Source organism: Sphingobium trunci, assembly GCF_022664535.1.
Lineage (GTDB): Bacteria > Pseudomonadota > Alphaproteobacteria > Sphingomonadales > Sphingomonadaceae > Sphingobium.
Window position 1 is genome coordinate 1 of record NZ_JAKUJY010000024.1, and the last position, 56,002, is coordinate 56,002.

Annotated in this window: 54 protein-coding genes and 1 tRNA gene (1 of these 55 cut by a window edge); 30 read left to right on the plus strand and 25 right to left on the minus strand. The window is 65.5% G+C overall.

The annotated features are described in order from the left end of the window. From MJ601_RS17510 to MJ601_RS17530, 5 genes are all read left to right on the plus strand, one after another. The coding region (locus MJ601_RS17510) for a hypothetical protein (RefSeq protein WP_242128779.1) at positions 1-463 on the plus strand (463 nt) is incomplete at its 5' end. A 185-nt stretch (positions 464-648) separates the two neighbouring features. Next, entirely contained in the window at positions 649-1,893 is a 1,245-nt protein-coding gene (gene coaBC, locus MJ601_RS17515) for a bifunctional phosphopantothenoylcysteine decarboxylase/phosphopantothenate--cysteine ligase CoaBC (RefSeq protein ID WP_242128781.1), read from the plus strand. Next, positions 1,868-2,332, plus strand: coding sequence for a dUTP diphosphatase (dut, locus tag MJ601_RS17520; protein ID WP_242128783.1), 465 nt, complete (start codon positions 1,868-1,870; stop codon positions 2,330-2,332). The genes coaBC and dut overlap by 26 nt, the downstream gene beginning before the upstream one ends. Continuing rightward, positions 2,329-3,090, plus strand: coding sequence for a HesA/MoeB/ThiF family protein (locus MJ601_RS17525; RefSeq protein WP_242128785.1), 762 nt, complete (start codon positions 2,329-2,331; stop codon positions 3,088-3,090). Before dut ends, MJ601_RS17525 begins: the two co-directional genes overlap by 4 nt. Next, positions 3,078-3,443: a DsrE family protein gene (locus tag MJ601_RS17530; RefSeq protein ID WP_242128787.1), complete on the plus strand. Its 366-nt coding sequence runs from the start codon at positions 3,078-3,080 to the stop codon at positions 3,441-3,443. Before MJ601_RS17525 ends, MJ601_RS17530 begins: the two co-directional genes overlap by 13 nt. Here MJ601_RS17530 and MJ601_RS17535 read toward each other — a convergent pair. From MJ601_RS17535 to MJ601_RS17545, 3 genes are all read right to left on the minus strand, one after another. Next, positions 3,440-4,513, minus strand: a complete 1,074-nt coding sequence (locus MJ601_RS17535) for a M48 family metallopeptidase (protein WP_242128789.1) — start codon at positions 4,511-4,513, stop codon at positions 3,440-3,442. The two genes, MJ601_RS17530 and MJ601_RS17535, sit on opposite strands and share 4 nt — an antisense overlap. A 5-nt stretch (positions 4,514-4,518) precedes the next feature. Next, positions 4,519-5,604, minus strand: coding sequence for a YjgN family protein (locus MJ601_RS17540; protein ID WP_242128791.1), 1,086 nt, complete (start codon positions 5,602-5,604; stop codon positions 4,519-4,521). 156 nt (positions 5,605-5,760) lie between these two features. Further along, positions 5,761-6,204 carry an ExbD/TolR family protein gene (locus MJ601_RS17545; protein WP_242128793.1) on the minus strand — a complete coding sequence of 148 codons (444 nt, stop codon included), beginning with the start codon at positions 6,202-6,204 and terminating at the stop codon, positions 5,761-5,763. Positions 6,205-6,438: 234 nt separating this feature from the next. On the opposite strand from MJ601_RS17545, the gene thrS reads away from it, so the two are divergent. The 3 genes from thrS (at position 6,439) to MJ601_RS17560 (ending at position 9,697) form a co-directional block, all read left to right on the plus strand. Beyond that, complete coding sequence (gene thrS, locus MJ601_RS17550; RefSeq protein WP_242128883.1) at positions 6,439-8,436, plus strand: threonine--tRNA ligase; 1,998 nt, start codon at positions 6,439-6,441, stop codon at positions 8,434-8,436. 127 nt (positions 8,437-8,563) lie between these two features. Next, positions 8,564-9,097: a translation initiation factor IF-3 gene (gene infC / locus MJ601_RS17555; RefSeq protein WP_242128796.1), complete on the plus strand. Its 534-nt coding sequence runs from the start codon at positions 8,564-8,566 to the stop codon at positions 9,095-9,097. A gap of 240 nt (positions 9,098-9,337) precedes the next feature. Then, positions 9,338-9,697, plus strand: a complete 360-nt coding sequence (locus tag MJ601_RS17560; RefSeq protein ID WP_242128798.1) for a YciI family protein — start codon at positions 9,338-9,340, stop codon at positions 9,695-9,697. 3 nt (positions 9,698-9,700) lie between these two features. On the opposite strand, the gene MJ601_RS17565 is transcribed toward MJ601_RS17560, so the two are convergent. The 6 genes from MJ601_RS17565 to pabB form a co-directional block, all read right to left on the minus strand. Further along, positions 9,701-10,813: a zinc-binding dehydrogenase gene (locus MJ601_RS17565; protein WP_242128799.1), complete on the minus strand. Its 1,113-nt coding sequence runs from the start codon at positions 10,811-10,813 to the stop codon at positions 9,701-9,703. A 13-nt stretch (positions 10,814-10,826) separates the two neighbouring features. Beyond that, positions 10,827-11,498: a peptide-methionine (S)-S-oxide reductase MsrA gene (gene msrA / locus MJ601_RS17570; RefSeq protein ID WP_242128801.1), complete on the minus strand. Its 672-nt coding sequence runs from the start codon at positions 11,496-11,498 to the stop codon at positions 10,827-10,829. Further along, positions 11,485-11,655: a hypothetical protein gene (locus MJ601_RS17575; protein ID WP_242128803.1), complete on the minus strand. Its 171-nt coding sequence runs from the start codon at positions 11,653-11,655 to the stop codon at positions 11,485-11,487. Before MJ601_RS17575 ends, msrA begins: the two co-directional genes overlap by 14 nt. Before the next feature lie 296 nt (positions 11,656-11,951). Next, the gene (locus MJ601_RS17580; RefSeq protein WP_242128805.1) at positions 11,952-13,154 is read right to left on the minus strand and encodes a pyridoxal phosphate-dependent aminotransferase; all 1,203 of its coding nucleotides are present in this window, start codon (positions 13,152-13,154) and stop codon (positions 11,952-11,954) included. A 124-nt stretch (positions 13,155-13,278) separates the two neighbouring features. Then, positions 13,279-13,902 (minus strand): aminotransferase class IV, encoded by a 624-nt coding sequence (locus tag MJ601_RS17585; protein WP_242128807.1) that lies wholly within the window; start codon positions 13,900-13,902, stop codon positions 13,279-13,281. Between the two features lie 56 nt (positions 13,903-13,958). Continuing rightward, on the minus strand, positions 13,959-15,134 hold the full coding sequence (pabB, locus tag MJ601_RS17590; protein WP_242128809.1) for an aminodeoxychorismate synthase component I: 1,176 nt from the start codon (positions 15,132-15,134) through the stop codon (positions 13,959-13,961). Between the two features lie 93 nt (positions 15,135-15,227). On the opposite strand from pabB, the gene MJ601_RS17595 reads away from it, so the two are divergent. Further along, entirely contained in the window at positions 15,228-15,596 is a 369-nt protein-coding gene (locus MJ601_RS17595) for a DUF983 domain-containing protein (protein WP_242128811.1), read from the plus strand. Between the two features lie 29 nt (positions 15,597-15,625). Here the strand turns inward: MJ601_RS17595 and MJ601_RS17600 are convergent, their stop codons facing one another. Further along, complete coding sequence (locus MJ601_RS17600) at positions 15,626-16,063, minus strand: acyl-CoA thioesterase (RefSeq protein WP_242128812.1); 438 nt, start codon at positions 16,061-16,063, stop codon at positions 15,626-15,628. 236 nt (positions 16,064-16,299) lie between these two features. On the opposite strand from MJ601_RS17600, the gene MJ601_RS17605 reads away from it, so the two are divergent. Both MJ601_RS17605 and MJ601_RS17610 read left to right on the plus strand, forming a co-directional pair. Continuing rightward, positions 16,300-17,562 (plus strand): cytochrome b/b6 domain-containing protein, encoded by a 1,263-nt coding sequence (locus MJ601_RS17605; RefSeq protein WP_242128815.1) that lies wholly within the window; start codon positions 16,300-16,302, stop codon positions 17,560-17,562. Between the two features lie 27 nt (positions 17,563-17,589). Then, the gene (locus MJ601_RS17610) at positions 17,590-18,702 is read left to right on the plus strand and encodes an AI-2E family transporter (RefSeq protein ID WP_242128817.1); all 1,113 of its coding nucleotides are present in this window, start codon (positions 17,590-17,592) and stop codon (positions 18,700-18,702) included. Here the strand turns inward: MJ601_RS17610 and MJ601_RS17615 are convergent. The 3 genes from MJ601_RS17615 to MJ601_RS17625 all read right to left on the minus strand — a co-directional run bounded on the left by MJ601_RS17615 (position 18,697) and on the right by MJ601_RS17625 (position 23,236). Further along, on the minus strand, positions 18,697-20,565 hold the full coding sequence (locus MJ601_RS17615; protein ID WP_242128819.1) for an ABC-F family ATP-binding cassette domain-containing protein: 1,869 nt from the start codon (positions 20,563-20,565) through the stop codon (positions 18,697-18,699). The genes MJ601_RS17610 and MJ601_RS17615 overlap by 6 nt on opposite strands. Positions 20,566-20,712: 147 nt before the next feature. Next, on the minus strand, positions 20,713-23,004 hold the full coding sequence (gene bglX, locus MJ601_RS17620; protein ID WP_242128821.1) for a beta-glucosidase BglX: 2,292 nt from the start codon (positions 23,002-23,004) through the stop codon (positions 20,713-20,715). 145 nt (positions 23,005-23,149) lie between these two features. Next, positions 23,150-23,236, minus strand: a tRNA-Tyr gene (locus MJ601_RS17625). A 102-nt stretch (positions 23,237-23,338) separates the two neighbouring features. On the opposite strand from MJ601_RS17625, the gene MJ601_RS17630 reads away from it, so the two are divergent. Continuing rightward, positions 23,339-24,091, plus strand: a complete 753-nt coding sequence (locus MJ601_RS17630; protein WP_242128823.1) for a TrmH family RNA methyltransferase — start codon at positions 23,339-23,341, stop codon at positions 24,089-24,091. A 35-nt stretch (positions 24,092-24,126) separates the two neighbouring features. Next, positions 24,127-24,894, plus strand: a complete 768-nt coding sequence (locus MJ601_RS17635; protein WP_242128825.1) for a hypothetical protein — start codon at positions 24,127-24,129, stop codon at positions 24,892-24,894. Between the two features lie 21 nt (positions 24,895-24,915). Here MJ601_RS17635 and MJ601_RS17640 read toward each other — a convergent pair whose 3' ends face one another. After that, on the minus strand, positions 24,916-25,233 hold the full coding sequence (locus tag MJ601_RS17640) for a 2Fe-2S iron-sulfur cluster-binding protein (protein WP_242128827.1): 318 nt from the start codon (positions 25,231-25,233) through the stop codon (positions 24,916-24,918). Between the two features lie 75 nt (positions 25,234-25,308). On the opposite strand from MJ601_RS17640, the gene MJ601_RS17645 reads away from it, so the two are divergent. The 3 genes from MJ601_RS17645 to MJ601_RS17655 all read left to right on the plus strand — a co-directional run bounded on the left by MJ601_RS17645 (position 25,309) and on the right by MJ601_RS17655 (position 26,701). Continuing rightward, positions 25,309-25,926, plus strand: coding sequence for a DNA-3-methyladenine glycosylase family protein (locus MJ601_RS17645; protein ID WP_242128829.1), 618 nt, complete (start codon positions 25,309-25,311; stop codon positions 25,924-25,926). Between the two features lie 5 nt (positions 25,927-25,931). Further along, positions 25,932-26,165: a DUF2188 domain-containing protein gene (locus MJ601_RS17650; protein WP_242128831.1), complete on the plus strand. Its 234-nt coding sequence runs from the start codon at positions 25,932-25,934 to the stop codon at positions 26,163-26,165. A 98-nt stretch (positions 26,166-26,263) separates the two neighbouring features. Beyond that, the gene (locus MJ601_RS17655) at positions 26,264-26,701 is read left to right on the plus strand and encodes a response regulator (protein ID WP_242128832.1); all 438 of its coding nucleotides are present in this window, start codon (positions 26,264-26,266) and stop codon (positions 26,699-26,701) included. On the opposite strand, the gene MJ601_RS17660 is transcribed toward MJ601_RS17655, so the two are convergent. Together MJ601_RS17660 and murA are read right to left on the minus strand one after the other, a co-directional pair. Beyond that, positions 26,646-28,169 (minus strand): sensor histidine kinase, encoded by a 1,524-nt coding sequence (locus MJ601_RS17660; RefSeq protein WP_242128834.1) that lies wholly within the window; start codon positions 28,167-28,169, stop codon positions 26,646-26,648. The two genes, MJ601_RS17655 and MJ601_RS17660, sit on opposite strands and share 56 nt — an antisense overlap. Further along, positions 28,162-29,445, minus strand: a complete 1,284-nt coding sequence (gene murA, locus MJ601_RS17665; protein ID WP_242128836.1) for a UDP-N-acetylglucosamine 1-carboxyvinyltransferase — start codon at positions 29,443-29,445, stop codon at positions 28,162-28,164. The genes MJ601_RS17660 and murA overlap by 8 nt, the downstream gene beginning before the upstream one ends. A gap of 206 nt (positions 29,446-29,651) precedes the next feature. On the opposite strand from murA, the gene MJ601_RS17670 reads away from it, so the two are divergent. Then, on the plus strand, positions 29,652-30,389 hold the full coding sequence (locus MJ601_RS17670; protein ID WP_245405844.1) for a Crp/Fnr family transcriptional regulator: 738 nt from the start codon (positions 29,652-29,654) through the stop codon (positions 30,387-30,389). Here the strand turns inward: MJ601_RS17670 and MJ601_RS17675 are convergent, their stop codons facing one another. Then, positions 30,390-30,956 carry an HNH endonuclease gene (locus MJ601_RS17675; RefSeq protein ID WP_242128840.1) on the minus strand — a complete coding sequence of 189 codons (567 nt, stop codon included), beginning with the start codon at positions 30,954-30,956 and terminating at the stop codon, positions 30,390-30,392. 122 nt (positions 30,957-31,078) lie between these two features. Here MJ601_RS17675 and gluQRS point away from each other — a divergent pair, with 122 nt between their 5' ends. The 6 genes from gluQRS (at position 31,079) to egtD (ending at position 36,103) form a co-directional block, all read left to right on the plus strand. After that, positions 31,079-31,957 (plus strand): tRNA glutamyl-Q(34) synthetase GluQRS, encoded by an 879-nt coding sequence (gene gluQRS, locus MJ601_RS17680; RefSeq protein ID WP_242128842.1) that lies wholly within the window; start codon positions 31,079-31,081, stop codon positions 31,955-31,957. 9 nt (positions 31,958-31,966) lie between these two features. Further along, positions 31,967-32,200, plus strand: coding sequence for a twin transmembrane helix small protein (locus tag MJ601_RS17685; RefSeq protein WP_242128844.1), 234 nt, complete (start codon positions 31,967-31,969; stop codon positions 32,198-32,200). Between the two features lie 6 nt (positions 32,201-32,206). Further along, the gene (locus MJ601_RS17690; protein WP_242128846.1) at positions 32,207-32,776 is read left to right on the plus strand and encodes a cob(I)yrinic acid a,c-diamide adenosyltransferase; all 570 of its coding nucleotides are present in this window, start codon (positions 32,207-32,209) and stop codon (positions 32,774-32,776) included. A 141-nt stretch (positions 32,777-32,917) separates the two neighbouring features. Then, positions 32,918-33,793 carry a GGDEF domain-containing protein gene (locus MJ601_RS17695; RefSeq protein WP_242128848.1) on the plus strand — a complete coding sequence of 292 codons (876 nt, stop codon included), beginning with the start codon at positions 32,918-32,920 and terminating at the stop codon, positions 33,791-33,793. Between the two features lie 80 nt (positions 33,794-33,873). Next, positions 33,874-35,142, plus strand: coding sequence for an ergothioneine biosynthesis protein EgtB (gene egtB, locus MJ601_RS17700; RefSeq protein WP_242128851.1), 1,269 nt, complete (start codon positions 33,874-33,876; stop codon positions 35,140-35,142). A 4-nt stretch (positions 35,143-35,146) separates the two neighbouring features. Then, on the plus strand, positions 35,147-36,103 hold the full coding sequence (egtD, locus tag MJ601_RS17705) for an L-histidine N(alpha)-methyltransferase (RefSeq protein WP_242128852.1): 957 nt from the start codon (positions 35,147-35,149) through the stop codon (positions 36,101-36,103). Between the two features lie 16 nt (positions 36,104-36,119). Here the strand turns inward: egtD and MJ601_RS17710 are convergent, their stop codons facing one another. Then, positions 36,120-37,169, minus strand: coding sequence for a DUF1176 domain-containing protein (locus MJ601_RS17710; RefSeq protein ID WP_242128854.1), 1,050 nt, complete (start codon positions 37,167-37,169; stop codon positions 36,120-36,122). Between the two features lie 61 nt (positions 37,170-37,230). Beyond that, entirely contained in the window at positions 37,231-38,565 is a 1,335-nt protein-coding gene (locus MJ601_RS17715; protein ID WP_242128856.1) for a NupC/NupG family nucleoside CNT transporter, read from the minus strand. 164 nt (positions 38,566-38,729) lie between these two features. Between MJ601_RS17715 and MJ601_RS17720 the strand changes: the two genes are divergently transcribed. From MJ601_RS17720 to MJ601_RS17730, 3 genes are read left to right on the plus strand one after another with little or no spacing between them, the layout of a single operon-like run. After that, positions 38,730-39,656, plus strand: coding sequence for a dioxygenase family protein (locus MJ601_RS17720; protein WP_242128858.1), 927 nt, complete (start codon positions 38,730-38,732; stop codon positions 39,654-39,656). Between the two features lie 16 nt (positions 39,657-39,672). Beyond that, positions 39,673-40,440 carry a response regulator gene (locus MJ601_RS17725; protein WP_242128860.1) on the plus strand — a complete coding sequence of 256 codons (768 nt, stop codon included), beginning with the start codon at positions 39,673-39,675 and terminating at the stop codon, positions 40,438-40,440. Beyond that, on the plus strand, positions 40,437-41,744 hold the full coding sequence (locus tag MJ601_RS17730; RefSeq protein WP_242128861.1) for an ATP-binding protein: 1,308 nt from the start codon (positions 40,437-40,439) through the stop codon (positions 41,742-41,744). Before MJ601_RS17725 ends, MJ601_RS17730 begins: the two co-directional genes overlap by 4 nt. A 108-nt stretch (positions 41,745-41,852) precedes the next feature. On the opposite strand, the gene typA is transcribed toward MJ601_RS17730, so the two are convergent. Further along, positions 41,853-43,670: a translational GTPase TypA gene (gene typA, locus MJ601_RS17735; RefSeq protein ID WP_242128864.1), complete on the minus strand. Its 1,818-nt coding sequence runs from the start codon at positions 43,668-43,670 to the stop codon at positions 41,853-41,855. Positions 43,671-43,869: 199 nt separating this feature from the next. Between typA and MJ601_RS17740 the strand changes: the two genes are divergently transcribed. The 3 genes from MJ601_RS17740 to MJ601_RS17750 are packed head-to-tail and all read left to right on the plus strand — an operon-like array spanning position 43,870 to position 45,970. After that, positions 43,870-45,081 (plus strand): toxic anion resistance protein, encoded by a 1,212-nt coding sequence (locus MJ601_RS17740; protein ID WP_242128865.1) that lies wholly within the window; start codon positions 43,870-43,872, stop codon positions 45,079-45,081. A gap of 4 nt (positions 45,082-45,085) precedes the next feature. Next, positions 45,086-45,796, plus strand: a complete 711-nt coding sequence (locus MJ601_RS17745; protein WP_242128868.1) for a hypothetical protein — start codon at positions 45,086-45,088, stop codon at positions 45,794-45,796. An 18-nt stretch (positions 45,797-45,814) separates the two neighbouring features. Further along, positions 45,815-45,970 carry a hypothetical protein gene (locus tag MJ601_RS17750; RefSeq protein WP_242128869.1) on the plus strand — a complete coding sequence of 52 codons (156 nt, stop codon included), beginning with the start codon at positions 45,815-45,817 and terminating at the stop codon, positions 45,968-45,970. A 3-nt stretch (positions 45,971-45,973) separates the two neighbouring features. Here the strand turns inward: MJ601_RS17750 and MJ601_RS17755 are convergent, their stop codons facing one another. From MJ601_RS17755 to MJ601_RS17775, 5 genes are all read right to left on the minus strand, one after another. Next, positions 45,974-46,708 (minus strand): class I SAM-dependent methyltransferase, encoded by a 735-nt coding sequence (locus MJ601_RS17755; RefSeq protein ID WP_242128872.1) that lies wholly within the window; start codon positions 46,706-46,708, stop codon positions 45,974-45,976. Further along, a complete protein-coding gene (gene prfB, locus MJ601_RS17760; protein ID WP_242128874.1) occupies positions 46,708-47,835 on the minus strand; it encodes a peptide chain release factor 2 in 1,128 nt (375 codons plus the stop codon). The genes MJ601_RS17755 and prfB overlap by 1 nt, the downstream gene beginning before the upstream one ends. A 256-nt stretch (positions 47,836-48,091) precedes the next feature. Continuing rightward, positions 48,092-48,901, minus strand: coding sequence for an SDR family NAD(P)-dependent oxidoreductase (locus MJ601_RS17765; RefSeq protein ID WP_242128875.1), 810 nt, complete (start codon positions 48,899-48,901; stop codon positions 48,092-48,094). 75 nt (positions 48,902-48,976) lie between these two features. Further along, a complete protein-coding gene (locus MJ601_RS17770; RefSeq protein WP_242128877.1) occupies positions 48,977-51,526 on the minus strand; it encodes a penicillin-binding protein 1A in 2,550 nt (849 codons plus the stop codon). A gap of 96 nt (positions 51,527-51,622) precedes the next feature. Further along, positions 51,623-52,903: an N-acetylmuramoyl-L-alanine amidase gene (locus MJ601_RS17775; RefSeq protein WP_242128885.1), complete on the minus strand. Its 1,281-nt coding sequence runs from the start codon at positions 52,901-52,903 to the stop codon at positions 51,623-51,625. A gap of 507 nt (positions 52,904-53,410) precedes the next feature. Between MJ601_RS17775 and MJ601_RS17780 the strand changes: the two genes are divergently transcribed. Continuing rightward, positions 53,411-56,002, plus strand: the 5' portion of a protein-coding gene (locus tag MJ601_RS17780) for an Rne/Rng family ribonuclease (protein WP_242128879.1). 66 nt of this gene lie beyond the right edge of the window; only the first 2,592 of its 2,658 coding nucleotides appear in the window; the start codon lies at positions 53,411-53,413; its stop codon lies beyond the right edge, outside the window.

Below are 56,002 nucleotides of genomic sequence, written 5' to 3' on the forward strand. Positions count from 1 at the left end.
AGCATCGTCGTTCCCTGTCTGCAAATCACTGGGTGGTGCCGATCACCCACTGGTCCGGTTCGGGCTCGGGAAGCTACCCAGCGACAGGCGACCAATTGCAGACATTACGGTTTCCATTAGCATCGACCCAAAGCTCATGAATGGGGATCGTATGGAACGACAGAACAGAGACGTAGCGCTACCCGAGCAAATGCAGGGTCGTTGGACAGAGATAGATGATGGGGTCTCCGTACTGGTCGTTACAGGCGGTGAGGTAATCTGCTTTGGTCAGGCAATTGCCTATGATTACAAGCTGGTGGGTGACGATGATGGCGCACTCACAGTCAGCTTAAAAATAGAGGATAAAGCGCGGGAGGATGATTTTCAGCGCTCGAATTTAACAGAATTGGTCATCTCGCCCGAAGGCGAGTTCCATGCCTACAACACACAGTTCGCGATCCAGTTCATCAAAGCGGATCGTTAATGCCACCGTCACCGCCGACAGCTCCGCACCCTTATCGTCATCCCCGCGCAGACGGGATCCATCTCCTGACATCGGGGATATGTGGAAGGTTCGGAAATGGATTCCCGCTTTCGCGGGAATGAATGATGAAGAACAAGGCTCAGGCTGGACAAGCGCGTCCTGCTTGACCAAATGATGCACCTGTCATGACCAAGCGCATCCTTCTCATCATTTCGGGCGGCATCGCTGCCTATAAGTCGCTGGAGCTGGTGCGGCTGCTGCGCAGGCGGGGTCTTGCCGTGCGGGCGGTGCTGACGGAGAGCGCGGCGCAGTTCGTGACGCCGCTGTCGCTGGGCGTGCTGACCGAGGACCATGTCTATGGCGACATGTTCGACCTGAAGGAAGAACGCGAGATCGGGCATATCCAGCTTTCGCGGCAGGCCGATCTGGTGGTGGTGGCGCCCGCGACCGCGAATATGCTGGCCAAGATGGCGGGCGGCATTGCCGATAATCTGGCGACCACCCTGCTGCTGGCGACCGACAAGCCGGTGCTGGCCGTGCCCGCGATGAACGTGCGCATGTGGCATCATGCCGCGACCCAACGCAATATCGCCCGGCTCAAGGCCGATGGCGTGCACATACTGGAGCCGGACAGCGGCGAGATGGCGTGCGGCGAGTTCGGCAAGGGGCGCCTGCCCGAACCGGAGGCGATCGCGGCGGAGGTGGCGCGGTTGCTGGCGCTTCCGCTGGCCGCCGACCCTCTGGCGGGGCAGCCCGATTTCGAGACGGCGGATGCGCCCCTGGCCGGGCGGCATGTGCTTGTGACGGCGGGGCCGACGCACGAGCCGATCGATCCGGTGCGCTATATCGCCAACCGTTCCTCCGGGAAGCAGGGCTTCGCCATTGCGGCGGCGGCGGCGCGGGCGGGCGCGCGGGTGACGTTGGTGGCGGGGCCGGTGCATCTGCCGACGCCCGCGGGCGTGGACCGGGTCGATGTCGAGACCGCGCGGGAGATGCTGGGGGCCGTGGAGGCCGCCCTGCCCGCCGATGCGGCGATCATGGTGGCGGCGGTGGCCGACTGGCGCACTGTGGATGCGGCGGACCAGAAGCTCAAGAAGGACGGGTCGGGCAAGCCAGCACCGCTGGCCCTGGTCGAGAATCCGGACATATTGGCCACGCTGGGGCGGCATGAAAGGCGCCCTGCGCTGCTGGTGGGCTTTGCCGCCGAAACGCAGAAGATCGCCGAACATGGGCAGGCCAAGCTGGCGCGCAAGGGGGCCGACTGGATCGTCGCCAACGATGTGTCCGGGGATGTGATGGGCGGCGACAATAACAGCGTGCACGTCATTTCCAGGGACGGCGTCGAAAGTTGGGAGAATTTGCCCAAGGACGCCGTTGCCACCCGTTTGATAGAAAAGGTCGCCCATGCCCTCTCCTCTGGTTCCGATTGAAATCCGCCTGAAGCGCCTGCCCCATGGCGAGGGGCTGCCGGTGCCCGCCTATGCGACGGCGCATGCGGCCGGGATGGACGTGGTGTCGGCGGAGGACGTGATTCTGGTTCCGGGCGGTCGTCATGCCGTGGCGACGGGGTTCGCGATGGCGATCCCGGAGGGCTATGAGGTGCAGGTGCGGCCGCGTTCGGGCCTCGCGCTCAAGCATGGCATCAGCCTGCCCAATACGCCCGGCACGATCGATGCCGACTATCGGGGCGAATTGAAGGTGATCCTCATCAACCATGGCGCCGAACCCTTTGCGATCGCGCGCGGCGACCGGATCGCGCAACTGGTGGCGGCGCCGGTGCAGATGGCCCGCTTTGCCGAGGTCGAGGAACTGGACGAGACGGTGCGGGGGGCCGGTGGCTTCGGGTCGACGGGAGTGGGTTCCGCGTGACCGACGAACAGCTGGAGCGCTATGCCCGCCATATCGTGCTGAAGGAGATTGGCGGCGCGGGGCAGGCCCGGCTGCTGTCGGCGGACGTCGCTGTGATCGGGGCCGGCGGGATCGGCAGCCCGGCGATCCTCTATCTCGCGGCGGCGGGGGTCGGGACGATCCGGGTGATCGATGACGATGCGGTCGCCCTCTCCAATCTGCAGCGGCAGGTGCTGTTCGGGACCGGCGACATCGGCGCGCCCAAGGCCGAGGGCGCGATGGCGGCGGTGGCGCGGCTCAACCCCGATGTGAAGCTGATCCCGATCAATGCGCGGATCGATGCCGATAACGCCGCGCTGATGCTGCGTGAGGCCGATGTGGTACTGGACGGCTGCGACAGTTTCGCGACGCGGCTGGCGGTGGCGGACTGCGCGTTGAAGCTGCGGATTCCGCTGGTGTCGGCGGCGGTGGGTTCGTTCGAGGGGCAGCTTTCCACCTATCGCGGGTGGGAGGCGGACAAGCCCTGCTATCGCTGCCTGGTCGGATCGCCCGAGGATGCGCCGGAGCGGAACTGTTCCGAGACGGGCGTGATCGGGGCGCTGACCGGGGTGATGGGCAGTCTGGCGGCGCTGGAGGTGATCCGCGCGCTGGTGCCCTTTGGCGAGGATATGGCGGGGCGGCTGCTGCTGGCCGACCTGCTTTCGATGCGGTTCCGCGCGGTGGCGGTGCCCAAGGATCCGGCCTGCCCGGCCTGTGCCGTGCAACTATGCGCGAGCTGAGGATCGTCGTCCTCACGGCGGATGCGGAGCGGCTGCGCGGGGGGCTGGTGATGGCGGCGGCGCAGGCGGCGCTGGGCGGCAAGGCGGCGGTCTTCCTGCAACTGGATGCGGTGGGGCTGTTGCGGGCGCCGATCGGTGCGCCGCGGGACGAGGCGCATGAGGCGGCGGGGCTGCCTTCGCTTGCGGCCTTGATGGAGGAGGCTTTGGGGTTGGGGGTTGTGGTCCTTGCCTGCCAGAGCGGGTTGGCCTTGTGCGGGCTTTCGGCAGAGGATTTGCCGGAAGGCGTGGAGGTTGGCGGCCCGGTCGGCTTTCTTCAGCAGGGCGGCGACGAGGCACGCTTGCTGTTGCTCTAAAATCCCTCTCCCCAGAATTTCGCGGCTTTCGGATCGGCGGCGCAGGAGCCGCGCAGCGCTTGCCATTGGGCCTGGTCGAGCGCGGGGCGATAGGCTGAGCCGGGCTTGACGGCGGCGGCGAAGCGGCGGCGGCGTTCGGCCGAGAGCGGGTGGGAAGAGAGCCAGGTCATGGCCTGCGCTTCCCTTCCTTCCTCCTTGCCGCCGATGCGTTCGAAGAAGGCGGCGGTGGCGGCCGGGGAAATTCTGGCTTCGCGCATCTGGTCGATGGCGACGCCGTCCGCCGCGCTTTCCGCGTCGCGACCATAGCTCATCGCGAGGACGCCGTTCAGATAGGCGCCCGTATTGCCCCCCAGCCCGCCAAGGACGACGCTGAGGCCAAGCTGGCGCACGAGGCCGGTCATCGTGTCGCGGTGGCGGACATGGCCAAGTTCGTGGCCGAGGACGCCAGCGACCTCGTCGGGCGACCTGGCCTGCTGGAGCAGGCCGTCGAACAGGATGATCCGCCCGCCCGGCAGCGTTACCGCATTCACGATAGGGATGTTGGCGAGGGCGACTTGCCGGGCTTCGTGCCGGGGATCGACCTGCGCAACGAGGGCCTGCAACGCTGCGTCGCCCGCGGGGGTGCGGCAGAAGCGGCCGCCGAAATCGCCGACCATCGCGTCGCCCATGCGGTTTTCCCAGCTTCGAGGGATCAACGGCGCGATGACGCCGGGAGCGGCGAGCGCGCCCCACACCACCAGCGCAGCGATGACCGTGAAGACGCCCGCCGCCGGCCAGAAGCCGAAGCGGTCGATCCAGCGGCCATAACGTTCCCCCCTGGGCAGATGCGCGGCGATGCCGTCGGGAGCCTCGCCGGAAAAGCCCATGCGCCAGCCGGGGATGGCGCTGTTGCCATAGACGGAACGGTCCGCTTCAGCACCGATCACGGTGAGGTCGGACCAGCGGGTATGTGCGCCGGTCCAGCCGCTTTCCGGCTCCTCCAGCCAGAAGCCGTCCCCGGCCGGGCGGAGCAGCACGCTTCGCCGGACGGCGGTGACGCCGTCATAATGCCAGAACCGGAAATCCGGCATGGCCGTCAGAAGGCCCCCACGTCGAGCGCGTCGAGCAATCCTTCGCCATGGCGACTGGTCTTCGTCTGCGACTGGGTGAGTTCGTCGGTGTAGATCTCGCCGGTTGCGCCCATATGGGTCACGAAGAATTTCCAGTGGCGATATTGCAGGAAGATCGACCCGATGCCGAGCGTCGCGATCACCAATGCGATGTCGCCCAGGAAGAGCAGGAACCAGTCCCTGGTTCGGGCGTGGAAATGGAAGTTGAGGCCGGTGAGCGACAGGCCGCCCACCGCTTCCCGGAAGAAGCTGGCGTAGAAGGCCAGCGCGATCAGGCCGAGGCCCGCATAGATGCCGACGATGAAAAGCCCTATCACGACAAACATCCCGCCGATCCGGCCCGCATTCCCGCCGGGCTGCATGCCGCCCAGCGGAATGGCCGCAACCGCGACGATCGCGATGCCCACCGCCGCCACGATGGGAAAGAGATAGAAAAGCAGGAAGCGCCTGAAGGTCGGTCCATGATCGCCCGCCGCCTCGAAACCGTGCGGGCCGAAGCTCATCCTGTTCCAGCGCTCGTTCCACAGCGACATCATCGACCAGGGAATCAGCAGGCCCAGCGCGATGCTGCCGACAAAGCTCTTCCACATATAGGAAATGCCGTAGCCGAAGCCCTGGTCGTCGCTGCCGCCGCGGATGCCGTGCCACCAAGTCCGGCTGAGGCGATAGCGCAAGGCGCGGAAACGGGCGAGGCCGACCATGTAGAAGATCGTCACGAAAGCCGCGAGCGTCAATATGCCCGCAAGGCCGGCATGGCCCTGAAGGATGAGGGCCTGCGCCCCGAACTGGAGGAACAGGAGAGGGATGCCGATCAGCACCAGCACCATCAGGAAGCCCAGGAACAGTTCCTTGCCCGTCCCGGTCCATTCCAGCCGGTCGTCGATGAAGCGCGTATTCGCCCAGAGATAGCGCCGGGTCCGGGTGGTCGCCCAGAAACGGTAGATGCCGAGCGTCACGATCGTCAGCAGCAGGTTGGTGAAAGCGATGGGCGCATAGTCGCGCCAGTTTCCTTCAAAGGCGAAGCCGTCGCCGCCAATGCGTTCCTGATCCATAATTCCCCCAGAAGTCCCCAGCCGCAGAAGACTATGCCGTGGGCCTTTGGTCAAGGGGGATCATGCCCGCCCTGGCGGCTATGTTGCTGGAATGGGACGATTACAGGGAATGGAACGGATTGCATCGCGCGGCGGCGTTGCTGGAATTGCGCGTGATCAGAAGCGCGCGTAACGCTCATTGCCGATGAAGCCGAGTTTCCTGACCCCTGCGCGACGGATATCGGCGAGCACTTCGTCCACCGTCACATAGCGGGCGTCCGCGTCGGGCTGGAACTGCAGTTCGGGTTCGACCGGAAGGCGCAAGGACGCCGCGAGATACTGGCGGAGCGTCAGCCGGTCGATCGCCGTGCCGTTCCAGTGGATCACGCCCTGCGCATCGATGCCGACCTTGTTCTTGACGGGGTTCATATCGATGACGGGGTCAGTTCCCTGCGGCAGGTCGACACCGACCTTGTGGGTCTGGATCGGGATGGTGATGATGAACATGATCAGCAGCACCAGCATCACGTCGATCAGCGGCGTGGTGTTCATGTCCGACAGAGGCGCCTCCCCCTCTGCGCCCCCATGCCCATTGATGCGTCTTGCGAAGCTCGAAGCCATTTGCATCCCTCCTGTTGAAATATGATATAACAACACATTCATCATGCCCTGATGGAGAGGCCCTGGCAAGAGGGCTTCAAGATCATGGGTTTACCGCCTTCTGCGGGTTCTCGGCCGCCCCGGCCGAGTTCAGAACGCTTCTATTGACAGGGCGGACGGCCTATTTATGGGGAAGGCGCGGCTTTTTGGGCCGTGCAATCCGCCCTTCTTACAGAAAGACCATCCGTGTCCGCCATGCTCAAGATCACCCTGCCCGATGGTTCCGTGCGTGAAGTCGCGCCCGGCACCAGCCCGGCGGACATTGCGGCGGCGATCGGGCCGGGTCTGGCCAAGGCCGCCATCGCCGCGCGAGTCGATGGCGAGCTGCGCGACATCCTGCGCCCGCTGGAGCAGGATTCGCAGCTGGCATTGGTGACGGCGAAGGATGAGGCCGATGCGCTGGAACTGGCGCGGCATGACTTCGCCCATGTGCTGGCCGAGGCGGTGCAGACGCTGTTTCCCGGCACCCAGATCACCTTCGGCCCGTCGACCGAAGACGGCTTCTATTATGACTTCGCGCCCCCGGTAATCGAAGGAAAGCATCGCCCCTTCACCGAGGAGGATCTGCCAGCGATCGAGGCGAAGATGCGCGAGATCATCGCCGCCGACAAGCCGCTCAGGCGCGAGGTGTGGAAGCGCGAGGATCTGATCGCGCGCTGGAACGCCGAGGGCGAGACGTTCAAGGCCGAATGGGCGGCCGAACTGCCTGAGGGCGAGGAATTGACGGTCTACTGGTCGGGGAGCGACTGGCTCGACATGTGCCGGGGGCCGCATCTGGCCTCGACGGGCAAGCTCGATCCGGCGGCGTTCAAGCTGACCCGCGTGTCGGGCGCCTATTGGCGCGGCGACCAGAAGAATGCGATGCTCTCCCGCATCTACGGCACCGGCTGGCTCAACCGGAAGCAGCTCGATGCGCATCTGACGCGGCTCGAAGAGGCGGCCAAGCGCGACCATCGCAAGCTGGGTGCGGAGATGGACCTGTTCCACCTCCAGCAGGAAGCGCATGGGTCGGTCTTCTGGCACCCCAAGGGCTATGTGATCTGGCGGGCACTGGAGGCCTATATGCGCCGGGCGATCGACGATGCGGGCTATCGCGAGGTCAAGACGCCACAGGTGATGGACGCGCGCCAGTGGGAGCAGTCCGGCCACTGGGGCAAATATCGCGAGAATATGTTCGTCATCCCCGACGAGGTTCCCAACGTCGAGGACGAAGGCCCGCTGGTGTCGGACGATGCCGACTGGATGGCGCTCAAGCCCATGAACTGCCCGGCGCATGTCCTGATCTTCCGCCAGGGGATCAAGAGCTATCGCGACCTGCCGCTGCGTTTCTACGAGAATGGCTGCTGCCACCGCAACGAGCCGCATGGCGCGCTGCACGGGCTGATGCGCGTGCGCCAGTTCACCCAGGACGACGCACATATCTTCTGCCGCGAGGACCAGATCGTCGAGGAAGTCCGCGCCTTCTGCGCGCTGGCGGACCGCATCTACAAGGATTTCGGCTTCACTTACTCGATCAAGCTGGCGCTGCGCCCGGAAAAGCGCTTCGGCACCGAGGAAATGTGGGACAAGGCCGAGGAGGAACTGCGCAACGCCGTCGCGGCGGCAGGGCTGAACACGCCCGAATATGGCTGGGAGGAGCTGCCGGGCGAAGGCGCCTTCTACGCGCCCAAGCTGGAATGGCACCTGACCGACGCGATCGGCCGGACCTGGCAGGTGGGGACGATCCAGTCCGACCGTGTGCTGCCGGAGCGACTCGACGCCTCCTATGTCGGCGAGGATGGCGAGCGGCACCGGCCGGTGATGCTCCATCGCGCGATCTTCGGCTCCTATGAGCGCTTCATCGGCATATTGATCGAACATTATGCGGGCAAATTCCCGCTCTGGCTGGCGCCGGTGCAGGCGGTGGTCGCGACCATCGTGTCCGACGCCGACGGCTATGCGCAGGCCGTCGTGGAGAAGCTGCGGGCGGCCGGAATCCGCGCCGAAACCGACATTCGCAACGAGAAGATCAATTACAAGGTGCGCGAGCACAGCCTTGCGAAAGTGCCGAATCTGCTGGTCGTGGGTCGCCGCGAGGCGGACGAGGGCACGGTGGCGCTGCGCGAACTGGGCAAGGACGGGCAGACCGTCCTTTCGGTCGATGACGTGATCGACCGTCTTGCAAAACAGGCCTTGGCACCCGATATGCGGTGAGGCAGCGATGCCACATGGGGCCGGTAAATCCGCAACTGCGGACTTGCCGCCCCTTTCGGCTTTGCGCTAAAGGGCCGCCAGAGTCGTTGTTACAACTTCCATAGGAGAAGCCACTATACGTCCCCCGATGATGCGCCGTCCCATGGCGCCGCCGCCTAAGTCCGGTCCCCGTTACAATGAATTCATCACCGTGCCCAAGGTGCGCGTGATCGATGACGAAGGCGAAAATCTGGGCGTGATGTATACGCAGGAGGCGATCGAGCGCGCCTACGAGATCGGGCTGGACCTGGTCGAAGTGTCGCCGACTGCCGACCCGCCGGTCTGCAAGTTCCTGGACATCGGCAAGTATAAGTACGAGGCACAGAAAAAGGCGAACCTCGCCCGCAAGACCCAGAGGACGCAGGAGATCAAGGAGATCAAGATGCGTCCGAACATCGACGATCATGACTATGATACGAAGATGAAGAAGGTCCATGACTTTATCGGCGAAGGCGACAAGGTGAAGATCACCCTGCGTTTCCGGGGCCGTGAACTGTCGCACCAGCAGCTTGGCATGCAGCTTTTGCAGCGCGTCGCGGAAAATGTCGGCGAGATCGCGAAGGTCGAAGCCTATCCGCGCATGGAAGGCCGCCAGATGCTGATGGTGCTGGCGCCGAAATAAGGGCGTAGCGGCACTTCTGGTGACGCTTGTCGGGCGGAGTCTGGATGCAGGCTCCGCCCGATGCCTTTTGGGCAATGGCTGGTTATGGACCGGCGGTGAACATGGTCCCCCCTCCCGCCTGCGGGAGGAGAGAAGCAATCTCCTCTACTATGCCAGGCCAAAAAGGATTGGCATGTGGCGGCTGAACCGCGAAGCTTCGTCCGTCGTTCCATAGGGCAAACCCAAGGCAGGAGACAGACGATGCGTGTCATGGTGCTCGTGAAGGCAACGGAAGACAGCGAGAGGGGATTCCAGCCCACCGCCGAGACAATGGCCATGATGGAGGCGATGGGCCGGTTCAACGACGCGTTGCGGGAGGCTGGCATATGGGTGATGGCCGATGGCCTCACCCCCTCATCGCAAGGCAAGCGGGTGGCATTCGACGGTGACGACCGGACGGTTATCGACGGCCCTTTCGCGCCGGCCCGCGAACTGGTCGCCGGCTTCTGGATCTGGGACGTCAAGGATATGGATGAGGCGCTCGCCTGGGTAAAGCGCTGCCCCAACCCCATGTCGGGGCCCAGCGACATCGAAATCCGGCCCTTCCATGAGCTGGAATGACGCTCAGTTGGGCAGGATCAGATATTTCTCCCCGGTGCGGCGGGCGTTGTAGGTGAGGACGGCGTCGCGGCTGAGGACGTCGCGCAGGGAAATGCGCGCCTTGTAGGGGCTGGCGAAGGTGGTGGTGAGGTTGGCGAAGACGCGCTCGCGCATCCGGGCGTTCACCTCCTCGCCCGCGCGCGTCAGGAAGGGAAAGAGCAGCCAGCCGCCGATATTCCAGCTAAAGCCATAGCTGCGCGTCAGGATTGTCGGCGACAGGTCGAGCGCGCCGTAGATATAGGCCTGCTTCAGCTTGTCGGAGCCATAGCGGCTATAGGCCGCATCCTTGGACGCAGCCTGTTCCATGGCGGTCAATATCTGGCTGACCAGCTTGCCGCCGCCAATCGCGTCGAAGGCGATGGTGGCACCGGTCGCCTCGATCGCGGCGGTGAGGTCGGTCGCGAATGTCTCGCTGCTGCTGTCCAGCACATGGACCGCGCCGAGCGATTTGAGGGTCGCGACCTGAGCCTCGCTGCGGACGATATTCACCAGCGGAATATCATCCTCCTGCGCGATCCGGACCAGCATCTGCCCCAGGTTGGAGGCAGCGGCGGTGTGCACGATGGCGCTGTGCCCTTCCCGGCGCATGGTTTCGACGAATCCGAGCGCCGTCAGCGGGTTCACGAAGGCCGCAGCCCCCTGCTCCGCCGTCACGCCCTCGGGCAGCGCCAGGCACTGCCGCGAGTCGACCAGCCGATATTGGGCGAACATGCCGCCAGGCACGCAGGCGACGCGCTTGCCGAGCAGGGCCTGCGCCTCCGGCGCCTCGCCCGCGGCGATGACGGTGCCAGCGCCTTCATTGCCGACCGGCATCGGCCGCCCCACACGGGCAGCCATGGCCCGGCGCGCCGCTTCGGGCATCTGGGCGACGATGCGGCCTCCGCCATATTCGGCATCGGCAAGGTCGGCGGGACCGAAGAGCAGGCCGAGGTCGGAAGGGTTGATCGGCGCCGCTTCCACCTGGACGAGCACCTCATGACCTTGCGGATCGGCGAGGCTTTCCCGCGCCAGTTCGACGGTCAGGCGGCCATCTTCGCCCAAGGTCGAAAGAAGCTTGAGGCCTTCGGTCTGACTCATCATATCGTCCTTTTCAGGCTGAGGGCTTGTCCCGGTACAGCGCCGGGAACATCGTCTTGAGCGCTTCCAGCTTGGGCATGTCCCAGCGCAGAATATAGGGATGGCGCGGATTTTTCGTCAGAAAATTCTGATGGTCGGGCGCCGCATCCTGAAAACCGGTGAAGCGCTCGACGCGGGTGACGACGGGGTCGCGCCACAGGCCCGACCGGTCGAGCTGGACGAGATAGGCCCGGGCAGCCTTGTCCTGCTCCGCATTCAGGGGGAAGAGCGCGCTGCGATATTGGGTGCCGTGATCCGGCCCCTGATAGTCGAGCGTGGTCGGATCGGCGATCACCGAAAAGAAGACGCGCAGCAGCGTGCCATAGCTGATTTGGGCCGGATCATAGGTCACGCGGACGGACTCGGCAAAACCGGTATCGCCTTCGCTGACCTGCTCATAATCGACCTTCCGGTCGCGGGGGCCGCCCGCGAAGCCGGAAACGGCAAGATGGACGCCCTTCAGGTGCGAGAAGACGCCTTCCACGCCCCAATAGCATCCGCCTGCGAAGACGGCGGTTTCGAGCTTGCGTCCGGGCGCGGCGTCGACGGCCGGAACCGGCGCCATGACCGGTCGCTCGGCGTGCAGGGGGGATGCGACGGCAAGCGCCGCGAGAAAGGCCAGGGCGACGCCGTCAGAGCGCCGCATTGTCCGCCGCCGGTGCCACGCTGGCCGATGCGGCCATGGCGGACGAGGTCAGCGCCGGAGGCTCGCTGCCCGGCTGCAGCACGAACATCCCGATCGCACCGATCACGAACCCGCCGAAAAAGCGCAGGAACAGGTCGGATTTCAAGAATGCCACCATGGCGTTCTTCCTTTCGGTCGTTCGGCCCTCGAATAGAGGTCGGCCATTAATATCTCGCGGCTTGCCCCTGCCTGAACGCTGCCGGGAGGACAGCAGGTTTCGACAAACGTCCGGAACGGAGCGATCGGCGGCGGGAGCAAAGCCAGTTTCGGTTCGCAACGGGATATAGACCCCGCCGTTCCATCTGCAAGATGGCGCGCGGGAAAAATTCCGTTTCCAATTTTGCGATGATGGGAGGGGGTGATGCGCGAAATGCAGCCCCTCTCCGCCGACGGGAGAAGGGCTGCAGAGCGTTCTTATTTCAGCGCCGCGCAGGCTTCCTGGATGCGGGTGCAGGCCTTGGCCAGCACGTCTTCCGAGGTCGCATAGCTGATACGGAAGGCGGGCGAGAGGCCGAAGGCGGCGCCATGGACGGCGGCGACCTTCGCTTCGTCGAGGAAATAGCCGATCAGGGCTTCGTCGCTGCTGATCACCTCACCCTTGGGGGTCTTCCTGCCGATCAGGCCGCTGGCGTCGGGATAGACGTAGAAGGCGCCTTCCGGCGTCGGGCAGTCGAGGCCCGGCGCGTCGTTCAGCATGGCGACGACCATGTCGCGGCGCTTTTTGAAAGCGGCGTTGCGCTCTTCCAGGAAATCCTGCGGGCCGGTCAGCGCGGCGGCGGCGGCGGCCTGGCTGATCGAACAGGGGTTGCTGGTGGATTGCGACTGGAGCTTGCCCATCGCCTTGATGATCCATTCGGGCCCGCCCGCGAAACCGATGCGCCAGCCGGTCATGGAGAAGGCCTTGGAGCAGCCGTTCACCGTCAGCGTGCGGTCGTAAAGGTCCGGACAGACCTGCGCGATGGTGGCGAAGGGGGTGGAGGCGTACCAGACATGCTCATACATGTCGTCGGTCATCACCAGCACATGCGGATGGCGCAGCAGCACTTCGCCCAGTTCCTTGAGCTCCGCCGCCGAATAGGCCGCGCCCGACGGGTTCGAGGGCGAGTTCAGCATGACCCACTTGGTGCGCGGCGTGATCGCGGCGTCGAGCTGGGCCGCAGTGATCTTGTAGCCTTGCGACGCGGGGCCTTCGATGAACACCGGCGTACCGCCCGCGAAGTTCACGATGTCGGGATAGCTGACCCAATAGGGCGCCGGGATGATGACCTCGTCGCCCGCATCGACGGTCGCGACCAGCGCGTTGAACAGTGTGTGCTTGCCGCCCGAATTCACGCTGATCTGGCTGCGCTTGTAGACGAGGCCATTGTCGCGCTTGAACTTGAAGGCGACGGCTTCCTTGACGGCGGTGGTGCCGTCGACGTCGGTGTAGCGGGTCAGATTCTTGCGAATCGCCTCGATCCCCGCTTCCTTCACGAAATCGGGCGTGTCGAAATCCGGCTCGCCGGCGGAGAGGCCAATCACGTCCACGCCTTCGGCTTTAAGGGCATTCACACGCGCGCTCATCGCCAGGGTGGCGGAGGGCTGGATGCGACCGAGGGCAGCGGAAGTCTGGCTCATGGCAATCGTCTTTCTCTAAAATCCCCTAGGCCCGCATGAAGCGGACGCGAGGCTCCTTAGTGTGCAACGAAAGAAGGGGCAACCGCCAGTTGGCCCCGGCTGGCCGCCACGGCAGATTATCGCGTTACCGGACGAGCGAAGCCGCCACCATGCCGCGCGCGGCATTGCCGATGAAGAAGCCCTTTTCCAGGTCGCGGGGGCGCAGATCCTGCTCGATCGCCTCGCCCATGTCGATCAGGCTGCGGCGCAGGACGCCGGGCAGCAGGCCGCGCGACAGCGGCGGCGTCAGCAGCTTGTCGCCGCGCTCGACGAAGATGGAGGAGAAGCTGCCCTCGGTCAGATAGCCCTCTTCATCGGTCATCACCACCTCATAGGTGCCGCCCCGCTTCAACGCGTCGCGGTAGATGCTGCGATCGGTGGTCTTGTGCGCCAGACGCGGGTCGCTGGCCAGGGCGTTGCGGGGCACGCAGGCCAGTTGCATGATCGCCTGCGGCCAGGTGCGATGTTCGCGTACCTCGATCGCCACCGAACCGCGGCGCGACACCAGCAGGCGCAGGCGGCTGCGCTCCCGCAGGCGGAAGGTCGCGGCTTGCAGTTCGTTGCGCACATCATGGCGGTCGAAGGCGAAATCGAGCGCGACGGCGCTGGCCTTCAGCCGCTCCAGATGCAGTTCCAGCAGCCTGATGCCGTCGACCGGATCGAAGGCCATGGTTTCGAGCAGATCATAGCGTCCGTCAGCCAATGCCATTTAAACCCTAAACCCTGCAAAGCCCCTGTACGCCGGAAAACCCGCGCGCCGATCGTTCAATCCGGTGCGAGGAAGCGCCCCTTGGCCAGACATTCCGCCCATTCGGAGGTGACTTCCGAATCCGCGACGATGCCTGAACCCAAACCCAGGCGCCCCTCCCCGCTGCCTTCTTCGACGCAAATCGTGCGAATGGCAACATTGAAGGCGGCATCCCCCTCCGGATCGATCCAGCCCATGGAACCGGTGTAGACGCCGCGCGGAAAGGCCTCGACCACGTCGATGATCTCCATCGCCCGCACCTTGGGCGCGCCGGTGATCGACCCGCAGGGGAAAAGGACGCGCAGCACGTCGACCGGCGACAGGCCCGGCAGCAGGCGGGCGCGTACGGTCGACACCATCTGGTGCACGGTGGGATAGGTTTCGACCTTGAACAGATCGGGCACGGTCACGCTGCCCGCGCGGGAGACCCGCGACAGGTCGTTGCGCAGCAAGTCGACGATCATCAGATTTTCGGCGCGCTGCTTGGCATCGCTCTCCAGCCAGTCGCGCAGGGCCGCATCGCGGGCGGCGTCGGCACCGCGCGGGGCGGTGCCCTTCATCGGACGGGCGGTGAGCTGGCCGCGCACGCTGGTGAAGAACAGTTCGGGCGAAAAGGAGAGCAGGCTGTGATCGCCGGTGCGGATCACGCCGCCATAGCCGGCGCGCTGGCGGGGGCGGAGCGTTGCATAGAGGGCCATCACATCGCCGCTGAAGGGCGCTGCGCAGGGAAATGTCAGATTGACCTGATAGATGTCGCCCGCCCGGATATAATCCTGCACCTGGGCGAAAGCGGCGCGATAGGCGGCTTCGTCGATCAGCGGCGCGACCGCCTCCACCCTGGCGGTCGCGGGATCGGGCAGCAGCGCCGGTAGCGTGCCCGGCTCGATCAGGCGAACCCCCTCGAACAGTCCGAACCAGAGCAGGGGCGTGCGGGGCGCATCGTCGCGGTGGCGCTGCGCCAGCGGATGAAGCCGATCCTCCAGCGCCAGGCCCGCCTCATAGCTGAGGAACCCGGCGGCGTGGAGCCCTGCCTCCGCCGCCTCGGCCAGGCGGTCGAGCGCGGGCTGGACCTCCTCCAGCCGATGGGCGGCGATGACCGACACCGGGTCGCGATAGAGGCGCGCCGGAGCAGGGCCGCGCTCGCGCGCGTCGTCGAACAGGGCAAAGGCTTCGGTCGGTCCCGGAAGGCGCATGGCCGCTCTCTTACCAGTCTTTTGGGCGTGCGGAAGGGCTGTCAGCGACAACGCATGGTTGCGCCCTTGACGCGCGAGCCATAGAGACGGGCCATGAGCAAAATTTCTCCCCGCCCCTTCGGCCCGGCCCTGGCCCTGGCGCTGCGCGGGCATTGCCCGGCCTGCGGGCAGGGGTGCATGTTTGCGCGCTTCCTGAAACCCAGCCCGGCCTGCGACCATTGCGGGCAGGCGTGGGACGTTTCGCGGGCGGATGATTTCCCGGCCTATATCGTCATCCTGCTGCTGGGGCACATATTGGTGCCGCTGATGATCGAGGTGAACGCAGCGCTCGCCATCCCGCTGGGGGCGCAGGCGGTGCTGTGGCCGGGCCTGGCAATCCTGCTGGCGGTGGCGATGATCCAGCCCGCCAAGGCGGCGGTCATCGCCTTTCAGTGGAGCCGTCGCATGGATGGATTCGCCTGAGAATCCAGCCTGACGATCGGGCCTGAGCGTCAGGCGGGCTTGAGGATGAAGTTCCGCTCCATCGCTTCGCGCAGCGTCTCCTCAATGCTGCGGCGGCCTTCCGAACCATGGGTGACGACCGTGGTGTCGCAGGTGGCGACGCACACCCCCTTCTGAAAGCTTGCCGAGCTGATCGTCCAGCTGGTGCGGCCGATATGGCCGATCGCGCAATGCACTTCGAACGGATAGGGGAAATGCGCTTCCTCGACAAAGTTGAGGTTCACATTGGCGACCATCCAGCGCACGCCCTGTTCCTGCGGATGGCGGCCCAGATGATGGTGGAAACGGATGCGCGCGGTTTCGAAGATGCCGGAGATCGCCACATTGTTGATGTGGCCCATGGTATCGATGTCCTGGAAGCGGGTGTCGATGCTGGTTACGAAACGATAGGCTTCCGGGCTGAGGCGCCAGGATTCGGGTTTGGCCATGTCCTGTTTTCCATATGTCCTGTTTTCTATGCTCTTAACCCGTGCGGGCGGGGATGCAATCTTTGGGTCGAAATTGATCGGACTGCGACCTTTTTGACACAGGTGCGAACAGGTGCGAAGAGTCAGGTTTCGCCAGCGTAACGGAGTGTTTCCTGCCGCGGCCATGGACTTGCGCGCAGGTGCAGCATAGCTTCCAGCCCCCTAGCTTATGCCGATTTGATGCCGTGGAGTGCCCCATGCGACGTTACAGCCGGATCGCCATTTTCCTGCACTGGGCCATCGCCGCTCTGCTTGCCTTCCAGATCGCGCTGGGCTGGGCGCTGGAGGATCTGGGGGCGCGGGGTTTCGCGCTGTTCCAGCTGCACAAATCGGTGGGCATATCGATATTGCTGCTCACCCTCGCGCGGGTGGCGGTGCGCTATTGGAAGCCGCGCCCCGCGCCGGTCGAGGGCGGCTGGCAGGGCGCCCTTGCCAAGGCGGTGCATGGCGGCCTGTACCTCTTCATGCTGGGCGCGCCGCTGACCGGCTGGGCGCTGGTTTCCACGGCGAAGGTCAGGGTGCCGACGCTGATCTTCGGTGTCGTGCCCCTGCCCCATCTTCCCCTGCCGATGAGCGCGCACGAATGGGCCGCGGGGGGGCACAGCCTGCTCGCCTGGATCGGCATTGCGCTGTTCGCGCTGCATGTCGCGGGCGCGTTGCGGCATCATTTCCTGTTGGATGACGGACTGTTGTGGCGGATGATGCCGTCACGCTCGCCGGTCCTGCTGGTGGCATTGCCCGCCCTGATCGCGGCGGGTTTCGGGCTGGGCCGCGCGATCCTGCCCGCGCCAGCACCCAAGGCTGCGGCGGCGATCGCGAAGCCGGTGCCGGTGCCGGTGCCGGTGGTGGAGCAGGAAGCCCCCGCCCCTGTCCCGGAGAAGGTGGATAATGCCGCCCCTGCCGCTGGCTCGGCCGAAGGGGAGAATGCGGCGGCTGCCGGGGAGCCTGTGGCGCAGCCCTCCTCATGGATCGTGCAGCCGGGCGGGTCGATCGGCTTTTCGGTCGGCAATGGCGGCGAGACGATCAGCGGCAGCTTTGCCAAATGGACGGCGAAGATCGTGATGGACCCCGACCATCCCGACAGTGCCGACATCCGCGTCGAGATCGATCTGGCGAGCGCGAGCGTCGGCGACAGCTACAAGGACGGGATGCTGGCCGGGGACGAATTTTTCGGCGTCGCCGCGCATCCCAGGGCGATCTTCACCGCCAAGGGCGCGGAAAGGACCGGCGCGAACAACTATCGTGCGGCCGGCACGCTGACGCTCAAGGGCGCGAGCAAGCCGCAGAGCATCCGCTTCACCCTGTCCGGCACGGGCAAGGCGCGCAAGGTGTCCGGGTCTGCCACCATCGCCCGCGCCGCCTTCGATGTCGGCAATGGCGAGAGCAGCGCGGGGCTTGATCCCAAGGTCGCGGTCAGCTTCGCGTTCAGCGCCAGGGCGAAACCGGCGGGCATGGATTAACGCCCGGACTTCTGCCAAAGCGGCGGGATGGACAGCAGACAGTCGCCAGCCGGACATATAGAGGACGGGGTTTTCCTGGGCTTCGTCCTTGTCGTTTCGATTGCCTTCGCGCTGGTGATCGAACCCTTCTTCGCGGCGATCCTGTGGGGCGTCATCGCCGCCATATTGTTCGCGCCGGTCAACCAGCGCCTGTTGCAGGCGATGCCGCGCCGCCGCAACAGCAGCGCGGTGCTGACCCTGTTGCTGATCGTGGCGCTGGTCATCGTGCCCGCCATCATCCTGGCCATGGCGCTGGTGCAGGAAGCGACCGTCTTCTACGCGAAGATCCAGTCTGGCGAGATCAACTTCGCCAGCATGTTCGCGCAGTTTCAGGCCAGTCTCCCCGGCTGGGCGGCCGCCTTTCTGGAGCGGCTGGGCATCACCAATTTCGATGCCGTGCGCGAGATGCTGGGCACGGGGATCGCGTCCAGCTTCCGCACGGTCGCGGCGCAGGCGTTGCAGATCGGGCAGAGCGCGTTCAGCTTCCTGGTGGCGCTGGGCGTGATGCTGTACCTCACCTTCTTCCTGCTGCGCGACGGCCCGCGCCTTGCCGCCATGGTGGACCGGGCGGCGCCGATGCGGACGGCCCACCACCGCGCGCTGATCGACCAGTTCGTCATCGTCACCCGCGCCACGATCAAGGGGAGCATCGTCGTCGCCATCGTGCAGGGGATGATCGGCGGCATCGTGTTCTGGGCCCTGGGATTGCCGGGGGCGCTGCTGTGGGGCGTGCTGATGGGTTGCTTCTCGCTGATCCCGGCGGTGGGCACCGGACTGGTCTGGGTGCCGGTCGCAATTTACCTGTTCGTCACCGGGGCGGTGGTGAAGGGGCTGATCCTGGCCTTTTGCGGCATGTTCGTGATCGGCATGGTGGACAATATCCTGCGCCCGGTCCTGGTGGGGCGCGACACGCGGATACCCGACTATGTGGTGCTGATCACGACGCTGGGCGGGATCGACATGTTCGGCTTCAACGGCATCGTCATCGGGCCGGTGATCGCCGCGCTGTTCATCGCGACCTGGAATATCGTGACGCGGATGCGCAGCGGCGCCGACGGGCTGGAAGGGCCGCTGACGGAGGAGCCGGTGGCGTCGTCATAGCTGCTCCAGCGCGGCGCTCGCCTCCATCCACATTTCCTCCGCCGCTTCCAGTTTCTTCTCGACCTCGGAGCGCTTCATCATGAGCTGCGTCATGGTCATCTTCGCCTCCGCTCCGGTGGCGGATTTGGGGTCGAACAGCGCCTGATCGATGCGGCTGCGTTCGGCGGCAAGCGTCGCCATCTCCTTTTCCGCCCTGGCGATGGCGTTCTTCGCGGTCTTCTGCTTCTCGCGCCATTCGGCGGCATTGCGCTTTTCCGCCTTGCGGTCGGCCTTGGGCGCGTCGCCGCCGGACCCGTTGCCGTCCGCCTTGCGCAGGATGATGTCGGTATAATCCTCCAGGCTGCCGTCGAAGGGCTGGGCCGTGCCATTGTCGACCAGCACCAGGCGATCAGCGACCAGCTCGATCATGTGGCGGTCGTGCGAGACGATCACCACCGCGCCCGAATAGTCGTTCAACGCCTGCACCAGCGCCTCGCGGCTGTCGACGTCGAGGTGGTTGGTCGGTTCGTCGAGGATCAGCAGATGCGGTGCGTCGCGGGTGATGAGCGCCAGCGCCAGCCGCGCCCTTTCGCCGCCCGACATGCTGCCAACCTTCTGCGTGGCCCGCTCCCCGGAAAAGCCGAAGCGGCCGAGCTGCGCGCGGACGGCGGCGGGCGTGGCGCCCTTCATCACCCGGCTCATATGTTCCAGCGGCGTGTCGCCGACGTCCAGTTCCTCCACCTGATGTTGGGTGAAATAGCCGACATTCATCTTGGAAGAGGCATTCATCGCGCCTTCCATCGGCTTGAGCTGCGCCGCGATCAGGCGGGCGAGCGTCGTCTTGCCATTGCCGTTGCGGCCCAGCAGCGCCAGCCGGTCGTCGGGATCGATGCGCAGGTTAACGCGGCGCAGGACGGGCGTGTCGTTATAGCCGACCGCCGCCATGTCCATGGTGATGAGCGGCGGGCGCAGTTCGGGCGGGCTGGGAAAGCCGAAATGCAGCGTCGGGTCTTCGATCGCCGCCGCGATGGGCTGCATTTTCGCCAGCGCCTTGGCGCGCGATTGGGCCTGTTTCGCGGTCGAGGCGCGGGCGGAGTTGCGGGCGACATAGTCCTGCAATTTCTCGCGCTCCGCCTGCTGCTTGGCGCGGGCGGCTTCGGCTTGCGCGAGGCGTTCGGCGCGCTGCCGCTCGAAGGCGTCATAGCCGCCGGGATAGAGCATGACCCTGCCCCCCTCCAGATGGAGGATATAGTCGACCACATTGTTGAGCAGGTCGCGTTCATGGCTGATGACGACGACAGTGCCGCGATAGGCCTTCAGGAAATTTTCCAGCCACAGCGTCGCTTCCAGATCGAGATGGTTGGACGGTTCGTCGAGCAGCAGCAGGTCGGGACTGGAAAAAAGTAGCGAAGCCAGCGCCACGCGCATCTTCCAGCCGCCCGAATAGCTGTCGAGCGGACGGCCCTGCATTTCCTCGTCGAAGCCGAGGCCGACCAGGATGCGGGCGGCCCGCGCCGGGGCGGTATAGGCGTCGATCGCGTTCAGCCGTTCGTAGATATGGCCGAGCCGGTCGGGGTCTTCGGTCGCCTCGCTCTCCGCCATCAGCGCCGCGCGCTCCCTGTCGGCGGCGAGCACCGTGTCGAAGGGGGTGGCGGTGCCGGAAGGCGCCTCCTGCGCGATATAGCCGAGGCGCGTGTCGCGGGGCATCTCGCAACTGCCCTCGTCCGGGTCGATCTGGCCGATCATCACCTTCATAAGGGTCGACTTGCCCGCGCCGTTGCGGCCGATCAGCCCCACGCGGCTGCGCGGCGGCAGCGAAGCGCTGGCGCGGTCGAGGATGGTGCGGCCGCCAAGGCGCACGGTGATGCCGTTCAGGGTAAGCATGGAGGCGCCTTTAAGCAGGATGGCGCGGGATGTGAAGCGGCGAGGTTTTCTTCAGTCGTTATCGCGGGAGCGGGAACCCATCTGCGATGAGATGTCTCAAGCGGAACCGCCGGGAGATGGACCCCCGCCTTCGCGAGAAGGACGAGTTTATTGGGGCGAGGTGGACGCGGGTTCCGCCGCGTAAAGCGTAAACTGGCTGTGCAGGCCGCCATTGGAGCTTTGCCCCAGCCACAGGTCGAACAGGCCGGGTTCCGCGATGATTTTGCTCCCGGCCCCCACAAATTGCAGGTCGGTGCGGGACAGGGAGAAGCGCACCGTCCTGCTCTCCCCTGGCCCCAGGGTGACGCGCTCGATCCGTTTCAGTTCGCGGATCGGACGGGTGCGGCTGGCGACGCGGTCGCGAATGTAGAGCTGCACCACCTCGGCACCCTTGCGGGAGCCTTTGTTGGTCAGCCGGGCGGTGACTTCGATGGCGCGGTCCCAGCGGAGCGCGCTGTCGGACAGCTTCAACTGGTCCAGCACGAATTCACTGTAGCTGAGACCATGACCGAAGGGGAAACGGGCGCTGTTGTCGGTAGTGGCGTAGCGGGAACGATATTCGGTACGGTTGTCGACCACCGGGCGGCCGGTCGACTTGCGGTCGTAGAAGAAAGGCTCCTGCCCCGATTCCCAGGGGAAGCTGACCGGCAGCTTGGCCGAAGGATTTTCCTTCCCGAACAGGATATCGGCGATGGCATGGCCGGATTCGGAGCCGAGGAACCATGTGGCCAGGATCGCCTGCGCATTGGCGACGCCATCATGCAGCGCCAGCGCGCGGCCGTGGCGGAGGAGGACGATCACAGGCTTGCCGGTAGCCGCGATAGCGTCGGCCAGCGCCTGCTGCACGATGGGCAGTTCGATGGCAGTGCGCGATTGCGCTTCGCCCGACATGTCCTGCGATTCGCCCAGGGCTAGGATGACGATGTCGGCCGCCTTCGCGGTTTCCACCGCCTTCGCGACGCCGCCGTCGATCGGCGTCAGGATCCCGCTGCCCGGCGCGATCAGCAATTTCGCCGGATCGGGCATGGCGGCGCGCAGGCCGGTGGCGATGTCGACGCCCGCGCCCTTTTCTCCATAAAAGGCCCAGGGACCAAAGACGTTCATCCTGTCCTCGCCGAAGGGACCGATGAGGGCGATGGTCTGGTCCTTGGCCGGATCGAGTGGCAGGACGCCGATATTTTGCAGCAGCACGATCGACCGGGTGGCGGCCTCGCGGGCCAGCGCCCGGTGCGCGGACGTGAAGATATGGGTCTTTTCCGCCTCTTCATTCAATGAACGATAGGGATTGTCGAACAGGCCGATGGCGGTCTTGACGTAGAGGATGCGGCGCACGGCGACGTCCACCGTTGCCATCGGCACCGCGCCGCTCTTCACCAGGTCGGGAATGTAGCGGACATAAAGGCCGCTCTGCATCGACATGTCGACGCCGGCAAGGATGGCGAGCCGGGTCGCATCGCGCTCATCCTCGGCATAGCCATGGGCGATCAGTTCCTCGTCGGCGGTATAGTCGGAAAAGACGAAGCCCCGGAACTTCATCTCGCCGCGCAGCATGTCGGTCAGCAGGTCGCGGTCGGCGGTGGCGGGGACGCCGTTGATCTCGCTGAAGGCGGCCATGGTGGTGAGCGCGCCCGCTGCAAAGGCCGCGCCGAAGGGCGGGAGGTGGGTTTCCCGCAGCGTCTCCTCGCTGATGTCGACGCTGCCATATTCCAGACCCCCGGCGACCGCGCCATAGGCGGCGAAATGCTTGGGGCAGGCCAGCAGGCTGTCGTCGCGGCGCAGATCGCGCCCCTGAAAGCCGCGCACGCGGGCGGCAGCGAACAGGCTGCCCAGTATGACGTCCTCGCCCGCCCCCTCGACCACCCGGCCCCAGCGCTGGTCGCGGGCGACGTCGACCATCGGGGCGAAGGTCAGGTGCAGCCCGGCCGCCGTCGCCTCGACCGCCATGGCGCGGGCGGTGCGTTCGGCAAGCGCCGGATCGAAACTGGCCGATTCGCCCAGCGTCACCGGGAAGATGGTCTTGAGACCATGGATCACATCGCCGGCGAACAGCAGCGGAATGCCGAGACGGCTTTGCTTGAGGGCGATGTCCTGAGCGCGGCGGGCACCCGCGACGCCGATGCCGTTGAACAGGCAGCCGACACGGCCCTTGCGGATTTCCTCGGCCAGATCCCTTTCATTCTGGATGCCGACCTGCGGATTGGGCGGGTTATACGGCCGAAAACTGTCGGCCAGGCAGGTCATCTGGCCCGCCTTTTCCTCGATCGTCATGCGCGCGATCAGATCGTCCACGCGCTCCACCTCTCCCGCAGCGAAAGCACGGCGGGGAAGCGGCAGGGTCAGGAAGCCGGCAAGGGCGGCGGTGAGGACGGCGCGGCGGGTTGCGGGAGGAAGAGCGGTCATCGAACGGGAACGTAGCAGAATGCGGATGAACGTCACTTATCCCGCTAACGACCGAAAGGAAGCGCCAAAAGGCGAAGCGAGCCTTAAGCGGGGGCGAACGGCCAAGGGGCTGTCATGCTGGAAAATCGCCCTCTGGAGGGAGCGATGGTGGACAGGGCTGGATTCGAACCAGCGTACGGGAAACCCGGGCAGATTTACAGTCTGCTGCCTTTAACCACTCGGCCACCTGTCCAGTCGCCACACCGTTTCGGGGAAGCCCCGACCGGCTGGGAGGCGCTCCAATGGCGAAAGGAGACTTGCCTGTCAATGGGCGAATGTGAAAAGAGCGCATCCCATGAAAAGAGGAAATCGCACCGGGAAGGCCAAAGGCACTTTTCCCCGCTTTTACGGACGGCATGCCGTCATCGCCGCGCTCGCCAATCCGGACCGGGTGGTGCGCAAGATCTGGGGTACGCGCGAGGCGCTGAATGCGCTGGACCTGCCGCCGGTCCTGCCCATCGTCTATGCCGACGGCGCCGATCTGGGGCGCATGGTGCCGTCGGATGCGCCGCATCAGGGCATCGTCGCGGAGGTCGAGCCGCTGGACGATATCTGGCTGGGCGACGTGCTGGAGGCCGGGCAGGATGACGGGCCGGGCCATGGGCGCCCGGTGCTGGTGCTGGACCAGGTGACGGACCCGCATAATGTCGGGGCGATTCTGCGATCCGCGGCGGCGTTCGATGCGCTGTGCATCGTGACGCAGGATCGTCATGCGCCGCCCGAATCGGGGGTGTTGGCGCGGGCGGCTTCGGGCGCGCTGGAGATCGTGCCCTGGGTGCGGGTGGTGAACCTGGCCCGTGCACTCGATGAGATTGCCGAGGCCGGTTACTGGCGGATCGGGCTGGACGGCGAGGCCGACACAACCCTGGGCGAGGCGATCGGCACGTCGCGGGTCGCGCTGGTGCTGGGCGCGGAGGGCGAAGGGCTGCGCCACAACAGCATGGCGCATTGCGACATTTTGGCTAAACTGCCGATCAGTCCGCGCATGGAAAGCCTCAACGTTTCCAATGCCGCGGCGATCGCCCTTTATGCGGCCGCCAGCCGGTAGCCGCTGACGGGGCATGTGGCGACAGGGGGTTCGACATGGCCGCTTTTCCGCGCGCTGCCATCGTCCGCACGATCGGCGGACTGGCGGCCAGTCTGCTGCTCTCCGCCTGCCTGGTGACGCCGGGCAAGTTCGAATCGGCGCTCGATATCCGCGCCGACCGCAGCTTCACCTTCACCTACAAGGGCGAGATATTGGCGTCCGACGTGGGCAAGGGACTGGGTTCGTCGCCCAGTATGGGTGACGATCCGATCGACGGCGCGACCCCGAAGGACCAGCCCAGTACCCTGCAAATCGCGGTTCAAAAGAAGGAACAGGCGGCGCCGGAGGACTTCAGCGCCAAGAATGACAAGAGCGACGAACAGCAGATGCAGGCGATCGCAGCGGCGCTGACCCGGGAAAAGGGGTTCCGCGCCGCCCGCTACATGGGCAATCACCGCTTCGAGATCGATTATGCGATCAACGGCCGGCTGACCCACGCCTTCCTCTTCCCCTTCAACAGCGACGCGCAGATCGTGCTGCCGTTCGTCGCGGTGGAGCTGCGTGGGGATGACCGGGTGCGGATGAAGGCGCCGGGCTATTCCAACGGGTTCGACAAGAGCCAGAATCCGATGGGCGGCAACAGCGCGGGCGACGACGCGGCAAAGGCGCTGGACGGCGTCTTCACCCTCACCACCAACGCCGAAATCGTCAGCCAGAACCAGGAAGACGGCGCCCAGGACACGCCGCAGGGCAAGCGCATCGTCTGGAAGGTGACACCGCTCACCAGCGAGGCGCCCGCCGCCACGCTACGGCTGAAACCGTAACGCGGCGCGGACGAACCGCTATCAGTCTTCCGGCGCGATGGTGACGCGCAGGCCGTCGAGCGCTTCGCTGAAGGTCAGCTGGCAGGACAGGCGGCTGGTTTCGTTGCGATGATCCGAGCTGTCGAGCAGGTCGCTTTCATCTTCGCTCACTGCGGGCAGGCTGCCGGCAAAGGCGGGATCGACATAGACGTGGCAGGTCGCGCAGGAACAGCAACCGCCGCACAGAGCCAGCAATTCGTCAAAGCCGTTGTCGCGGATGATCTCCATGACGGAAAGGCCGTCCTGAGCCTCCACCGCCTGCTCTTCCCCCGAACGGTTGACCACAATCAGTTTCGCCATGTACCCATGTCCCTCAAATTTTCCCGCCGCTCATGTCGGAGCCACGGCGGGAAATCAAGGGCCGGACAGTGAATAATGGTGACGACCGCCAATCAGTTGCGCGACAGCCTGGATGCGATCGCCACTCTGGAGCCGGGTTTTGCGGCGGCGATCGGCCGCGTCGGCTATCCCCTGCCCCGCGTGCGCGAGCCGGGTTATGAAACCCTGCTGCGCACCATTGTCGGCCAGCAGGTCAGCGTCGCCGCCGCCGCCGCGGTGTGGCGCAAGCTGGAGGCGGAACTGGGCGAAGGCTGCGCGCCCGACGCCCTGCTGGCACGCGATTTCGACACGCTGCGCGCCTGCGGCCTGTCGCGCCAGAAGCAGGGCTATGCCCGCAGCCTGGCCGAACTGGTGGTGGGCGGCGTACTCGACCTGCACAATCTGCCCGCCGACGACGAGGAGGCGATAACACAGCTCGTCAGGATCAAGGGCATTGGCCGCTGGTCGGCGGAAATCTATCTGCTGTTCGCCGAAGGGCGGCCGGATATCTGGCCCGCTGGCGACCTGGCCGTGCAGATCGAGATCGGGCGGATCCTGGGACTGCCCGAACGGCCGAGCGAGAAGCTGACGCGCGATCTGGCCGAACGCTGGCGCCCCCATCGCGGGGCGGCGGCGATCATGGCCTGGCACCATTATAATACGGAGGTTCTGTAACCGTCATGCCCCTGCCCCATGCCCGCTACATCGTCCTGGAACATGAGGGCGTTTGGAAGATCAACCTCGACAACCGCTATTACGGCCCCTTCCCCACGCAGGAAGCCGCGGTGGAAAGCGCCACCGGCACGGCGCGCAAGGCGACCCAAGCGGGCTATCCGGCCTCGGTCCTGCTGATGCGCGGCACCATGTTCGAGACGCTGTGGACCGGCGCGGAGCAGCCAGCGGCGGGAGAGTGAAGAGCGGCGGAAATGCCGCAGGCGCGAAAATTTTTCGGCCATCACGGAACCGGTCGGGCATTGGCGCATTTATCGCCTCCAGTTGCGTGGGCTTTGGGATGAGCAAAAAGGTTCTGATCGTCGAGGACGAGATATTCGTCGCGTTGGAAATCGAGCATATCGTGGAGGATGCCGGCTTTACGGTAGGCGCCATCGCGGCTGATCGTCAGGCGGCGCTCGATGCCGCTGGCGATTGCGACATCGCGCTCGTCGATCTCAATCTTCGCGACGGTCCCACCGGTCCCGGCATCGGTGTCGAACTCGCCAGCCAATTTGGCATCCGCGTCATCTATGTGACCGCCAATCCCGCTCAGATCGGCGCGGCGTCCGTTGCCGCGCTCGGCGTCATCACCAAGCCGTTCCGCGCGCACAGCATCACCGAGACTCTGCACCTGGCCGCGGCCGAGCATCCCCTGCTGGAAGCCGCCGAAATTGTCGGCTTCACGCCTTTCCTGCCGTCGCCCGGCTCATGGAACTCGCTGGAATCCAGAGGCTGAGGCGCAGTCCTTCAGGCCGCCAGTCGCGGGTCATGCGGCCGCCCAACTGACGCTCCACGCTGAGACGCATCAACCGGCTGCCGAAACCCTCGCTCGTTGCGGGGGCGGCGGGCGGACCACCCTCTTCCCGCCAGTCGATGCGGATATCCCTCTCCTCGCCCGACACATCGATGATGATCCGGCCTGCGGGGACGGACAGCGCGCCATATTTGGCGGCATTGGTCGCCAGTTCATGGAACAGCAAGGCCAGCGGCGTGGCGGACCGGTCGTCAATGGCGGGATTGTCGCCGGAAAAATGGATGCGTGGCCCCAGGGCATCGCGATAGGGTACGAAAATCTGCTCCAATATGCCCCGGAGCAGGCCCTCGCCATGGTCGGGCTGGGAATCGGGTCCATGCGGCCGGACGAAATCATGCGCGCGGCCCAGCGCCATGATGCGGTCGCGCAGGTCGTCGGCTACCGCGCCGATTTCCGGATGCTCGCGCGCCGAAAGTCCGATCAGGCCGGAAATGACCGAAAAGATATTCTTGATGCGGTGGGAAAGCTCATGGGCGATGACCTCCCGTTCCTCCACCATCGCGATCTGATCGTTGATGTCGGTGCAGGTGCCGATCCAGCGGATGATCGTCCCCCGCTCGTCCCGGATCGGCAGCGCGCGGCCCAGCGTCCAGCGATAGTCGCCGCTATGATGGCGCAGGCGATATTCGATCTCATAGGGTTCGCCCGTCTCCAGCGAATGGCGCCAGCGCTTCCAGGCGCGCTCCTGGTCGTCCGGGTGGAACATGCCGTTCCATCCCTCGCCATCGGTGGACCCGGCCGGAACGCCGGTAAATTCATACCAGCGGGCGTTGTAATAATCATGATAGCCGTCCGGCAGCGTCGACCATACCATTTGCGGCATGGTATCGGCCAGGGTGCGGAACATGCGGTCGCTTTCCGCCACGGCCTGCGCATCCCTGCGCTGCTGGGCTATGACGTCGCGGTCGCGCAGCCGACCTTCCAGTTCCACCATCACCTGCCGGGCCAGCAGCAACAGTCCCTGCCGCTGCAAGGCCGTCAGGTCCGCGCGCGGCTTGCCGTCGATGACGCACAGCGCGCCCAGCGGCACGCCATCGCCGTCGATCAATGGGGCGCCGGCATAGAAACGGATGAACGGCGCGCCCGTGACCAGAGCATTATCGGCGAAACGGGGGTCCACCGAGGCATCGGGCACCACGAAGATCGCGTCGCCCATCATCGCATGGGCGCAGAAGGACTCGTCGCGCGGCGTTTCCTCCGCATCCAGCCCGGTGCGGGCGAGGAAGCGTTGCCGCCGCTCCTCGACAATGCTGACCAGTGCGATCGGCGCTTCGCACAGGGCGGCGGCAAAGGCGGTGATCTGGTCGAGCGTGGCAAAGCCACCGGCGTCGAGATCATAGCGCGCCAGCAGCACCGCGCGATCCGTCTCGAGCCCCCGCCCTTCAGCCATCGCTGACGCGCTCTATGTCGGCGCCGACGGCGGACAGCTTTTCCTCCAGCCGTTCATAGCCGCGGTCGAGATGATAGACGCGGTGGACCTGGGTTTCGCCCTCGGCCGCCAGTCCCGCGAGGATGAGGCTCATCGATGCCCGCAGGTCCGTCGCCATGACGGGCGCGCCCACCAGCCTGTCGACGCCGCGTACCACGGCGGTGCGCCCGTTGACGCCGATATCAGCCCCCATGCGCGCCAGTTCCGGCACATGCATGTAGCGGTTCTCGAAGATCGTCTCGGTCAGCACCGATGCGCCATCCGCCTTGGTCAGCATCGCCATGAACTGCGCCTGCATGTCGGTCGGAAAGGCCGGGAAGGGCGCGGTGGAAATGGTGAGGGGCCTCAGCTTTCCGTCCGACGAGATCTTGATGCCGTCCTTCCGGTCCTCGACATGGACGCCCGCGTCGCGCAGCGCGGCGAGGATCGCATGCATGTCGTCGGCGCAGGCCCCGGCCAATTCCAGCGATCCGCCCGTGATCGCGGCCGCGCAGGCGTAGCTGCCCGCCTCGATCCGGTCGGGCATCACGCTGTAGGTCGCGCCATGCAGGCGGGGCTTGCCATGGATGGTCAACTTGTCGGTGCCCACGCCCTCGATCTCCGCACCCATGGCGATCAGCAGGTTGCAGAGGTCGACGATTTCCGGCTCCCGCGCCGCATTTTCAAGGATGCACGTCCCCTTGGCGAGCACGGCGGCCATCACCGCATTCTCGGTCGCGCCGACCGACACGACCGGGAAGGTGTAGATGCCGCCGGGCAGGCCGCCATCGGGCGCGCTGGCCCGGACATAGCCCGCATTGATCTCGATGGTCGCGCCGAACGCCTCCAGCGCCTTCAGGTGCAGGTCGATCGGGCGGTTGCCGATCGCGCAACCGCCGGGCAGCGAAACCCGCGCCTCGCCCGCCCGGGCCAGCAGCGGTCCCAACACCAGGATCGAGGCGCGCATCTTGCGAACGATGTCATAGGGCGCCTCGGTCGAGGTCACGCGGCCCGCGCGCAGCGTCATGACGCGGCCGAAATCCTCCGGCCGGGCGCCCTCAATCATGGTCGATACGCCAAGCTGGTTCAGCAAATGACCGAAACTGTCGACATCGGCCAGGCGCGGCAGGTTGCGCAGCGTCACCGGCTCGTCGGTCAGCAGGGCACAGGGCAGCAGCGTCAGGGCGGCGTTCTTGGCACCGGAAATGGGAAGGCGGCCGTTCAATACCTTGCCGCCGCGAATGTGAATGCGGTCCATCGGCAGGGTCTTAACGTTAATTCCGCAATCCGCAAGGCGGATGGATGCGCGCCTTTCCACCTTTCCCCAGCGTGGCCTTCCCCAACGCAACTTTTATGCATGGGCACGCACAAAATTGATCGAGTTTAGTGCAGGCGGCGGAAATGCAGCCAAAAGACGCGTCGGGCGTTTTGCCATCGTAACGACAATGCAAGCAAGAAGGTGTTTTGGTGGCAACAAGTTGTTTCGCGGAAAGGCTGGCGAAGCATGCGTCCCTGTCCGACGCAGAGAAGAAAGCGTTGAGCCGGCTCGAAGAAAATCCCCGCAAGGTGAGGCGCGGCGCCATGATCCAGCGGGTCAACGACACCGTGACCGAGCTGTTCGTCCTGCGCGAAGGGCGGGTGATGAGTTTCGTCATCCTGCCCGACGGCAGCCGGCAGATATTGCGCGTCTATTTTCCGGGCGATTTCATCGGTTCGGCGAGCACCATCTACAACAAGGCGCCGGAATCGCTGGTCGCCCTGTCGGACGTGGTCATCTGCCCGTTCGACAAACATGCGCTGCGGCGGTTGCTGGAGGAATATCCGCGGGTCGCGGCATTGCTGTTCCTGCTGTCCAATGCGGAGCGCGTCGCGCTGACAGACCGGCTCGCCTCATTGGGACGCACTTCGGCCAAGGCGCGGGTCGCATCCTTCCTGCTGGATATTTTCGACCGGCTGCGGGTGACGGACGATGGCATCACCAACAGTTTCGACCTCAAGCTGACGCAGGAGGAAATCGGCGATGCGATCGGCCTCACCTCCGTCCATGTGAACCGCATGATCCGGCAGATGGAGGGGGAAGGCCTGATCAGCCGGTCCAACGGGCGGATCACCCTGCTCGACATCGATCTGCTGGAGGAAATCGGCCATTATACCAACCGGCACAAGGATATGGACCTGGACTGGCTTCCCGGCCTGCCCTGATCAGGCCAGCAGTTCGACGTCCCAGTAAAGCCAGTCGTGCCAGCTTTCGTGCAGATAGTTGGGCGGGAAGGCGCGGCCATGTTCCTGCAACTGCCAGCTGGTCGGGCGGATCGGCGTCACATGCAGCTGCATATGCGCCTCCTTGGGCGTCCGACCGCCTTTCTTGAGGTTGCAGGGCGAACAGGCCGTCGCGACATTTTCCCAGGTCGTCCGCCCGCCCGCGCGGCGGGGAATGACATGGTCGAAGGTCAGATCATGGGGCGAACCGCAATATTGGCAGGCGAACTTGTCGCGCAGGAACAGGTTGAACCGGGTGAAGGCGGGATGTTCGGATGGCTTCACATATTGCTTGAGCGCGATGACCGAGGGGATCTTCATCTCCAGGCTGGGACTGTGCACCTGCCGCTCATAGCTGGCGACAATGTCCACACGATCCAAAAAAACCGCCTTGATGGCGGTCTGCCAGGGCCAGAGGCTCAACGGATAATAGCTTAACGGCGTGTAGTCTGCGTTCAGAACCAAAGCCGGGCAGTTTTCCGGATGTCGTATAAGGTCGGGATGGTACATATTAACCCTTCAACCCCCTTTGCCACCGCACTGATTGACCAGGAACGTGACGGGAGCATGACAGCATTAACAACCCTATCCCGTCAAGGGCCAGTATGACTCAATCAAATCAGCCACAGCATATGGTGACTCGGTTCGCGCCAAGCCCCACCGGTAGATTGCATCTGGGCCATGGCTGGTCGGCCCTGCTGGCCATGGACATGGCGCGGGCCCATGGCGGCACCTTCCGCCTCCGGATCGAGGATATCGACGGCACCCGCAGCCGGCCCGAACATGTCGCCGGGATTATCGAGGATCTGCATTGGCTGGGCATCGAATGGGACGGGGATATCGTCTTCCAGTCGGCGCGGCTCGGCGCCTATGACATGGCATTGGAGCGGCTGAGGTCCATGGGACTGCTCTACCCCTGCTTCTGTACCCGCGCCGATATCGCCGCCAGCGCCAGCGCGCCGCATGGCCCGGAGGGCCCGGTCTATCCGGGCACCTGCCGCGGGCTGGATGAGGCGGAGCGAAAGAGCCGGATCGCAGCCGGGGCGCCCCATGCCTGGCGCATCGACATGATGCAGGCGGTGGAAAGGGCGGGGCCGATCGGATGGAAAGCCCTGCCCTCTCCACTGGAAGCCAGCGCTGGTCCGGCAAGCATAGGCGCGGCTCCGCTCGCGGCGGGCGATGTCGTGCTCGCGCGCAAGGACGCCCCGGCCAGCTATCACCTCTCCTGCACGCTGGACGATGCGGCGATGGGCGTGACGCATGTGCTGCGCGGCGACGACCTGTCTGCCGCGACCGATATCCACCGGCTGATCCAGGCTTTGCTCGACCTTCCCTCGCCAACCTATATCCACCATCCGCTGCTGGTGGGGGCGGACGGCAAACGGCTCGCCAAGCGCGACGGATCGATCGCGCTGGCCGATCTGCGGACGCAGGGAACGGATCCAGGCCGCCTCGCCGGCGACCTGCGGGCGGCGCGCTTTCCGATTGGCATTTCGCTGGGGAGGGCCTAGATTCAGCTTATGAACATCCTGCTTGTCATCGCCCTGATCCTGGCCATGGGCGCCACGCTGTTCGCACTGATCCGGGGCATCGTCGCCTTTCTTCAGGCGAGCAAGGAGCAACTCAACTCGCCTGAGGGCGGCCCCAGCCCCTCCAGCCTCAAGCAGAACAGGATGATGATGAACCGCATCCTGTTTCAGGCGGTGGCGGTCATCATCGTCGCCATCCTGCTGCTAATGAAGGGGCATGGCTGAACCCCGATGGTGAAGCTCAACAAGATCTACACCCGCACCGGTGACGCGGGCACCACCGGTCTGGTCGATGGATCGCGCCTGCCCAAATATGCGCCGCGCATGCAGGCGGTGGGCGATGTGGATGAGGCGAACAGCGCCATCGGCCTGGCGGTCCTGGCCATGGGTGACGCACCGGAAACGGCCTGGCTCACCACCATCCAGAACGACCTTTTCGATCTGGGTGCCGACCTTGCCACGCCGGTCCCGGAGGGTGCGGACGAACCCTGGGTGCTGCGCATCATCGCCAGCCAGGTCGAACGGCTGGAACGGCAGATCGACGCGATGAACGAAAGCCTTGCACCGCTCGACAGCTTCATCCTGCCGGGCGGATCGCCTGCCGCCGCCGCCGTGCATCTGGCGCGCGCCGTCACCCGTCGCGCCGAACGCAGCGCGACCGCCGCCGCGGCCGAGGTGACGCTGAACCCGCAGGCGCTGGCCTATCTCAACCGGCTGTCGGATCTGCTGTTCGTGCTCGCCCGCCGCCTGAACGGCAATGGCGCGCGCGATGTCAAATGGGTGCCGGGCGCGTCGCGCTAAACGGGTTTCGGGAGGGTAGCTGACGTGTCGGCTCTCCTTCATTCCAACCATTGGACTCTGCGGCGGCACGGTTCGTCACCTCGCGCCGAATTAACCCTGTTTCTTCATCGCTGATTTACGCGCAACGCCAATTTTGCGTGCATGCAATTCTATCTCGCGACCTCCTTCATATTTCCGCGTTCCTTGCGGTTTCGTCTTTTCGCGCTCTGCTTTGTGACCACCCATCTGCCGCTGCTGGGCTATATCGGCTGGGGGGCGGCGACGGGCCGGATCGCCTGGGCAGAGTTCCTGATCCTGACGCTGGCCACCATGGCGGGCGCTGCCGGGGCGCTGCTGGGCATCGGCGCCCTGCTGAACCCGATCCATGCGCTGGCCGACGCGCTGCACCGGGGCGACGAACCCGACCTGAACCGTACCGCGCCGACATTGCCCGAAGTGGGGGATATCATCTCGAAACTGTTTGCCGGAGTGCGGCGGGCGGCCACGGCGACGCGGGCGCAGATCGACGAGTTGAACGTCGCAGCGCATGAAGACCCGCTGACCGGGATCGCCAACCGGCGCGGATTCCTGGCCCAGCTCGACGCGCTGCCCACCCCCCGCCGCCGGGGCTGCGTGGCGATCATCGACATCGACCATTTCAAGCAGGTCAACGATCATCTCGGCCATGAGGCGGGCGACCGCGTGCTGCGCGACTTTGCCGCACGCCTGTCGTCCCAGACGCGCCGCGTCGACGTGATCGGCCGTTGGGGCGGCGAGGAATTCGCCATCTTCTATCAGGATGCGATCGAGGATGAAGCCAGCTGGTCGCTGGCCCGCATCGCCGACCAGATGCGGCAGGAACCGATCGGCACGCTGGGCGGCCAGCCCATCACCTTTTCCGCCGGTCTGTGCGGATGGCGCGGGGGACCGGTGACGGCGGCGATCAGCAAGGCCGACGAGGCGCTCTATCGCGCCAAGCGGCTGGGCCGCGACCAGATCCAGCGCGCTGAAAGACCTTCCAGCCAGGCCTATGGCTAGGGCGGAGCCCGTCGGAACATAAACGCCCCTTCATGCGCTTGTTTCGCGAGAGCGGCACAACCGTATCGAAGGGGGAATGGATGGCCAGAAGCCGAACCGCACCGAGCCAGATCGACCTGATCTCCCGCTACCGGGAAGTCCGGGCGTTCAGCGAAGCCCTTGCCGCGCCCCTGTCCGAGGCGGATGCGACGGTGCAATCCATGCCGGAAGCCTCGCCCGCCAAATGGCATCTCGCCCATTCCAACTGGTTCTTCGAAAGCTTCGTGCTGCGCGATCATGTGAAAGGCTACAAGCCCTTCGACGCCCGTTTCGCCTATCTCTTCAACAGCTATTATGAGGCGGAAGGCCCGCGCCACGCCCGGCCGATGCGGGGGATACTGACGCGGCCGTCGCTCAAGGAAATCCGCGCCTATCGCGCGCATGTGGACAAGGCGCTGACCACAGCCCTGCCCATGCTGCTGCCGGAGGCGCAGGCGCTGGTGCTGCTGGGTCTGCACCATGAGCAGCAGCATCAGGAATTGCTGCTGACCGATATCCAGCATCTCCTCTCGCTCAATCCACTGGAACCGGCGCTGTTCGACGCGCCCAATGCGCTGCCCGCGCCGGTCCCCGGCCCTCTCCACTGGATGGAGGGACGGCAGGGGCTGGTCGAGATCGGCGATGATGGGAAGGGTGACTTCGCCTTCGATTGCGAAGGACCGCGGCACAAGGTGCATCTGCACCCGCACGCCCTCGCGCACAGGTCGATAACCAACGGCGAATGGATCAGCTTCATCGAGGATGGCGGCTATCGTCAGGCCGCCCATTGGCTGTCGGACGGCTGGGCCTGGGTGCAGGCGGAGGGAATCGAGGCGCCGCTATACTGGCGGCGCGAGGACGGCGGATGGACCCGCTATGCGCTGGACGGCCGCAAGCCGGTCAATCTGGCCGCGCCGGTCACCCATATCAGCCTGTATGAAGCCGATGCCTATGCCAGTTGGGCGGGCGCCCGGCTGCCGACCGAAGCGGAGTGGGAAAGCGCCGCACTGAATATCGCCCCCAACAGTGGTAACCAGCTCGACGCCCCCGGCTGCCCCCGCCCCCGCGCGGCGGAAGGCGGTTCGGAGCTGACGCAGATGTTCGGCGATGTGTGGGAATGGACCGGCAGCGCCTATCGGCCGCATCCCGGCTTTCGCCCTGCCGATGGGGCCGTGGGCGAATATAATGGCAAGTTCATGGCGGGCCAGTTCGTGCTGAAGGGCGGGAGCTGCGCGACCCCCCGCGGGCATGTGCGGGCCAGCTACCGCAATTTCTTCTATCCCCATCAACGCTGGCAGTTCACCGGGCTGCGGCTGGCGAAGGATCTGTGACACGATGCTGCTGACCGACGACGCCCCGCTGCCGCTGCGTACCGTGGACCCCGCCTTCCGCCGCGACATCATCGAGGGGCTGTCGCGCGATCCCAAGGCGACGCCGCCAATCTGGTTCTACGACAGGCGCGGATCGGAGCTGTTCGAGGCCATCACTGACCTGCCCGAATATTATCCGACGCGCACCGAAACGGCGTTGCTGGAACGGCATGGGCCGGATTTCGCGGCCGCCGTGGGGCGAGGCCGCGCGGTGGTGGAATTCGGCGCGGGCAGCGCGCGCAAGACGCCGCACCTGCTGCGCGCCATCGACCCCGCAGCCTATGTGCCGATCGATATCAGCGGCGATTTCCTGCACGCCAGCAGCGCGGAACTGGCCTCCCTGTTTCCGGGCCTGCCCGTCCTGCCGGTGGTGGGGGATTTCAATGGCGATCTGACGCTGCCCGCCGCTGTTTCGGGCTTGCCGCGCCTGGGCTTCTTTCCGGGATCGACCATCGGCAATATGGAGCCGGAGGCCGCGGTAGACCTGCTTCGGGCGATGCACCGGCTGCTGGGCGATGGCGCGATGCTGCTGATCGGCATGGACCGGATCAAGGACCGGGACCGGCTGATCGCCGCCTATGACGACGCCAAGGGGGTGACGGCGGCGTTCAACCTCAATCTCGTCACGCGGATCAATCGCGAACTGGAGGGCGACCTGCCGCTGGACGGCTTCGTCCACCGGGCCATCTGGAACGACGATAAAGCCCGGATCGAAATGCATCTGGAAGCGGTGCGCCCGCTGCACTTCCATGTCGCCGGACAATGTTTCCGCATGGCGGCGGGGGAGTCCATCCATACCGAAAGCAGCCATAAATATGGCGCGCGCGACGAGCGGCTTTTGCTGCGCGCGGGCGGGTGGGAACCGGTCCGGGAATGGACCGATGCGGAGGACCTGTTCTCGTTGATCCTGGCCCAGGCGTAACGCGCAATCGCCCGTCCTATTCGGCGACCTTGGCTGACCAGGTGGTGATCCAGTGCCACGCGCCCCGGCACTCGCCCATGGCGGTCGCTTCGATCAGGCGGAAACGCGTGCCGTCCCAGACATAGGATTCGCTGCCGCCGCAATCGCCCAGCCCCCGGCCCTTGGCATAGCTTTGCAGCGTGGAGCTTTCCGCCGACCATTCCGCATTGACCAGCATGGGATGCCTTGCATCCTCGCTCCAACCCGGCTGATAGTCGAAACCGGCGAAGCGGAAGCTGCGCCGGCCGGGAATGCCTGTGGCGATCACCGGGACCGAGGTGAAATTATAGGCACCCGCGCCGCAAGGAACCAGCACCAGCGTCTCCGTCTTCGACAGGCGATGAAGGTCCGGCGGCGAGGAGGCGTCCTTCATTTCGCCCGCGCAATGGGTGAAGTTGCCGATCGCCGTCAGTTCCTCGCGCCAAAGCGCGGGCGGCGCGACCCCATCGGGTATCGGCGCCCGGCGCACCCACGGCATCACCGGCGCCGGACGGATGGCGCCGCGGCCAAGTGGGCCGGTAGCAACGAGGGCCGCCACCGTTCCCGCCCTGCCCTGCCGGGCATCCATATAGCGCAGGGCGGCGGCGGAACCGGCCAGCGAAGGCGTGGCGATCCGCTGGCTTCCGGCGCGGATTTCCATGCTGTGACCGCGTGCCATGGCGATGGCGAGCGCGGATGCCTGCGGCCCTTGCAGCGTGGCTTCGCCATCCATGCTGGCGGCACCGGTCACCTTGCGGCCATCGATCAGGAAGCTCAGGGTTTCCCGCCCCTTGGCATCACGGCTGATCCAGATTTCCGGATCGGCGGCGGGCCCCGCCTCCCGACTGATCGTCAGCATGACCGGCTTGTCGGGCCAATCGCCTCCCTCGGGCAGCAGGGATACGGCTTCGCATCGGTCGCGATTGTCGCAACCGATGGTCCAGTCCCGGTAGCTTTCCAGACTGCCCGGCTTCGGCCCCTGCGCCGATGCAGTGCCCGCGATTGCCGACAGCGTCGCTGCCAGCCCGAATATGCGTCTCGCCCCCATGGGTTAACCATAATCGCTTTTCGGGGCGCCTGGTAGAACTTTTGTTATAGGTGCGAAATGGTCAGCGCAGACTGAGCATCAGCCCGGCAAGCGCCGCGCTCATCAGATTGGCAAGGCTGCCCGCCACCAGCGCCTTCAGGCCCAGCCGCGCGATCACCGGGCGCTGGTTGGGCGCGAGATTGCCGGTGACCGCCATCTGGATCGCGATCGAGCTGAAATTGGCGAAACCGCACAGCGCGAAGGTGACGATGGCGATGGTCGCGGGCGACAGCGCGCCCTGCACCTGGCCCAGATTGATATAGGCGACGAACTCGTTGAGCACGACCTTGGTGCCGAACAGGCCGCCCGCGATCTGCGCCTCGTTCCAGGGAATGTTGAGCAGGTACATGACCGGCGAGAAGAGATAGCCGAGCAACTGCTGGAAACTGAGGTCCGGCCAGCCGAACCAGGCCCCGATCCCGCCCAGCAGACCGTTCGCCAGCGCCACCAGCGCGACGAAGGCCAGCACCATCGCCCCGACCGCGACCGCCAGCTTTACGCCGGTCTGCGCGCCCTGCGCGGCGGCCATGATGAGATTGGCGGGCCTTTCCTCGTCATGGGTGGCGGGCGGCAAAGGCTCGCCGGGCGTCCCCTCCGGCAGCAACGCGGCCGGACCAGCGCCGCTGATGCGGGTTTCGGGCAGCGCGATGTCATCAGAATGGGGGGAATGGTCCCCCAGGGGCAGTTCAGGTTCCCGCTCCGGCTCGTCGGGCATCATGATCTTCGCCATCAGCAGGCCGCCGGGCGCCGACATGAAGCTGGCCGCCAGCAGATAGTCGATCTTGATCCCCATCGACGCATAGGCCGCCAATATGGTGCCCGCCACGCCCGCCATGCCGCTGGTCATCACCGCGAAAAGCTGCGGCGGGGTGAGACCCGCCAGATAGGGACGGATGACGAGCGGACTTTCGCTCTGGCCGACGAAGATGTTGGCGGCGGCGCAAAGGCTTTCCACCTTGGACACGCCGGTGACCTTCTCGATCGCCCCGCCGACCCAGCGCACCACCTGCTGCATGATGCCGAGATAATAGAGGATCGACACGAGGCTGGCGAAGAAGATGATGACGGGAAGCGCCGCGATGGCGAAGCTCGCGCCGCCGATCTCCGGCTTGGCCAGCGGGCCGAAGATGAAGTCGGTCCCCGCCTGTGCGTAGCCGAGCAGGTTCGACACGCCATGCGACATGCCCGCGATCACGGCCCGTCCCGCCGGCACGTAGAGGACCAGCAGCGCGATCCCCGCCTGGAGCAGAAAGGCCGCGCCCACCACGCGCGGCCGGATGGCGCGACGATCGGAAGAGAGGACGAAGGCGATGGCAAGGATCAGCAATATGCCGGCTAGGCCGATGAGAAGATGCATGAAGGGCTTTCGCGGGAAAGGGCAAACGGCGCGACCATAAAGGGGGTTCAGGCCGGAGACCAGTAGCTTTACGATGCTACAAATGTGACACATAGAGCAATCGCGGGGATATAAGACCTTCCTAATGCCCGTTCCCGGGACAACCGAGGAGGAAGGGAACAGGCATGACGATAGAGGACGGCCACGCGCATGACGGCGGCCTGGCGCAGGATCTGGCGATGATCCGCGCGCTCAACCAGCAGGAAGTGGGGCGCCGCCGCACGCTGGGATTGCTCTTCTCCGCAGGCGGCGCGGCACTGATCGGGGCCTGTGGCGGCAGCGGCTCTGCATCGACAAGTTCGACATCAAGCAGTTCCTCGACGACCACCTCCACCAGCAGCAGCACGTCGAGCAGTTCGTCCAGTTCCTCCAGCTCCAGCACATCTTCCAGTTCCGGCACCTGCATCGCCGACCCGGAGGAGACCAATGGCCCCTACCCGGCCGACGGTTCCAACAGCAGCAACGGGTCCGTGGTCAATGTGCTGGACGACACCGGCATCGCGCGCACGGACATCCGTTCCAGCTTCGGTTCGTCCACCGGCACGGCGGACGGCGTAACCACGAAGCTCACCATCACGCTGGTGAACGTCAACGGCAGCTGCGCGCCGCTGGAGGGCTATGCCATCTATATCTGGCATTGCACCAGAGAGGGCACCTATTCGCTCTACACCGTGCCGGGCGAAAATTACCTGCGCGGCGTGGGCGTCACGGACGCCAACGGGCAGGTGACCTTCACCAGCATCTTTCCGGGATGCTATTCCGGCCGCTATCCCCATATCCATTTCGAGATCTACCCCAGCCTGGCCCGGGCGACCGGCTATGCCAACCGGGTGCTGACCTCGCAATTCGCCATGCCGGCCGATGCGTGCAACACGGTCTATGCCACCAGCGCCTATTCCAGCAGCAAGAGCAATTTCGCGGCGATCTCGACCAGCAGCGACAATGTTTTCGGCGACAATACGTCGGCGCAGATCGCGGCGATGACGCCCAGCATGACCGGTGACATCACCAACGGCTATACCGGCACGGTGACGGTCGGCCTGGCGATCTGATCCACGGAAAGCGCGGATGACTTTGCAAGGCAGCCTGCCGCCCGCTACTGTGCCCGTCACCATGGACGGATCGCGCATATTGGTGGTGGACGACGATGCGGGCATCCGCGCGCTTCTGTCCGATTTTTTGGAACAGCATGGCTTTGTCGTGACCGCGCTCGCCAACGGCGCGGCCATGGACAAGGCGCTGGCGGTTCAGCATTTCGACATCGCCGTGCTGGACGTCATGATGCCGGGCGAGGACGGGCTGTCCATCCTGCGGCGGCTGACGGCACGGGGTGGTCCGCCCGTCATCATGCTGTCCGCGATCGGCAGCGATGTCGACCGGATCGTGGGCCTGGAGATGGGGGCGGAGGATTATCTGCCAAAGCCCTGCAACCCGCGCGAACTGCTAGCACGCATCCGCACCGTGCTGCGCCGCCATCGCCGTGCCGCCGAAGCGCCGGAGCCGCAGGGCGAGCGGCTGCGCTTCGCCGGTTGGCATGCCGACATGACGACGCGCCTCCTGACCGATCCGGACAATGTCGTGGTGACGCTGACCGACGGCGAATTCCGCCTGCTGCGCGCCTTTATCGAGCATCCGCGCCGCGTGTTGAGCCGCGACCAGCTGCTCGATTATTCGGCGGGCAATGACAGCGAAAGCTATGACCGCGCCATCGATGTGCAGGTCAGCCGCCTGCGCCGCAAGCTGGATCGGGGGGCCAAGGCGGACGGTGCCGACGAACTGGTCCGCACCATCCGCAACGAAGGCTATATGTTCACGGCTGAAGTCCGCCCGGCGTGAGGGCAGGCTATAATCCGTCCATCCTGACGCGCATCGTACTGCTGGTGGCGGCCGCGCTGCTGCTGGCGCTGGGTGCGATGATGCTGGTGACCTTTCGCGGGCCGCCGCCCCATACCAGGCCGATGTCGTTGGCGGAGGCTGCGGACCTGCTGCGCCACGATGCCCCGCCGCCCAGCAGTTGGCGGGTGACGCGCTATATTTCCGATCGCGCCCCCGATGCCGAACCGGATCAGGAAAACGATCCCCACGGCGCGTTGCGGATTGCCCGGATGCTGGGGATCGATGCCACGCATATCCACCTGCTGCGGGAGCGGCAGCCCAGGCGATTTGGCGAACAGGAACCAAAGCCGGCGATGCCGCAGGAAGCCGCCATGCTGCACGACGGCTTTGTCCTGGCGCTGCGCAGGCCGGATGGGTGGAATGTCGTGCAGGCCCGGCAAGGTCCCAATGCGCGCTGGTATGCGATCACCCTGTCGCTGATGGCAGGCATTTTCGTGCTGCTGCTGCTGCCCGCTTATTGGGTCGCGCGACGGATCGCCCAGCCGATCCGGATGCTGGCCGAAGGCGCCGCGCGCGAACGGCCCGAGCGTGCCGATCCGCTGCCGCTCAACGGCCCGCCCGAGGTGCAGGCGGTCGGCACGGCGTTCAACCATATGCGCGCCCGGATCGCCGACTATCTGTCGGAACGCACGGCAATGCTGGTGGCCATCGCCCACGACCTGCGCACGCCCATGACCCGCCTGTCCTTCCGGCTGGAGGAACTGCCTGAGGGCACGCGCGCCAAGGCGCAGGCGGATGTCGAGGAAATGCGGACCATGGTGACCGACCTGCTCGACTTCATGCGGAGCGGGACGGACAGCGCTGCGCGGATGCGCATCGACCTCTCCGCGATCATCGACACGCTGGCCGACAATCTGGCCGATATGGGGCAGGATGTGGCGGTGACCGGCAGCAGCCGCGCCGTGGTGCTGGCGGATCCGGGAGCGTTGCGGCGGTGTATCGGCAATATCGTGGAAAATGCGGTGCGCTATGGCGGGTCGGCCCGGATCGCGCTGACGGTTTCGGGCAGTCGGGCGGTCGTGCAGGTGACCGATCATGGACCGGGCGTCCCACCCGAAACCATCGGCCGGCTCTGCGAACCCTTTTACCGTGGCGAAGTCTCGCGCAACCGCGAAACCGGCGGGGTCGGCCTGGGACTGTCGATCGCGCGCACCATTGCGGATAGCCATGGCGGCACGCTGCGTTTCGCCAACCTGCCGAAGGGTGGGTTGCAGGTCATGGTGATCCTGCCGCTGGAACAGTGAAGCGATGTCGGGGTAGGTCGGGGTAGAGAAAATCTGCCCCTTCCACGCAGAAAAAGAGGCTGGCGCCGCGCGACGCCCGCCTCTTTTTCTATTCGTTCAAGATCCCGATCAGGCCGCCTTGGCGCGGGCCATGCGCTTGCGCTCGTTCGGGTCGAGATAGCGCTTGCGCAGGCGGATGGTCTTGGGCGTCACTTCGACCATTTCATCATCGTCGATATAAGCGATCGCCTGTTCCAGCGTCATCTTCCACGGCGGGGTCAGGCGAATGCTGTCATCCTTGCCCGAGGCGCGGAAGTTGGTCAGCGCCTTCGACTTCATCGGGTTGACCTCCAGGTCTTCCGGCTTGGCATTCTGGCCGATGATCATGCCTTCGTAGAGCGTCTCGCCCACGCCGACCATCAGTATGCCGCGCTCTTCGAGCGGGCCAAGGGCATAGGCGACCGCCTCGCCCGCGCCGTTGGAGATCAGCACGCCATTCTTGCGGCCTTCGATATTACCCTTGTGCGGACCATATTTCTCGAACAGCCGGTTCATGATGCCGGTGCCGCGCGTATCGGACAGGAATTCGCCATGATAGCCAATCAGACCGCGCGACGGCGCCGAGAAGGTGATGCGGGTCTTGCCGCCGCCCGATGGACGCATGTCGGTCAGTTCCGCCTTGCGCTGGTTCATCTTGTCGACGACCGTGCTGGAAAATTCATCGTCCACGTCGATGACGACGGTTTCATAAGGCTCGGTCTTGTTACCGGCCTCATCCTCGCCGAACAGCACGCGCGGGCGCGAAATGCCGAGTTCGAAGCCCTCGCGACGCATGGTTTCGATCAGCACGCCCAGTTGAAGCTCGCCGCGACCGGCGACTTCGAAGCTGTCCTTGTCCGCCGATTCCGTCACCTTGATCGCGACATTGCTTTCGGCTTCGCGCATCAGGCGGTCTCGGATCATGCGGCTCGTCACCTTGCTGCCTTCGCGGCCCGCCATCGGCGAATCATTGACGGCAAAGCGCATCGACAGGGTCGGCGGATCGATTGGCTGCGCCTTGATCGCGGTGTTGATCGACGGGTCGGCAATGGTGTTGGCCACGGTCGCCACGGTCAGGCCCGCAAGGCTGATGATGTCGCCCGCCTGCGCTTCGTCCACCGGCACGCGGTCGAGGCCGCGAAACGACAGGATCTTCGATGCACGGCCGGTTTCCAGCACATTGCCGTCGGCGTCGATGGCGTGGATCGCCTGATTGACCTTCAGCGTGCCCGACTGGACGCGGCCGGTCAGGATGCGGCCCAGGAAGTTGTCGCGGTCGAGCAGCGTCACCAGGAAGCTGAACGGCGCGTCCACGTCCAGCGCCGGGGGAGGCACATGGTCGACGATCTTCTGGAACAGCGGCTCCAGCGTGCCCGAACGCAGGCTCGGATCTTCATTGGCATAGCCGTTGCGGCCCGAGGCATAGAGGACCGGAAAGTCGAGCTGTTCGTCGGTCGCTTCCAGCGTCACGAACAGGTCGAACACCTCGTCCAGCACTTCCTGGATGCGCTCGTCGGGACGGTCGATCTTGTTGACCACGACGATCGGACGCAGACCCAGGGCCAGCGCCTTGCCGGTCACGAACTTGGTCTGCGGCATCGCGCCTTCCGACGAATCGACCAGCAGGATGACGCCGTCGACCATGGAGAGGATACGCTCAACCTCACCGCCGAAGTCGGCGTGGCCGGGCGTGTCGACGATGTTGATGCGGATGCCGTTCCATTCGACCGAGGTGGGCTTCGCCAGAATGGTGATGCCGCGTTCCTTTTCCAGGTCGTTCGAGTCCATCGCGCGTTCCTCGACGCGCTGATTGTCGCGGAAGGTGCCGGACTGGCGGAAAAGCTGGTCGACGAGCGTGGTCTTGCCATGGTCGACGTGCGCGATGATCGCGATGTTACGCAGGGACATGTCTTGCCTTCGGGATTTAGGTTTTCCCGGCGGGCACCACGCCTGTCCAGGACTATCGGGCGCGCCCCTACAGGAAATGACGCGCTGCGGCAAGGGCGGGGCTGGAGGTTGTCGGGGCCGGGCCAAGCCCCTATCCTTCCACCCCGTCGATCTTGCAGTACCGGTGTTATATTGCCATATGACACTGACAGGAGATGCCATGGCTACGACCGCGCCCACTACGACCGCTGACACGCTGAACCTGACGCCGCCCGACCCGGTCCCACCCGTCGCGCCGGAAAAGGCGGCCGGGCTAGTGCCGCTGGATGAGGAAAAACGATCGAAGCTCGATGAGAAGGTCGATGCCTTCATCGACGATCTGGTCGCGCAGGACGCCAACTCCCCCGAATTCGGCCAGCGGGTCGATCAGCTCACCAATATGGGACGCAAGGAGATCGCCGAGGCCGCCGGACATTCGAACCGCTTCCTCGACCGGCCGGTGCGGGCGATGGACAGCGACAACAAGGTCGGCGTCGATCTGGCCGAACTGCGCCGGACGATCGAGGATCTGGACCCCGGCAAGCGCGGCAGCCTGACCGCGCCCAAGAAGCTGTTCGGCCTCATCCCCTTCGGCAACCGGATGCGCGACTATTTCGACAGCTATAAAAGCGCGCAGAGCCATATCAATTCGATCCTCGGCAGCCTCGCCAGCGGCAAGGACGTGCTGATCAAGGACAATGCCGCCATTGATGTCGAGCGGCAGAATATGTGGCAGACCATGGGCCGTCTGGAGCAGATGATCCACATCTCCAAGACGCTGGACGCCCGGCTGGAGGCGAAGGCGCTGGAACTGGATTCGACCGATCCGGCCAAGGCCAAGGCGATCCGGGAAAGCGCTCTCTTCTACATCCGCCAGCGCACGCAGGACCTGCTGACGCAGATGGCGGTGACGGTGCAGGGCTATCTGGCGCTCGACCTGGTCAAGAAGAACAATGTCGAGCTGGTGAAGGGCGTGGACCGCGCCAGCACCACCACCGTCGCCGCCCTGCGCACCGCCGTCACCGTGGCGCAGGCGCTGGTCGGGCAGAAGCTGGTGCTGGAGCAGATCACCGCGCTCAACACCACAACCGCGAACATGATCGATTCGACCGGCGAAATGCTGAAGAACCAGACCGCGCAGATTCACGAGCAGGCCGCCTCCAGCACCATCCCCATCGAGACATTGCAGCGCGCGTTCCAGAATATCTACGACACGATGGACAATATCGACACGTTCAAGATGAAGGCACTGGAGAATATGAAGACGACGGTGAACACCCTGTCTAACGAGGTCGAGAAGTCCAAGGGCTATATCGCCCGCGCCGAGGGACAGGCGCAGGCAGCGCAACAGGCGCGGGCGGACAATCCGCTGCTGAGTTCGATCGAGGCGTGAGGCGGTGAGCCGGTCCGACCGCATATTGGCCGATGCGGAGGCTGTCCTGCGCCGCCATAGCGAGCGGGGTCAAAGCCTGTCGGCGCGCGCCAGGCAGAGGCGCAATGCGGCGCTGATGCGGAAGGTCAAATATGCCTTCTGGGCGGTGGCGGCCGTCCTGATCGCCAGTGCCGTCGCCGGCTTTATCGCGCCGATCGGTATCACCGGCGTCATGGTCGCGCTTGGCATCATGATCGCGGCTGTTCTGCTGATCGGGCTGCTGCCGGGCGAGCGCAGGGTGCGAACGGAGGCTTTGGCGGAGGCGCGACTGACCGCCTTGCCGCTGCAGACCGAAATCTGGCTGGAGAACCAACGCAAGGCCCTGCCCGCACCTGCCGTCACGCTGGTGGACAGCATTGGCGTGAAGCTGGAGACGCTGGCGCCGCAGCTGGAGCGTCTGGGCGAACAGGACCCGGCGGCGCAGGAAATCCGCAAGCTGCTGTCCGATCACCTGCCCGAGCTTGTGACCGGTTATCAATCGATCCCGGAACCGCTGCGGCGGGAGGAACGCAACGGGCGAGTGCCGGAAAAGCAACTGATCGAGGGGCTGGGCGTCATCGACGCGGAAATCGCCCGGATGAGCGAAAATCTGGCGAGCGGCGATCTCGACAAGCTGGCGGTCCAGAACCGCTTTCTGGAACTGAAATATCAGGAAGCGAAGGAACTTGGGCAGTAAAGCCGTCTTTCCTTCGTCATGATCCACCTCACACTCATCATCGTCGATTTCCTGACGGGACTGCTGGCGGCCGGGGCCTGGGCGCTGGCTTCCGCCGGTGGGGCGATCGCGATGCTGGTGGGCGGCGGGTTTCTGGGCGCTTCGCTCTTTCGCAGGTGGCGGCGGCGGGGCTGATGTTCAGTTCCGCCATGTGCAGGGTACGATCGAGGAAGGCGCCGGTCGCGCCGCGATCCGCTTGAACCGGGCGAAATAGCCGCCCGCCGTCGGCTTGGGAATCAGCTCTTCCAGCCGGAACCCCATCGCCGCCAGTTCGCAGGCGAGCAGGCGGGGCGGCGTGCCGTGCTGGTCGGTGGGCCGGTTGGCATCGACCACGATCAGTTCGCCGTTCGCCTTGAGCGCCGGGCTGAGGTTCCAGAGAAAGGCGTAAGGTTCCGCGATCTCATGATACATATGGATCATCATGATGCGGTCGAAGCTGTTTTCGGGCAGCTTCGGGTCTTCCGGCTGGCCCAGCTTGACGCTGACGTTGCGCCAGTCCTCGCGGGTGATGCGGCGGGACAGGGCCTCGATCACTTCGGGCATGATGTCCTCGGCCAACACCCGGCCGCTGTCGCCCACCCGTTTCGCGAGCCGCACGGTATAATAGCCCTCGCCCGCGCCGATATCGGCCACGGTCATGCCGGAATGGATGCCGGCGCGGTTCATGATATCCTGCGCCTCGTTCACCCGGTCGCGCGCTTCCTCGCTCGACCAGCGGGTGGAGACGACCGGCGCCACCGGGCGGTCGGCGCGCGGAAAGGCGCGGGCGGCGGCCGGGCGGTCCTGATCCTTGTCCGGCGCAAACGGACCGCAGCCCCCCAGCAGGATCAGGCATCCTGCCAGGGCTCCGGCCGTCAGCGCCGGAATTTGCATCAGTCGACATCCTCCACATCGACCTTCTCGCCCGTCACCTTCTGGCTGAGGGCGGCGGCCATGAAGGGATCGAGCGCGCCATCCAGCACATCGTCGGGCGAGGTGGAGGTGACGCCGGTGCGCAGATCCTTCACCAGCTGATAGGGCTGGAGCACGTAGGAACGGATCTGGTGGCCCCAGCCGATCTCGGTCTTGGCCTGATATTCGCCCGACGCGGCCTCCTCGCGGCGGCGCAGTTCGGCTTCGTAGAGGCGCGCCTTCAGCATGTTCATGGCCGTGGCGCGGTTCTTGTGCTGCGAGCGGTCGTTCTGCGACGCGACGATGATGCCGGACGGAACGTGGGTGATGCGGACCGCCGAGTCCGTGGTGTTGACGTGCTGGCCGCCCGCGCCGGATGCGCGGTAGGTGTCGATCTTGAGGTCGCTTTCATTGACCTCGATCTCGATATTGTCGTCGATCACCGGATAGACCCAGACCGAGGAGAAGCTGGTGTGCCGCCGTGCCGAACTGTCATAGGGGCTGATGCGCACCAGTCGGTGCACGCCGCTTTCGGTCTTGGCATAGCCATAGGCATTCTCGCCCTTGAACAGGAAGGTCGCGGACTTGATCCCCGCCTGGTCGCCCGCCTGATAGTCGACCAGTTCCACCTTGTAGCCGCGCCGTTCCGCCCAGCGGCGGTACATGCGGGACAGCATTTCCGCCCAGTCCTGGCTCTCGGTGCCGCCCGCGCCGGCATGGATTTCCAGATAGGTGTCGCTGGCGTCGGCCTCGCCCGCCAGCAGCGCCTTGATCTTGTCCTCGTCCGCCCGGTCGGCCAGGGCCTTGAGCGAGGCGATGGCTTCGCTCACCATATCCTCGTCGCCTTCGGCCTCGGCCATTTCGATGAGTTCGGCGGTGTCGGTCTTTTCACTCTCGATCGCGCGGGTGGCGCCGATCGCGGCGTCGAGCCGGGTGCGTTCCCGCATCACCTCCTGCGCCATTTTCTGATTGTCCCACAACGTCGGATCCTCGACGCGGGCGTTCAGCTCGTCCAGCCGGCGCAGCGCCCGGTCCCAGTCGAGGAAGCGGCGCAGCAGGTCCAGCGCGGCGTCGATGCGGTCGATATATTGCTGCGCTTCGGCGCGCATGGTCTATTCTCCAAACTCTCAAAGCCCGTCGGCGGGAACGGCCTTGCCATCGCGCCGTCCTTTCTTGTGACGCAGGCGCCGCGTCAAGGAAAACCGGGCCGGCCCGTCATCGCAGTGGATTTGGGTGACATAAGTGACACGACAAGGGGACGGACAAGCGCCATTTTTCGAAAAATTTCCTGCAGGCCATTTTCGATGCCGTCATAGCGCCGCAGGACAGTTGTAGGACAGCGGAAAATACGCCGCCGTCACACAGCTAGAGCAGGATGCCGCCGTCGAGATAGAGGAACTGTCCGTTCAGATGGCGGGCCTGGTCCGATGCCAGGAAGGCGTAGGTCATGCCCGCCTCCAGCGGATCGACTGGGCGCGGAGCGCGCAGTCCGGTCATCACCTGATGATAGATGGCGGTCAGCCGGTCGCGTTCCGTCAGGATTTCGGCAGGCACCTGTGGGTTGTCGCGCGCGATATCCTCCATCGCCCGGTCCGTCACCCAGCCTATGCCGACCGCGTTGCAGCGTATGTTGTGCCGGATTTCCTCCGCCGCGACATAGCGCACCAGCGCATCGACCGCGCCCTTCGAAAAGGGCGAGAGCCCGTCATAGGCGATATATTTCTGCGTCGCCATGGTGGTGCAGGTCAGCAGCGACCCGCCGCCGCGTTCGCGCAGCAGCGGAATGGCGGCCTGGAACAGGCGCAATATGCCCATCGCGTCGGCGTCGAAGAACCGGGCGGCGATGTCGGGCGACAGGTCCGCCATGGTGTCGAAGCGGACCAGCGGCCCGCCCGCATGCGCGACCCCGTGCAATCCGCCCAGCGTGCGTTCGGCCAGCGCCACGGTGGCGCGCACGGCGGCCTCGTCGCGCATGTCGAGTTGCGTGGCCGCGATCCGCGCGCCCTTGTCCGCCCATTCCCGGACCAGCGCATCGGCCCTTTCCCGGTCGCTATGATAGGTGAACAGCAGGGGCACGCCCGCATCGGCCAGCGCCCGGACGACGCCGGTGCCGACGGTGCCCGTGCCGCCCGTCACCAATATGCCGCCGTCCGGATATGTCAGGGTGATCGCCAACGCCCTCTCCTCCATTTTCCTCCACTGTGCCGGACGGGAGCGCCCGGCGCCAGCATGAAGGAGTGGAGAAGGCGGTCAGTAGATGCCGCCCTGGTCCTGGAGGAAATCGGCGTCGTTGCGCTGGCGGCGCTGGACCGTTGCCTCGATGCGGGCGGCGGCCTTGTCCTGCGCGGCGACCTCTTCCTTGCGGATCGAGCGGCGCGGTTCGGATTCAGGCTTGAACGCTTCCCAGATCACGGCGGGCTTGGGATCGTCGGTAGGCCAGACGCCATAGACGCGCTTGCCCGACCGGCGGTCGATCGTCACCATGCGGATGCCCGCGGGGGCGATGAAGGGCGTCTTGGGCATCGCCTCCAGCACCGGGGTCATCGCCGCCTTCCAGATCGGCGCGGCGACGCGTCCGCCCTGCGCCCAGCCGCCCAGGCTGCGCGGCTGGTCATAGCCGATATAGACGCCCGCCACGATGTCCGGCGACCCGCCGACGAACCAGACGTTGGTCGGGCCGTTGGTGGTGCCGGTCTTGCCGAACAGCGGGCGCTTGAGATCCGCCAGCACCGTCGCGGTGCCGCGCAGGATCACGCCTTCGGCAATATGGACGACCTGATAGGCGGTCATCGGGTTCATGACCTGCTTGCCCTCGAAACCGAAGCGGGGCATCGGCTTGCCGTCCCAATTGGCCATGTTGCAGCCGTCGCAGGCGCGCCAGCGCAGCGGCCAGATCACCTTGCCGCGCCGGTCCTGCACATAGTCCATCAGCTTGGGACTGAGTTGCCGCCCCTGATTGGCGAGCATGGCATAGGCGTTCACCATCCGCTCCACCGTGGTTTCGCCCGCGCCCAGCGCGAAGGAGAGATAGGGCTGGTAATCGCCGATCCCCATCGCCTTGATCGTGCGCACGACGCGATCCATGCCGGTCTGCGACGCGGCGCGCACGGTCATGAGGTTGCGCGACTGTTCCACGCCCCAGCGCATGGTCTGCGGCCCGGCGCTGCCGCCGGTGAAGTTGCGGAAGCATTTCTGCCCCAGGCCCGCGCCCTGATCGATGCACAGCGGCCCATCGACGATGATCGAGGCCGGGGTCATGCCATTGTCCAGCGCGGCGGCATAGACGAAGGGCTTGATGGTCGATCCGGGCTGCCGCATCGCCTGGGTCGCGCGATTGTAGGAGGAGAGGCGATCGTCGAAGCCCCCCTGCATGGCGCGGACGCGGCCCGAATGGGTTTCCTCCACCACCATGCCGCCGGACACTTCGGGCACGTTGCGCAGCGCCCAGCCCGCGCCGTTGCGCGCCACCACGATCAGGTCGCCCGGCTTCATCGCGGCAAAGGCGGGACCACCGGTCTTGCGATAGGGAAGCTGTGCGGCGTCAGCGGGCAGGGTGCCGGTCGATCCGTCGGAAAAGCCGATCTCCGCCGAGGAAGGACCACGGCTGACAATGGCCGCCACGCGCCATCCGGCATAGTCGACGTCGATATAGCTGGCGGCCAGTTCCCGCTGCCAGCCGCGATCCACGTCGATCCTGCCGATCGGTCCCGACCAGCCCTTCCCCGCGTCGAAGCGCAGCAGTCCGTTGCGCAGCGCGGTGGTGGTCAGGTCCTGGATCTTCGGATCATAGGGGCTGCGCACCCACAGGCCGCCGGCATAGACGCTGTTGGGTCCGTCCTGCGCCTTTTCGCCGAACAGGGCGATCAGGCGGCGGCGCACCTCCTCCATATAATAGCCGCCCGCGCGGGCGTCGAAGCTGGAGCTGTGGGCCGCCACCGTGCCGAGCGGCTGAGCCTGCGCCTCGTCGCGCTGCTCCTTGCTGATCCAGCCATTCCTGTACATTTCGCCCAGCGCCCAGTTGCGCCGCTCGATCGCGCGATCATGGCCGGTCGGGCTTTCGGGGCGGTAATTGGCCGGACCCTTGGGCAGGATCGCCAGATAGGCCATTTCGTGCAGCTTGAGGTCGGCCACATCCTTGTCGAAATAGGCGCGGGCCGCCGCCTGCACGCCATAGGCGTTGCGGCCGAGGAAAATCTGGTTGAGGTAGAGTTCGAGGATCTGCTGCTTGGACAGCACATTTTCCATGCGATAGGCGAGGATCATCTCCTTCACCTTGCGGGTCGGCGAATATTCGTCGCCGATCAGCAGATTCTTCGCCACCTGCTGGGTGATGGTGGAGCCGCCGCGCGCCCGCTGGCCCGAACCCACCTTGCGCGCATAGTCGAACACCGCGCCCGCAAGTCCCGTGAAATCCACGCCATGATGTTCGAAGAAGCTCTTGTCCTCGGCCGACAGATAGGCGCGGATCAGGAGCGGCGGATAATCGCTATATTGCAACTGGACGCGCCGTTCGCGGGCATAGCTGTGGACCGGCTGGCCGTTCGTGTCGCGCACGATGGTGGGCAGCGGCGGTTCATAGTTCAGCAGCGACGTCGCATCGGGCAGGCCGCGCGCGAAGACCAGCCAGAAGAGGGCATAGGCCAGCAACAGCCCGCCCAATCCCAGCGCGATCCAGCGGAACCAGCGGCGTTCCCAGTGAATGGCCCAGTGCGGGCGGAACCGTTCCCGAAAGTCGCTCAAGCCCGCGCGCAGGCGTTGGGTGAGGGACGATGCGGCGTTTTTGGGGCGAGCCTCTTCCATGATGGCGGAGGCTCTAGAGCATTTTGAAGGCGGCTGAAACATCTGACGGCGCGCAAAATGCGGTCAGGCGAAAAACCGGCGGAACGGGCGGATCGGTCAGCCGCCCGCCCCGCCCCCGCGCAGGGCGAGCTTGCGGGCGAAATGCACCTCCACGGCGCGGGCCACGCCGAGGGCGATATTGGCCTGCCCCTCCTTCGAGGCGAGGAAAGCGGCATCGGCGGCGTTCGAGATATAGCCGGTCTCGAACAGGATCGACGGGGTATCGGGCGCCTTGAGCACCATCAGCGAGGCAAAGCGGTGGGCGGTGTTCTTGAAGGGCATGTAAGGCCCCGCCTCACGTTGCAGCAGCCGCGCGAAGGCGACCGAGATATTCATCGATTCCCGCTGCGTCAGGTCGATCAGGATCGACGACACGTCGGTCGACTGGCCGCCCAGATTGACGCCGTTCAGCAGATCCGCCCTGTTTTCGCGGGCGGCGAGGCGGGCCGCCTCCCGGTCGGACGCGGTTTCGGACAGGGTATAGATGGTCGCGCCGCGCGCCGTGTCATTGTCCGCCGAATCGGCATGGATGGAAATGAACAGGTCCGCGTTCAGCTTGCGGGCGATGCCATAGCGCTCCTGCAGCACGAGGAACCTGTCGTCGTTGCGGGTCAGCGCCACGCGGACGCGGCCGGATTTCAGCAACTGGTCGCGGATCGCCTGGGCGATGGCGAGCGTCACATCCTTTTCCCGCTCGCCCTTCTCGCGGTTGATCGCGCCGGGATCATGGCCGCCATGACCCGCGTCGATCACCACCAGCGGACGGGACGCGTCGCGCGGTCCTTCGACCGGCGGAAGAGACAGGCCGCGCGCCACCGGCGGGATCGGCACGGTGATGCTGTGGATGCGCCTGGCGGGGCGCGGCGCCATGCCGGCGGGCGCGTCGAAACGGGTGCGCCCGCGCCCCACCGCCGTGCGAAAGGCGCTTTCCGACACGCTGTTGAGCGAGAAGCTCAGGGACTTGCCGTCGGCGGCGATGTGCGGCTGGCCCAGCGTCGCGGGCGCGGTCAGGTCCAGCACGACGCGCGCGGTTTCGGTGCTCAACTGGCCCTGGCGGATGGCGGCGATCGCGTCATGGCCGCCCGCATAGCGGCCGCGACCGGCCTGCGCGCCGCTGATGTCGAGCGCGATCCGGCGCGGTCCGTCCAGCAGGAAGGCCGAGGCGCCGTCCACCCGTCCGTCGAAGCGCAGCGTGACCTGATCGCCATCCACGCCGATGGCGGACAGGCCGCCGGCCTGGACAGGCATCCCGGAGAAAAGCATGCTTGCGAGCGCAAGACTTTGGAGCATGCGCCGCTTGTGCAACGCCCCGCCCATGGCCGTAAAGCCCAATTTCATCATGCCCCATCCGTCCAGCGTCCCCACGCTGAATCCGGAATTAAGCATTGCCTCTTTTTGCCCGGTAAAATGACAGGGTTAACCGCTTCTTCACCATGATGCGGGTAAATGATCCATTGTGGTCCGGAAGCTGTGAAACAATATTTCGAGGGGCCGTTGCCCCTTGCCATTTTGGCTGCTACCCATTCACATTCCTGAAAGAAGCGCCATATTGGGCGACAGCTCTTTTCGGGAGCATTCACGATGGCATCGGCGGCCGCTCAGGCGGCCGGCACGATGTACGAACAGGTTGACGCTGCATGAGGCATGATTTCCATTCCACGCTGACCCCGGTTCCGGGCGATGCGGCGTGGTTGGTCGTGTCCGGCGCCTTGTCCGGCCCTGCCGACGCAGCAGACACGCAATTTTTCCTTGAAAACCGGGCGATGCAGCAATCCGCGCCGCCCCCTTACTATCGCGTGGCAGCCCGGCCCAGCGCCGCTGGCCGCACACGCCGGAGACTCATAAATGACAATGCGTATGCTGATCGATGCGCGCCACCGGGAAGAGACCCGGGTCGCGGTCGTCAAAGGTAACCGGATCGAGGAGTTCGACTTCGAATCGGCCGAGCACAAGCAGCTCAAGGGTAATATCTATCTCGCCAAGGTCACGCGTGTAGAGCCTTCGCTCCAGGCGGCCTTCGTCGATTATGGCGGCAACCGCCACGGCTTCCTCGCTTTCAGCGAAATCCACCCGGACTATTACCAGATCCCGCGCGAGGACCGCGAGGCGCTGCTGCGCGAGGAGCGCGAGCATGCCGAGGAAGAGGCCGCGCTGCGCGCCGATTTCGACGATGACGACGATCATGCCGGTGTCGTCGACGGCGGGCTGGAAGTCGTCGAGGCGACCCATCATCATGACGATGAGGAGCATGGTGAAGGCGAGACCGCCGAGAACGGCAAGAACGGCCGCGGCCGCCGCAACAAGGGCGACGAGGCGGCCGACGAGCTGCGCCGCAAGCGCATGGCGCTGCGCCGCCGCTACAAGATCCAGGACGTCATCAAGCGCCGCCAGGTGCTGCTGGTGCAGGTCGTCAAGGAAGAGCGCGGCAACAAGGGCGCGGCGCTAACCACCTATCTGTCGCTGGCGGGCCGCTATTGCGTGCTGATGCCGAACACCAGCCATGGCGGCGGGATTTCCCGCAAGATTTCGAACGCCGCCGACCGCAAGCGGCTGAAGTCGATCATCGCGGAGATGGCGCTGCCCTCCACCATGGGTTGCATCGTCCGCACCGCGGGCCTCCAGCGCACCAAGCCGGAGATCAAGCGCGACTTCGACTATCTCGCCCGGCTGTGGGACGAGATTCGCGAAAAGACGCTGAAGTCCGACGCCCCCGCGCTGATCCACAATGACAGCGACCTCATCAAGCGGGCGATCCGCGATATCTACAACAAGGATATCGAGGAAGTCATCGTCGAGGGCGAATATGGCTATAAGGCGGCCAAGGACTTCATGAAGCTGCTGATGCCCAGCCATGCGCGCCGGGTGAAGCAATATGCCGATGCGGTGTCGCTGTTCCAGCGCGCCAGCGTCGAGGATCAGCTGGCGGCGATGTACAACCCCGTCGTGCAGTTGAAGTCCGGCGGCTATCTGGTCATCAACCCGACCGAGGCTCTGGTGTCGATCGACATCAACTCGGGCCGGTCGACCCGCGAACATGGCATCGAGCAGACCGCCGTCGCCACCAACCTGGAGGCGGCACGCGAAATCGCCCGCCAGCTGCGCCTGCGCGACATGGCGGGGCTGGTCGTCATCGACTTCATCGACATGGAGATGAACTCCAACATCCGCAAGGTCGAGAAGGCGATGAAGGAGGCGCTGAAGGACGATCGCGCCCGCATCCAGGTCGGCCGCATTTCGGGCTTCGGCCTGATGGAGATGAGCCGCCAGCGCCTTCGCACCGGCGTGCTGGAAGCATCGACCCGCCAGTGCCCGCATTGCGAGGGCACCGGGCTGGTCCGCACCGCCTCGTCCGCCGGGCTGTCGGCCCTGCGCATGCTGGAAGAGGAAGCGGCGCGCGGTCGCGGCAGCCTCATCACCCTGCGCGCGAGCCAGGAAGCGGCCTTCTACGTCCTCAACAACAAGCGCCGCGAGCTGGACGAGATCGAGCAGCGCTATGGCGTGCGCATCGCGATCCTGCCCGATGGCGAGGTAGAGGGCGCGCGCATGTCGGTCGAGGCCAGCGGGCCGCGTCCGGAGCGGGTGGTCGACTATACGCCGATCGTCGAGGAAGAGGATGATCTCGATATCGTCGAGGAGCTGGACGAGGAAGAGGTCGAGGAAATCGAAGCCGCGCACGAGGAACGCGCCGAGCGGGGCGAGGAGCGCGGCGATGAGCGTGAGGGCGGCCGCCGCCGCCGCCGCCGCCGCCGTCGCCGTGGTGGCCAGCGCGACGAGCATCGCGCCGAGGCGTCGGTCGAAGGCGACGTCAGCGAAGAAGGCGATGAGGCCGAAGCTGCGGACGATGGCGCCGAGGATGAGGGCGACGCCGCTCATGTCGAAGCTGCCGAGGGCGAAGGCCGCCGCCGTGGCCGCCGTGGCCGTCGTGGTGGACGCCGCCGCCGTGAGGGTGGCGAAGGCGCGGCCGAGGAGGCCGTGACCGAAGCCGCCGAAGAGGCTGCCGAGCCGGTCGAAGCGGTGGCTGAACCCATCGTCGAAGCCGCCACCGAAGCCCCGGCTAAGGAGGAGGCTCCCAAGACCCGTCGCCGTCCGCGTGCCCGCAAGGCCAAGGAAGCCGCTGCACCCGCCGCCGAAGCGGTAGAGGCCGAGGCGCCGGTCGAGGCCGAGCCGGAAGCCCCTGCTGCCGAGGAGGCACCCGCCAAGCCCAAGCGCACCCGCCGCAAGAAGGCCGAGCCGGTCACCGAGGAAGCCGCCGCCGCAGAGGCCGCGCCTGCTGCCGAGGAGGCACCCGCCAAGCCCAAGCGTACCCGCCGCAAGAAAGCCGAGCCGGTCGCCGAGGAAGTCGCCGCCGCAGAAGCCGCGCCTGCTCTCGATGCGCCGGTCGAAGCCGCCACGCCTGCCGAAACCGCCGAAGCGGTTGTGGTGAACGGCGGTGCGGAA

Excerpts from the sequence above, each read along its gene's own strand:
- coaBC (WP_242128781.1), top strand. The coding sequence starts at position 649 with ATGACCAAGCGCATCCTTCTCATCATTTCGGGCGGCATCGCTGCCTAT.
- dut (WP_242128783.1), top strand. The coding sequence starts at position 1,868 with ATGCCCTCTCCTCTGGTTCCGATTGAAATCCGCCTGAAGCGCCTGCCC.
- MJ601_RS17530 (WP_242128787.1), top strand. The coding sequence starts at position 3,078 with ATGCGCGAGCTGAGGATCGTCGTCCTCACGGCGGATGCGGAGCGGCTG.
- MJ601_RS17535 (WP_242128789.1), bottom strand. The coding sequence starts at position 4,513 with ATGCCGGATTTCCGGTTCTGGCATTATGACGGCGTCACCGCCGTCCGG.
- MJ601_RS17540 (WP_242128791.1), bottom strand. The coding sequence starts at position 5,604 with ATGGATCAGGAACGCATTGGCGGCGACGGCTTCGCCTTTGAAGGAAAC.
- MJ601_RS17545 (WP_242128793.1), bottom strand. The coding sequence starts at position 6,204 with ATGGCTTCGAGCTTCGCAAGACGCATCAATGGGCATGGGGGCGCAGAG.
- thrS (WP_242128883.1), top strand. The coding sequence starts at position 6,439 with ATGCTCAAGATCACCCTGCCCGATGGTTCCGTGCGTGAAGTCGCGCCC.
- infC (WP_242128796.1), top strand. The coding sequence starts at position 8,564 with ATGATGCGCCGTCCCATGGCGCCGCCGCCTAAGTCCGGTCCCCGTTAC.
- MJ601_RS17560 (WP_242128798.1), top strand. The coding sequence starts at position 9,338 with ATGCGTGTCATGGTGCTCGTGAAGGCAACGGAAGACAGCGAGAGGGGA.
- MJ601_RS17565 (WP_242128799.1), bottom strand. The coding sequence starts at position 10,813 with ATGAGTCAGACCGAAGGCCTCAAGCTTCTTTCGACCTTGGGCGAAGAT.
- msrA (WP_242128801.1), bottom strand. The coding sequence starts at position 11,498 with ATGCGGCGCTCTGACGGCGTCGCCCTGGCCTTTCTCGCGGCGCTTGCC.
- MJ601_RS17575 (WP_242128803.1), bottom strand. The coding sequence starts at position 11,655 with ATGGTGGCATTCTTGAAATCCGACCTGTTCCTGCGCTTTTTCGGCGGG.
- MJ601_RS17580 (WP_242128805.1), bottom strand. The coding sequence starts at position 13,154 with ATGAGCCAGACTTCCGCTGCCCTCGGTCGCATCCAGCCCTCCGCCACC.
- MJ601_RS17585 (WP_242128807.1), bottom strand. The coding sequence starts at position 13,902 with ATGGCATTGGCTGACGGACGCTATGATCTGCTCGAAACCATGGCCTTC.
- pabB (WP_242128809.1), bottom strand. The coding sequence starts at position 15,134 with ATGCGCCTTCCGGGACCGACCGAAGCCTTTGCCCTGTTCGACGACGCG.
- MJ601_RS17595 (WP_242128811.1), top strand. The coding sequence starts at position 15,228 with ATGAGCAAAATTTCTCCCCGCCCCTTCGGCCCGGCCCTGGCCCTGGCG.
- MJ601_RS17600 (WP_242128812.1), bottom strand. The coding sequence starts at position 16,063 with ATGGCCAAACCCGAATCCTGGCGCCTCAGCCCGGAAGCCTATCGTTTC.
- MJ601_RS17605 (WP_242128815.1), top strand. The coding sequence starts at position 16,300 with ATGCGACGTTACAGCCGGATCGCCATTTTCCTGCACTGGGCCATCGCC.
- MJ601_RS17610 (WP_242128817.1), top strand. The coding sequence starts at position 17,590 with ATGGACAGCAGACAGTCGCCAGCCGGACATATAGAGGACGGGGTTTTC.
- MJ601_RS17615 (WP_242128819.1), bottom strand. The coding sequence starts at position 20,565 with ATGCTTACCCTGAACGGCATCACCGTGCGCCTTGGCGGCCGCACCATC.
- bglX (WP_242128821.1), bottom strand. The coding sequence starts at position 23,004 with ATGACCGCTCTTCCTCCCGCAACCCGCCGCGCCGTCCTCACCGCCGCC.
- MJ601_RS17630 (WP_242128823.1), top strand. The coding sequence starts at position 23,339 with ATGAAAAGAGGAAATCGCACCGGGAAGGCCAAAGGCACTTTTCCCCGC.
- MJ601_RS17635 (WP_242128825.1), top strand. The coding sequence starts at position 24,127 with ATGGCCGCTTTTCCGCGCGCTGCCATCGTCCGCACGATCGGCGGACTG.
- MJ601_RS17640 (WP_242128827.1), bottom strand. The coding sequence starts at position 25,233 with ATGGCGAAACTGATTGTGGTCAACCGTTCGGGGGAAGAGCAGGCGGTG.
- MJ601_RS17645 (WP_242128829.1), top strand. The coding sequence starts at position 25,309 with ATGGTGACGACCGCCAATCAGTTGCGCGACAGCCTGGATGCGATCGCC.
- MJ601_RS17650 (WP_242128831.1), top strand. The coding sequence starts at position 25,932 with ATGCCCCTGCCCCATGCCCGCTACATCGTCCTGGAACATGAGGGCGTT.
- MJ601_RS17655 (WP_242128832.1), top strand. The coding sequence starts at position 26,264 with ATGAGCAAAAAGGTTCTGATCGTCGAGGACGAGATATTCGTCGCGTTG.
- MJ601_RS17660 (WP_242128834.1), bottom strand. The coding sequence starts at position 28,169 with ATGGCTGAAGGGCGGGGGCTCGAGACGGATCGCGCGGTGCTGCTGGCG.
- murA (WP_242128836.1), bottom strand. The coding sequence starts at position 29,445 with ATGGACCGCATTCACATTCGCGGCGGCAAGGTATTGAACGGCCGCCTT.
- MJ601_RS17675 (WP_242128840.1), bottom strand. The coding sequence starts at position 30,956 with ATGTACCATCCCGACCTTATACGACATCCGGAAAACTGCCCGGCTTTG.
- gluQRS (WP_242128842.1), top strand. The coding sequence starts at position 31,079 with ATGGTGACTCGGTTCGCGCCAAGCCCCACCGGTAGATTGCATCTGGGC.
- MJ601_RS17685 (WP_242128844.1), top strand. The coding sequence starts at position 31,967 with ATGAACATCCTGCTTGTCATCGCCCTGATCCTGGCCATGGGCGCCACG.
- MJ601_RS17690 (WP_242128846.1), top strand. The coding sequence starts at position 32,207 with ATGGTGAAGCTCAACAAGATCTACACCCGCACCGGTGACGCGGGCACC.
- MJ601_RS17695 (WP_242128848.1), top strand. The coding sequence starts at position 32,918 with ATGCAATTCTATCTCGCGACCTCCTTCATATTTCCGCGTTCCTTGCGG.
- egtB (WP_242128851.1), top strand. The coding sequence starts at position 33,874 with ATGGCCAGAAGCCGAACCGCACCGAGCCAGATCGACCTGATCTCCCGC.
- egtD (WP_242128852.1), top strand. The coding sequence starts at position 35,147 with ATGCTGCTGACCGACGACGCCCCGCTGCCGCTGCGTACCGTGGACCCC.
- MJ601_RS17710 (WP_242128854.1), bottom strand. The coding sequence starts at position 37,169 with ATGGGGGCGAGACGCATATTCGGGCTGGCAGCGACGCTGTCGGCAATC.
- MJ601_RS17715 (WP_242128856.1), bottom strand. The coding sequence starts at position 38,565 with ATGCATCTTCTCATCGGCCTAGCCGGCATATTGCTGATCCTTGCCATC.
- MJ601_RS17720 (WP_242128858.1), top strand. The coding sequence starts at position 38,730 with ATGACGATAGAGGACGGCCACGCGCATGACGGCGGCCTGGCGCAGGAT.
- MJ601_RS17725 (WP_242128860.1), top strand. The coding sequence starts at position 39,673 with ATGACTTTGCAAGGCAGCCTGCCGCCCGCTACTGTGCCCGTCACCATG.
- typA (WP_242128864.1), bottom strand. The coding sequence starts at position 43,670 with ATGTCCCTGCGTAACATCGCGATCATCGCGCACGTCGACCATGGCAAG.
- MJ601_RS17740 (WP_242128865.1), top strand. The coding sequence starts at position 43,870 with ATGGCTACGACCGCGCCCACTACGACCGCTGACACGCTGAACCTGACG.
- MJ601_RS17750 (WP_242128869.1), top strand. The coding sequence starts at position 45,815 with ATGATCCACCTCACACTCATCATCGTCGATTTCCTGACGGGACTGCTG.
- MJ601_RS17755 (WP_242128872.1), bottom strand. The coding sequence starts at position 46,708 with ATGCAAATTCCGGCGCTGACGGCCGGAGCCCTGGCAGGATGCCTGATC.
- prfB (WP_242128874.1), bottom strand. The coding sequence starts at position 47,835 with ATGCGCGCCGAAGCGCAGCAATATATCGACCGCATCGACGCCGCGCTG.
- MJ601_RS17770 (WP_242128877.1), bottom strand. The coding sequence starts at position 51,526 with ATGGAAGAGGCTCGCCCCAAAAACGCCGCATCGTCCCTCACCCAACGC.
- MJ601_RS17775 (WP_242128885.1), bottom strand. The coding sequence starts at position 52,903 with ATGAAATTGGGCTTTACGGCCATGGGCGGGGCGTTGCACAAGCGGCGC.